59 protein-coding genes and 1 riboswitch (1 of these 60 only partly in view) are annotated in these 56,278 nt (G+C 57.6%); of the genes, 27 read left to right on the top strand and 32 right to left on the bottom strand.

The features are described from left to right. The first annotated feature begins 17 nt into the window (after nt 1-17). Genes NCN05_RS00610 through NCN05_RS00600 form a run of 3 tightly spaced genes read left to right on the top strand, consistent with a single transcriptional unit; the run spans nt 18 to nt 782 of the window. The gene (locus NCN05_RS00610; RefSeq protein WP_250396583.1) at nt 18-275 is read left to right on the top strand and encodes a hypothetical protein; all 258 of its coding nucleotides are present in this window, start codon (nt 18-20) and stop codon (nt 273-275) included. A gap of 58 nt (nt 276-333) precedes the next feature. Continuing rightward, the gene (locus NCN05_RS00605; RefSeq protein ID WP_350223274.1) at nt 334-501 is read left to right on the top strand and encodes a DUF3721 domain-containing protein; all 168 of its coding nucleotides are present in this window, start codon (nt 334-336) and stop codon (nt 499-501) included. Further along, complete coding sequence (locus NCN05_RS00600) at nt 498-782, top strand: hypothetical protein (protein ID WP_250396581.1); 285 nt, start codon at nt 498-500, stop codon at nt 780-782. Before NCN05_RS00605 ends, NCN05_RS00600 begins: the two co-directional genes overlap by 4 nt. 2 nt (nt 783-784) lie before the next feature. Here NCN05_RS00600 and NCN05_RS00595 read toward each other — a convergent pair whose 3' ends face one another. Next, nucleotides 785-955, bottom strand: coding sequence for a metallothionein (locus tag NCN05_RS00595; RefSeq protein WP_250396580.1), 171 nt, complete (start codon nt 953-955; stop codon nt 785-787). A gap of 681 nt (nt 956-1,636) precedes the next feature. Here NCN05_RS00595 and NCN05_RS00590 point away from each other — a divergent pair. Together NCN05_RS00590 and NCN05_RS00585 are read left to right on the top strand one after the other, a co-directional pair. Beyond that, a complete protein-coding gene (locus NCN05_RS00590; protein ID WP_250396579.1) occupies nt 1,637-2,212 on the top strand; it encodes a helix-turn-helix domain-containing protein in 576 nt (191 codons plus the stop codon). Nucleotides 2,213-2,600: 388 nt separating this feature from the next. After that, complete coding sequence (locus NCN05_RS00585; RefSeq protein ID WP_250396578.1) at nt 2,601-4,130, top strand: iron uptake porin; 1,530 nt, start codon at nt 2,601-2,603, stop codon at nt 4,128-4,130. 103 nt (nt 4,131-4,233) lie between these two features. On the opposite strand, the gene NCN05_RS00580 is transcribed toward NCN05_RS00585, so the two are convergent. Together NCN05_RS00580 and NCN05_RS00575 are read right to left on the bottom strand one after the other, a co-directional pair. Then, complete coding sequence (locus NCN05_RS00580) at nt 4,234-4,458, bottom strand: hypothetical protein (protein ID WP_250396899.1); 225 nt, start codon at nt 4,456-4,458, stop codon at nt 4,234-4,236. A 79-nt stretch (nt 4,459-4,537) separates the two neighbouring features. Continuing rightward, nucleotides 4,538-5,206: a Fe2+-dependent dioxygenase gene (locus tag NCN05_RS00575; protein ID WP_250396577.1), complete on the bottom strand. Its 669-nt coding sequence runs from the start codon at nt 5,204-5,206 to the stop codon at nt 4,538-4,540. Between the two features lie 114 nt (nt 5,207-5,320). On the opposite strand from NCN05_RS00575, the gene NCN05_RS00570 reads away from it, so the two are divergent. From NCN05_RS00570 to NCN05_RS00550, 5 genes are all read left to right on the top strand, one after another. After that, entirely contained in the window at nt 5,321-6,325 is a 1,005-nt protein-coding gene (locus NCN05_RS00570) for an extracellular solute-binding protein (protein ID WP_250396576.1), read from the top strand. 144 nt (nt 6,326-6,469) lie between these two features. After that, the gene (locus NCN05_RS00565) at nt 6,470-7,054 is read left to right on the top strand and encodes a ferritin (protein ID WP_250396575.1); all 585 of its coding nucleotides are present in this window, start codon (nt 6,470-6,472) and stop codon (nt 7,052-7,054) included. A gap of 456 nt (nt 7,055-7,510) precedes the next feature. Then, a complete protein-coding gene (locus NCN05_RS00560; protein ID WP_250396574.1) occupies nt 7,511-7,804 on the top strand; it encodes a 2Fe-2S iron-sulfur cluster-binding protein in 294 nt (97 codons plus the stop codon). Nucleotides 7,805-8,135: 331 nt separating this feature from the next. After that, nucleotides 8,136-8,903: an alpha/beta fold hydrolase gene (locus NCN05_RS00555; protein WP_250396573.1), complete on the top strand. Its 768-nt coding sequence runs from the start codon at nt 8,136-8,138 to the stop codon at nt 8,901-8,903. Next, on the top strand, nt 8,900-9,859 hold the full coding sequence (locus NCN05_RS00550) for an NAD(P)/FAD-dependent oxidoreductase (RefSeq protein WP_250396572.1): 960 nt from the start codon (nt 8,900-8,902) through the stop codon (nt 9,857-9,859). Before NCN05_RS00555 ends, NCN05_RS00550 begins: the two co-directional genes overlap by 4 nt. 45 nt (nt 9,860-9,904) lie before the next feature. Here the strand turns inward: NCN05_RS00550 and fldA are convergent, their stop codons facing one another. Both fldA and NCN05_RS00540 read right to left on the bottom strand, forming a co-directional pair. Next, on the bottom strand, nt 9,905-10,414 hold the full coding sequence (gene fldA / locus NCN05_RS00545) for a flavodoxin FldA (protein ID WP_250396898.1): 510 nt from the start codon (nt 10,412-10,414) through the stop codon (nt 9,905-9,907). An 882-nt stretch (nt 10,415-11,296) separates the two neighbouring features. After that, nucleotides 11,297-11,845 carry a Crp/Fnr family transcriptional regulator gene (locus tag NCN05_RS00540; protein ID WP_250396897.1) on the bottom strand — a complete coding sequence of 183 codons (549 nt, stop codon included), beginning with the start codon at nt 11,843-11,845 and terminating at the stop codon, nt 11,297-11,299. Nucleotides 11,846-13,603: 1,758 nt separating this feature from the next. On the opposite strand from NCN05_RS00540, the gene rpmG reads away from it, so the two are divergent. From rpmG to NCN05_RS00520, 4 genes are all read left to right on the top strand, one after another. Continuing rightward, nucleotides 13,604-13,804, top strand: a complete 201-nt coding sequence (gene rpmG / locus NCN05_RS00535; protein ID WP_250396571.1) for a 50S ribosomal protein L33 — start codon at nt 13,604-13,606, stop codon at nt 13,802-13,804. Nucleotides 13,805-14,987: 1,183 nt separating this feature from the next. Continuing rightward, on the top strand, nt 14,988-15,200 hold the full coding sequence (locus NCN05_RS00530) for a hypothetical protein (protein ID WP_250396570.1): 213 nt from the start codon (nt 14,988-14,990) through the stop codon (nt 15,198-15,200). A gap of 20 nt (nt 15,201-15,220) precedes the next feature. Continuing rightward, entirely contained in the window at nt 15,221-15,919 is a 699-nt protein-coding gene (locus NCN05_RS00525; protein ID WP_250396569.1) for a histidine phosphatase family protein, read from the top strand. 572 nt (nt 15,920-16,491) lie between these two features. Next, on the top strand, nt 16,492-17,529 hold the full coding sequence (locus tag NCN05_RS00520) for a chlorophyll a/b binding light-harvesting protein (RefSeq protein ID WP_250396568.1): 1,038 nt from the start codon (nt 16,492-16,494) through the stop codon (nt 17,527-17,529). Nucleotides 17,530-17,716: 187 nt separating this feature from the next. On the opposite strand, the gene NCN05_RS00515 is transcribed toward NCN05_RS00520, so the two are convergent. The 8 genes from NCN05_RS00515 to NCN05_RS00480 form a co-directional block, all read right to left on the bottom strand. Beyond that, a complete protein-coding gene (locus NCN05_RS00515; protein ID WP_250396567.1) occupies nt 17,717-19,303 on the bottom strand; it encodes an iron uptake porin in 1,587 nt (528 codons plus the stop codon). 71 nt (nt 19,304-19,374) lie between these two features. After that, nucleotides 19,375-20,007, bottom strand: coding sequence for a HupE/UreJ family protein (locus tag NCN05_RS00510; RefSeq protein ID WP_250396566.1), 633 nt, complete (start codon nt 20,005-20,007; stop codon nt 19,375-19,377). An 8-nt stretch (nt 20,008-20,015) separates the two neighbouring features. Continuing rightward, a riboswitch (cobalamin riboswitch) is annotated at nt 20,016-20,165 on the bottom strand. A 26-nt stretch (nt 20,166-20,191) separates the two neighbouring features. Further along, nucleotides 20,192-20,443 carry a ubiquitin family protein gene (locus NCN05_RS00505; protein ID WP_250396565.1) on the bottom strand — a complete coding sequence of 84 codons (252 nt, stop codon included), beginning with the start codon at nt 20,441-20,443 and terminating at the stop codon, nt 20,192-20,194. Further along, entirely contained in the window at nt 20,440-20,748 is a 309-nt protein-coding gene (locus NCN05_RS00500; protein WP_114987787.1) for a hypothetical protein, read from the bottom strand. The genes NCN05_RS00505 and NCN05_RS00500 overlap by 4 nt, the downstream gene beginning before the upstream one ends. A gap of 34 nt (nt 20,749-20,782) precedes the next feature. Continuing rightward, on the bottom strand, nt 20,783-21,487 hold the full coding sequence (locus tag NCN05_RS00495; protein ID WP_250396564.1) for a 16S rRNA (uracil(1498)-N(3))-methyltransferase: 705 nt from the start codon (nt 21,485-21,487) through the stop codon (nt 20,783-20,785). Nucleotides 21,488-21,568: 81 nt separating this feature from the next. Next, complete coding sequence (locus NCN05_RS00490) at nt 21,569-21,874, bottom strand: hypothetical protein (protein WP_114987989.1); 306 nt, start codon at nt 21,872-21,874, stop codon at nt 21,569-21,571. 131 nt (nt 21,875-22,005) lie between these two features. Then, the gene (locus NCN05_RS00485) at nt 22,006-22,290 is read right to left on the bottom strand and encodes a hypothetical protein (RefSeq protein WP_250396563.1); all 285 of its coding nucleotides are present in this window, start codon (nt 22,288-22,290) and stop codon (nt 22,006-22,008) included. A 24-nt stretch (nt 22,291-22,314) separates the two neighbouring features. Further along, nucleotides 22,315-25,974 (bottom strand): hydantoinase B/oxoprolinase family protein, encoded by a 3,660-nt coding sequence (locus NCN05_RS00480; protein WP_250396562.1) that lies wholly within the window; start codon nt 25,972-25,974, stop codon nt 22,315-22,317. Nucleotides 25,975-26,093: 119 nt separating this feature from the next. Between NCN05_RS00480 and NCN05_RS00475 the strand changes: the two genes are divergently transcribed. Genes NCN05_RS00475 through NCN05_RS00465 form a run of 3 tightly spaced genes read left to right on the top strand, consistent with a single transcriptional unit; the run spans nt 26,094 to nt 29,036 of the window. Further along, nucleotides 26,094-27,050: a permease gene (locus NCN05_RS00475; RefSeq protein WP_250396561.1), complete on the top strand. Its 957-nt coding sequence runs from the start codon at nt 26,094-26,096 to the stop codon at nt 27,048-27,050. 13 nt (nt 27,051-27,063) lie between these two features. Continuing rightward, a complete protein-coding gene (locus NCN05_RS00470; protein WP_250396896.1) occupies nt 27,064-27,717 on the top strand; it encodes a TIGR03943 family putative permease subunit in 654 nt (217 codons plus the stop codon). Beyond that, a complete protein-coding gene (locus NCN05_RS00465; RefSeq protein ID WP_250396560.1) occupies nt 27,714-29,036 on the top strand; it encodes a hypothetical protein in 1,323 nt (440 codons plus the stop codon). The genes NCN05_RS00470 and NCN05_RS00465 overlap by 4 nt, the downstream gene beginning before the upstream one ends. 77 nt (nt 29,037-29,113) lie before the next feature. Here NCN05_RS00465 and NCN05_RS00460 read toward each other — a convergent pair whose 3' ends face one another. Both NCN05_RS00460 and NCN05_RS00455 read right to left on the bottom strand, forming a co-directional pair. Then, a complete protein-coding gene (locus NCN05_RS00460; RefSeq protein WP_250396559.1) occupies nt 29,114-30,175 on the bottom strand; it encodes a hypothetical protein in 1,062 nt (353 codons plus the stop codon). A 48-nt stretch (nt 30,176-30,223) separates the two neighbouring features. Then, the gene (locus NCN05_RS00455; RefSeq protein ID WP_250396558.1) at nt 30,224-31,141 is read right to left on the bottom strand and encodes a metal ABC transporter substrate-binding protein; all 918 of its coding nucleotides are present in this window, start codon (nt 31,139-31,141) and stop codon (nt 30,224-30,226) included. A 105-nt stretch (nt 31,142-31,246) separates the two neighbouring features. On the opposite strand from NCN05_RS00455, the gene NCN05_RS00450 reads away from it, so the two are divergent. After that, nucleotides 31,247-31,936 (top strand): metal ABC transporter ATP-binding protein, encoded by a 690-nt coding sequence (locus tag NCN05_RS00450; RefSeq protein WP_250396557.1) that lies wholly within the window; start codon nt 31,247-31,249, stop codon nt 31,934-31,936. Next, nucleotides 31,929-32,723 carry a metal ABC transporter permease gene (locus NCN05_RS00445; RefSeq protein ID WP_250396556.1) on the top strand — a complete coding sequence of 265 codons (795 nt, stop codon included), beginning with the start codon at nt 31,929-31,931 and terminating at the stop codon, nt 32,721-32,723. The genes NCN05_RS00450 and NCN05_RS00445 overlap by 8 nt, the downstream gene beginning before the upstream one ends. A gap of 15 nt (nt 32,724-32,738) precedes the next feature. Here the strand turns inward: NCN05_RS00445 and NCN05_RS00440 are convergent, their stop codons facing one another. The 5 genes from NCN05_RS00440 to NCN05_RS00420 form a co-directional block, all read right to left on the bottom strand. Then, on the bottom strand, nt 32,739-32,903 hold the full coding sequence (locus tag NCN05_RS00440; RefSeq protein WP_250396555.1) for a hypothetical protein: 165 nt from the start codon (nt 32,901-32,903) through the stop codon (nt 32,739-32,741). 16 nt (nt 32,904-32,919) lie between these two features. Next, entirely contained in the window at nt 32,920-33,153 is a 234-nt protein-coding gene (locus NCN05_RS00435) for a hypothetical protein (protein ID WP_250396554.1), read from the bottom strand. A 187-nt stretch (nt 33,154-33,340) separates the two neighbouring features. Beyond that, nucleotides 33,341-33,532, bottom strand: a complete 192-nt coding sequence (locus tag NCN05_RS00430; protein WP_115010263.1) for a DUF7441 family protein — start codon at nt 33,530-33,532, stop codon at nt 33,341-33,343. Nucleotides 33,533-33,568: 36 nt separating this feature from the next. Next, a complete protein-coding gene (locus tag NCN05_RS00425) occupies nt 33,569-34,672 on the bottom strand; it encodes a glycoside hydrolase family 10-like protein (RefSeq protein ID WP_502988793.1) in 1,104 nt (367 codons plus the stop codon). Between the two features lie 147 nt (nt 34,673-34,819). After that, nucleotides 34,820-35,815 carry a ribose-phosphate pyrophosphokinase gene (locus NCN05_RS00420; RefSeq protein ID WP_250396553.1) on the bottom strand — a complete coding sequence of 332 codons (996 nt, stop codon included), beginning with the start codon at nt 35,813-35,815 and terminating at the stop codon, nt 34,820-34,822. A gap of 56 nt (nt 35,816-35,871) precedes the next feature. On the opposite strand from NCN05_RS00420, the gene NCN05_RS00415 reads away from it, so the two are divergent. Further along, entirely contained in the window at nt 35,872-36,372 is a 501-nt protein-coding gene (locus tag NCN05_RS00415) for a hypothetical protein (RefSeq protein ID WP_250396552.1), read from the top strand. On the opposite strand, the gene NCN05_RS00410 is transcribed toward NCN05_RS00415, so the two are convergent. Then, nucleotides 36,369-37,301 (bottom strand): LCP family protein, encoded by a 933-nt coding sequence (locus NCN05_RS00410; protein WP_250396551.1) that lies wholly within the window; start codon nt 37,299-37,301, stop codon nt 36,369-36,371. The two genes, NCN05_RS00415 and NCN05_RS00410, sit on opposite strands and share 4 nt — an antisense overlap. A gap of 79 nt (nt 37,302-37,380) precedes the next feature. Here NCN05_RS00410 and NCN05_RS00405 point away from each other — a divergent pair, with 79 nt between their 5' ends. Then, the gene (locus NCN05_RS00405; RefSeq protein ID WP_250396550.1) at nt 37,381-38,409 is read left to right on the top strand and encodes an NAD(P)-dependent oxidoreductase; all 1,029 of its coding nucleotides are present in this window, start codon (nt 37,381-37,383) and stop codon (nt 38,407-38,409) included. Between the two features lie 32 nt (nt 38,410-38,441). Continuing rightward, the gene (gene malQ, locus NCN05_RS00400; protein ID WP_250396549.1) at nt 38,442-40,010 is read left to right on the top strand and encodes a 4-alpha-glucanotransferase; all 1,569 of its coding nucleotides are present in this window, start codon (nt 38,442-38,444) and stop codon (nt 40,008-40,010) included. Here the strand turns inward: malQ and NCN05_RS00395 are convergent. The 6 genes from NCN05_RS00395 to NCN05_RS00370 all read right to left on the bottom strand — a co-directional run bounded on the left by NCN05_RS00395 (nt 39,944) and on the right by NCN05_RS00370 (nt 45,732). Continuing rightward, nucleotides 39,944-40,879 carry a helix-turn-helix domain-containing protein gene (locus tag NCN05_RS00395; RefSeq protein WP_250396548.1) on the bottom strand — a complete coding sequence of 312 codons (936 nt, stop codon included), beginning with the start codon at nt 40,877-40,879 and terminating at the stop codon, nt 39,944-39,946. The genes malQ and NCN05_RS00395 overlap by 67 nt on opposite strands. Then, on the bottom strand, nt 40,855-41,607 hold the full coding sequence (locus tag NCN05_RS00390) for a pseudouridine synthase (protein WP_250396547.1): 753 nt from the start codon (nt 41,605-41,607) through the stop codon (nt 40,855-40,857). Before NCN05_RS00390 ends, NCN05_RS00395 begins: the two co-directional genes overlap by 25 nt. Next, nucleotides 41,604-42,734, bottom strand: coding sequence for a sensor histidine kinase (locus NCN05_RS00385; RefSeq protein ID WP_250396546.1), 1,131 nt, complete (start codon nt 42,732-42,734; stop codon nt 41,604-41,606). The genes NCN05_RS00390 and NCN05_RS00385 overlap by 4 nt, the downstream gene beginning before the upstream one ends. A gap of 7 nt (nt 42,735-42,741) precedes the next feature. Further along, the gene (locus NCN05_RS00380; protein WP_250396894.1) at nt 42,742-43,470 is read right to left on the bottom strand and encodes a response regulator transcription factor; all 729 of its coding nucleotides are present in this window, start codon (nt 43,468-43,470) and stop codon (nt 42,742-42,744) included. A 121-nt stretch (nt 43,471-43,591) separates the two neighbouring features. Then, complete coding sequence (locus NCN05_RS00375; RefSeq protein WP_006850033.1) at nt 43,592-44,011, bottom strand: hypothetical protein; 420 nt, start codon at nt 44,009-44,011, stop codon at nt 43,592-43,594. Between the two features lie 71 nt (nt 44,012-44,082). Further along, nucleotides 44,083-45,732 carry an ABC1 kinase family protein gene (locus NCN05_RS00370; protein ID WP_250396545.1) on the bottom strand — a complete coding sequence of 550 codons (1,650 nt, stop codon included), beginning with the start codon at nt 45,730-45,732 and terminating at the stop codon, nt 44,083-44,085. Between the two features lie 50 nt (nt 45,733-45,782). Between NCN05_RS00370 and NCN05_RS00365 the strand changes: the two genes are divergently transcribed. Further along, nucleotides 45,783-47,186, top strand: coding sequence for an aminotransferase class I/II-fold pyridoxal phosphate-dependent enzyme (locus NCN05_RS00365; RefSeq protein WP_250396544.1), 1,404 nt, complete (start codon nt 45,783-45,785; stop codon nt 47,184-47,186). 84 nt (nt 47,187-47,270) lie between these two features. Continuing rightward, a complete protein-coding gene (locus tag NCN05_RS00360; RefSeq protein ID WP_250396543.1) occupies nt 47,271-48,137 on the top strand; it encodes a phosphatidate cytidylyltransferase in 867 nt (288 codons plus the stop codon). Nucleotides 48,138-48,143: 6 nt separating this feature from the next. Here NCN05_RS00360 and NCN05_RS00355 read toward each other — a convergent pair whose 3' ends face one another. The 5 genes from NCN05_RS00355 to NCN05_RS00335 all read right to left on the bottom strand — a co-directional run bounded on the left by NCN05_RS00355 (nt 48,144) and on the right by NCN05_RS00335 (nt 53,952). Beyond that, nucleotides 48,144-48,764, bottom strand: coding sequence for an LmeA family phospholipid-binding protein (locus NCN05_RS00355; RefSeq protein ID WP_250396542.1), 621 nt, complete (start codon nt 48,762-48,764; stop codon nt 48,144-48,146). Then, nucleotides 48,757-49,623, bottom strand: coding sequence for an alpha/beta fold hydrolase (locus tag NCN05_RS00350; protein ID WP_250396541.1), 867 nt, complete (start codon nt 49,621-49,623; stop codon nt 48,757-48,759). Before NCN05_RS00350 ends, NCN05_RS00355 begins: the two co-directional genes overlap by 8 nt. Beyond that, a complete protein-coding gene (locus NCN05_RS00345) occupies nt 49,620-50,720 on the bottom strand; it encodes an iron-containing alcohol dehydrogenase family protein (RefSeq protein WP_250396540.1) in 1,101 nt (366 codons plus the stop codon). The genes NCN05_RS00350 and NCN05_RS00345 overlap by 4 nt, the downstream gene beginning before the upstream one ends. Further along, the gene (locus NCN05_RS00340) at nt 50,720-53,260 is read right to left on the bottom strand and encodes an ATP-dependent Clp protease ATP-binding subunit (RefSeq protein ID WP_115082544.1); all 2,541 of its coding nucleotides are present in this window, start codon (nt 53,258-53,260) and stop codon (nt 50,720-50,722) included. The genes NCN05_RS00345 and NCN05_RS00340 overlap by 1 nt, the downstream gene beginning before the upstream one ends. 176 nt (nt 53,261-53,436) lie before the next feature. Beyond that, nucleotides 53,437-53,952, bottom strand: a complete 516-nt coding sequence (locus tag NCN05_RS00335) for a GNAT family N-acetyltransferase (RefSeq protein ID WP_250396539.1) — start codon at nt 53,950-53,952, stop codon at nt 53,437-53,439. Between the two features lie 3 nt (nt 53,953-53,955). Between NCN05_RS00335 and lysA the strand changes: the two genes are divergently transcribed. The 3 genes in view from lysA to uppS are tightly spaced (at most 22 nt apart) and all read left to right on the top strand, a layout consistent with a single transcriptional unit that may run on beyond the window. Beyond that, nucleotides 53,956-55,335 carry a diaminopimelate decarboxylase gene (lysA, locus tag NCN05_RS00330; RefSeq protein WP_250396538.1) on the top strand — a complete coding sequence of 460 codons (1,380 nt, stop codon included), beginning with the start codon at nt 53,956-53,958 and terminating at the stop codon, nt 55,333-55,335. A 22-nt stretch (nt 55,336-55,357) separates the two neighbouring features. Further along, on the top strand, nt 55,358-56,188 hold the full coding sequence (gene cdaA, locus NCN05_RS00325) for a diadenylate cyclase CdaA (RefSeq protein ID WP_115131972.1): 831 nt from the start codon (nt 55,358-55,360) through the stop codon (nt 56,186-56,188). Further along, nucleotides 56,185-56,278 carry the beginning of an undecaprenyl pyrophosphate synthase gene (uppS, locus tag NCN05_RS00320; RefSeq protein WP_250396537.1) on the top strand. Its footprint extends 689 nt past the window's final position, so only the first 94 of its 783 coding nucleotides appear in the window; it begins with the start codon at nt 56,185-56,187; the stop codon falls past the right edge of the window. The genes cdaA and uppS overlap by 4 nt, the downstream gene beginning before the upstream one ends.

The following is a 56,278-nucleotide window of genomic DNA, read 5'->3' as shown; positions in this document are numbered from 1 at the left end:
CCAATCACAAGCGACACATGGTCGACCACAACCATCAAAAGCTCACAGCTCGCGAGATGGTGCGGGCCCACACCTACCCCGTACTGGCAGCCGTCAGCAGTCTCAGCTTGCTCAGCATCACGGTTCTGCTGATCCCGCAAGCCGTCAAAACCCATCGCTACAACCGCTGCATCGACGTACAGATCGCCATGCGGGTCGGCATCAATCCCAAGGGAGGCACAGCTGCCGGCAAGATGAATTACCTCAAAGCCGTCGAACATTGCGAAGGCTTCTAAACCGATGAGCGCCATCCAACCTTTATTGGCTTTCAGCCTCGGGGTTTTGGCCCTGTTGATGAACACAACGCCAGGAATGGCCCACGGCAAGGGGCTCTATGGCACCGAAGCCGAAGCCCGGCAGCGGGCAGCTGAGATCGGTTGCAACAGCGTTCATGAGAACAACGGACGCTGGATGCCTTGCGCTGATGAACGGGAACTCCACCAAAAGCTGCGCAAGCAATGAAAACCTCCAGAACAAACAGCCGGCAGGCACGGCGCATTCATCGCTGGCTGGTGCCGATCGCCGCAGCACCACTGCTGATCACCGCAGGAACCGGCTCCCTCTACAGCCTGCTGCTGGAGCAGAACATTGATGCCTTCTGGCTGCTCAAGCTGCACACAGGACAGTTCGGCTGGCTCAATCTCCAGCCCGTGTACCCAATCCTGCTGGGAACCCTCACCATTGTTGTGACCGTGTCTGGGCTGACGATGCTGCTCAGGCCAGCCCGCACAAAAGGGAGTTGAGATCAATCAGCGCAAGTGCAGCCGCAGGATCCACTGCCATGGCAAGGCTCGTGGTTGGGATGGCCGATGGCACAGGCCTCTGAACAGAAACTCTGACCATCGCGAACAACAACCTGGGACGCCTGCACCTCACAGGTGCAACGCGAACAGGCACAGGGAGTAGCAGGAGCCATCACAACAAATCAACCAACTGTTGTATAGGCCTAAAAAAGATGACCACAGAAGAAACACACCATTTCCACACACAATTCATGTGGAAAAATTGATAATGATTCTCACATTACTGAGCGATCGACAAGCAAAGAGCCACTTCCAGCAACAACAACAAAAAAGCACAGTCACAAGAAATGCCAACAATCACAGCGCAACAGACCAAATAGCACAGGCGAAAGCAACTAAATCCGCCACAAAGCAATCAGGGAGCAGAAAAATAACGAGAGCAGCAACTCAAAGCAAATGAACAAAAATAGTCAACTGAGAAGCAAGACGCTTCGCGAAATCAATGCATGGTGCTATCAAAGAGCGTCCCACCTTTCACTCACAGGTCACGACAAAGAGGCACAGGCCTTAACAGAAGAGCACATGGAGTCACTCCAGAATGCTAAGCCCGAAGAAACACTTTGGGTCGGGCATTAACAGACACAACTTCTTTATCGCGGCGGCGCAATGTGTCATATCTTACTTCGAAGAAAGCAAATATCACAAGGAGAGACAACACCAAAAAGCTACATCGTGCTATAAGGGACATTAAATACGCACGAAACCTTAGAATACCAATTCATAAATAGCAAAAAGATTTCATCAGGAAAATTAAGCACAACCTGGTGTAGCAAAAAGCACAAGCAAGTACATCAATGAACACTGAGCACCAGCATCGAAAAAACAGAGGGAGGCCCATATCCTTAAATTCGTACGAAACAGTCCACCTGAAAAAGCCTCAAGCTGGAGAAAATATAGAAATAACAGTAAAGAGTGGAGTTATAAGGATTGCGGGCAACCAATCGAACAATGCAAAAGACATAACTTTAGCTTTTGCATGCAGAGCAGATGCTTTCAAATTCCATTACCCAGAAGACCTAGAAATCACAATAGAAGCCATAACAGACACAACTTACGTAGTTGAATCAATAGGCAAAAAAGGATCCGACACAAGCGATGCAATTATGGAATGGATCATTCAACTGCATATAGTGAGGAACGAGACAAATCTAGAAAACAGACTAATGAAATTTTTTAGATTACTGATAACAAGACTAGGAAAAAGAACTCCAGAAGGGCTACTGCTCGAGCACACACTCCCTCATGCACGCATCGCTGAAATAATTGGATCTACGAGATCAACCGTATCAAGAACGATTGGCAGTCTTAGGAAGTCCCAACAAATTTATATTGATGAACTAAAGGAACAGATTATTTTACCTGTGGATTAACTAACGCCCGCAACGACATGTTCCACCCTTCCACTTGGAGCACTTGGATTTCTTGCAACCCTTTTTCTTATTTACTGCAAGTCGGTTTTCGGAAGACTCGGCCAAGACCCTAAAAAACGTTTCGTTCAACAATACCGTTACTAGCGGAAATGGATCTAGACACGGGGAGTGACAAAAGGCACAAAATCGCGAGTCATCTGGTCCGAGTCAGGGCATACCCAAAGCATAAAAGCGGTTGCTTCCATTAAGGAAAAAGGCAATACCCGTATCAAATAAACCCTAGGATGTATAGAAAGCTACTTTTAATTGAAGTAAACGAGTAGCAGGCGACACAGCAGAGCAACAATATATGTTTGCCCAAATCGGGCCTTCCTGTGTGAGGAATTCAATGAAGCTTTTCCAGCAACTGCTGGTGGCTCCTGCCGCCCTTGGCCTTCTGGCCACCGGCGCTAATGCCGCCGAGCTGAACATCAACGGCGTTTCTGATTACGCGGCTTCCGCTGATCAGGTCACCAGCGTCACCCAGTTCTCTGACGTCTACCCCACCGACTGGGCCTATCAGGCTCTGGCCAACCTGGTGGAGACCTACGGCTGCGTCGCCGGTTACCCCAACGGCACCTTCCGTGGCAACCGGGCCATGACCCGCTACGAAGCGGCTGCCCTGCTGAACGCCTGCCTCGATCGCGTCACCGAAGTGACCGACGAGCTCAAGCGCTTGATCGCTGAATTCGAGACCGAGCTGGCAATCCTCAAGGGTCGCGTTGACGGACTCGAGGCCCGCGTTGGCGAACTGGAAGCAACCCAGTTCTCCACCACCACCAAGCTGAAGGGTCAAGCCGATTTCTTCATTGGTGCTGTCTCCTATGAGGATCGGGATGACTGCAATGCAGCCAAGACGGATGAGTGCGTAGATGACGCAACTACGTTCTCGTATCGCTACACCCTAAATCTGAACACAACGTTCACCGGTAAGGATCTTCTGTACACCCGTATTCGTACGGGAAACATGTCCAATGTATGGACACAAGACAACTCTTACCTATCAGACGCGAAGTCAGGATCGAGTGCACTCAAAGTTGATAAACTTTGGTATACATTCCCTGTGGGTGACGAGTTCAAGGTCACGGTAGGCGCATTAGTCGAGAATTACTACATGGTGGAGACACCTACTCGATACAAGCCAATCCTCAAGGCCTTCAAGCTTGGTGGTTATGGCATCACAATGGGCGCCAGTACTGGTCAGGGTGCTGGTATCCAATGGCGACAAAATGTCGCTCCTGGAGAAGCAGCTTGGAATGCTGCCATCAGCTACGTAGCTGACGGAAACGAGGGTGCAGACTCTGACTCTAAGAAAGGTCTGTTCGGTAAAGACACCGACGGCCTGTTCCTGAGCCAAATCGGTTATGGAAACAGGAAGTGGTACATCTCAGGTCTGTACGCCCACAAACAAGGTGAGGATGGTTCCGATCCTGCGGAGGGGTACTCAACTCCCGCTGTTAATAAGGATGACGCTGCATTGAATGCATTTGGCATTCGTGGTTATTGGTCTCCAGAAGAGACAGGCCTGATTCCTACAATCAGCGCAGGTGTTGATTTCGGATTCAATGATGCTGAAGCCGATGGTCAAGTTGAGGAAAGCTTCGGATGGATGGTTGGTCTGAACTGGAAAAATGCCTTCATTGATGGCAACAAGCTGGGTGTGGCCTTCGGCTCCTACTCAAGCTATGCAACAGAAATGAAGGGTGACAGTGATCCCGATGACGAAAACTTCGCCATCGAGGCTTACTATGATTACCAGGTATCAAACAACATCACTGTGACTCCTGCAATCTTCTGGATAGAAGATGCTGATGGTGCAGCGTCTGTTGATGGTTCAAACCGCCTTGGTGGATTGGTCAAAACCACCTTCAAGTTCTGAGCCTTCAGCGATTACAACAAAAGCGCCCCCAAGGGGCGCTTTTTTTTTGCATAAAAAGGAAGGGACTTTCAGAGCCCCCCCCACTAAAAATAAAAAGCCAGTATCACCAGCAGTTCTCGCCCTCTCCAATAGGAACACAAATATCTTCCTGCTCTGCCTTTTTCTTTAAAGCAGCTGCATCAGCATCTAATACGCTTTCATCATTAACATCCTGATCTGTAGTCCATTCCTTAAGACCGCCAGAGCTTTGTGCATGAACGGAAGAGGCAGATGCAACGAGAAGAGACGTCGCGGCAACAAAGACTGAGATGGCAGAGGGCTTTGGCATTTGAATAAAGCTCAACTAGTCCAATTGTAAGCAAGAGCCTCACAAAAAAAATCAGAAAGAAGCTATCAAAAGCTACATATCAGCTCGACAGGCGTCGAACAGCATTCGTATAACTTTGAAAAATCAGATCAAGTTCATCCGATCGTCCATGGCGAGCTAACAAACCCCGGGCTCCAGCATCTAAACTGAATAACATTGAGCGGTCGTCAGCTGCCTTGACATAACTCTCAATCCAGCCGACACATACATAACGCTCGCCGCTCAAAACCGGTGTAACACAATGAAGTGTGGAAGAAGGATAGAGAACAACTTGACCAGGTGGCAAGCGAAATTCCTTCGTGTCCTCACCACCAGTTTGGATCATTAATGATCCGCCCTCATAGGAATCTTCATCACTGAGAAAGCAGGTGAAAGACAAATCCCGACGACCATGGCGGGAGAAAGGATTATCAACATGCCATCCATAAGATTCTCCAGCACTTGATCTAGAAACCAACAAACTATGGACTTTACGAACAAGTGAAAAACTTTTGACCAAGGGGTCACTCGTTAATGCTGTAGAAATACAATTGATAATCGCAAGTGTGAGCTCAGCATTCGGATCGAGCTGATGATTATTCTTCACCAATGCAGCTTGATCACCTGCGGTCAATCGACCATCTCGCCAGGGAAGGTTGGGAGCACTAAGGCGCAGCTGAAAGTCACGAACTTCAGTAAGAGGCAAAAGAGAATGCGTCAGGAAGTCCATCGTTCAAGGTATCTCAGGAGTAAAAGCGCTTGACAAATGCTACGAAACGGACCGTCAAAAACAGCTGAGAACCAGAATCACTGGCCTATTATAGATGTAATTATGTCTGTAAGCATGCGCAGGTTCGTTGCAGCGCTGAGTCTGGTGGCACCATTTGCTGCCCTCCCTTCAGTGGAAGCAAAGGAAGTAAGGGTGTACTCAGGCCGGCATTACAACACTGATCGTGCTGCCTACAAACAATTCAGTGAGGAAACTGGGATCAAAGTCAGACTGATCGAGGCCACAGGGATATCACTAGTTGAACGTCTTAAACGAGAGGGTAAAAATTCAAACGCCGATGTGATTCTATTGGTTGATGCAGCAAGGATTAACAATGCGGCACAAGCTGGTCTTCTGCAATCGGTATCCTCGAAACAACTCCAATTGAATGTTCCTTCACGGTATCGGGATCCATCCGATCGATGGTTTGGTTTCACAAGGCGCGTCAGAGCTATTATTGTAAATGCCAATGTCGTTGATCCAAATACGATTAAGACTTATTCCGATCTTGCCAATCCAGGTCTAAAAGGAAAACTCTGTTTGCGCAAAAGGAAAAACGTCTACAACCAATCACTTGTAGCCGATCAAATCATAGCGAAGGGTCAAAGCGCAGCCTCAACTTGGGTCAAAGGGATGATCAAAAATGTAAGCCAGCCGTATTTCGGTGGTGATGTATCACTGATTCGTGCGGTTGGACAAGGCAAATGCGGGGTGGGCCTTGTCAATCATTACTATCTTGCACGAATGCAGGCAGGAGCAAGTGGCAAAAGTGATAAGAAAGTGACATCCAATATCAAATTAGTCATGCCAAATCCAGCCCATGTGAACATCAGTGCCGCAGGAGTTGCGATGTCAGCAAAAAACAAAGCAGAGGCAATTCAATTTATTGAGTTCATTTCGTCACCAAAAGGTAGTCGACTCATTGCAGGCCCAACCTTCGAATATCCACTGAAAAATCTTGGTACATCGAAAGAATTAAAAGCATTTGGAAAATTTACCCCAGACAATATTTCTATTAGTGCTTTAGGCGCAACTCAGAAAACCGCAATCAAAGTGATGGCAGATGCTGGTTGGCGTTGAACTAAAGAGCTCAACAATCGTCTAAAGAAATTTAAGATTTCAGATGCTTTTGATAATGACTCTCATTTAACTTGGTGCAAATAACACACCTTGCGAGCAATTTGACTTGCATGTGCGTATCATTTGGACATCAACAGGTAAAAAATGCTGAGCACAAACAATTCGATCTCCGCTTCATCTATCGCTTGCGGACCATCAGGTCGTGCAATTGCAGAAGCAATTGACTCTGATCTTCTAAGCTCGATCCAAGCCCACCTCAACATGGAGAGGCAAGCCCATGCCTCTTATTTCGCTGCAGCAATCTGGTTTGCTGAACGAGAGTTGAGGGGATTTTCTCGATTCTTCCGAGACGAATCCAACAGCGAGCATGAGCATGCTGCAAAATTCGCGGAATACATCATTGCTCGAGGGCAAAGCGTTGCACTACAAGTGGTCGATGCTCCCTTGCAGAACTGGGCATCCCCTGCAGATGTGATGGCAACCGCATTTCAAATGGAGGTTGACGTCACAGCTTCGTTGCAACAGCTGTACTCAATGGCAGAGAGAGTGAGCGATACGCGTACAACGGTGTTTCTCGACCCGATGGTGGAAATGCAAACCCAGTCAGAACACGAATTTGCGCACCTTCTAGGACGGGTGAAGTTTGCAGATAATCAAGCAGCGGCTTTATTGCTCATCGACAACGAGCTAGACCAAGGTAATAACAAACCTGCATCTCTTCAGGGTTAATTCACTCACGACCAGAAAGTTGATTAACACACATCAACTTTCTGATGTCACATATTTAGCCCTTGTGGGTCGATAACGAAACATTTTATATCCCGCATTAACGATTTAGGCGATACTTCCAGGTATTCAGAAATAAGCCGATGCGACCAGCCTTGGCCTCTTAATGCCATTGCAATCTTCAGTCGTTTTTTACGCCAACCATTAGGAGACCCTAAATAGTGCGAAACTCTTGATGTTGAGCTTGAATTCATGATATAAGCCCTTTATTTGAGAGGTGATATAAATTAAAACACGCGAATCAATCAAAAAACAATTGAATGTTGCCTGCCAACATCATAAAAGCAAGACTGGTTTATAGCTAACATCAATCTAAGACGTAGCCAATGATGCTCAAGCGAGATACATATACGAGCAGAGGAGAATAATTGAAGTTATTGTATGATTTTAATTGGAGTGATGACCTCATTCAAGGTCGAACTAAGGATGCCTGATGGAGTCAAACACTTCGAATGTCCTGATGATGAATACGTTCTAGAGGCAGCAGAGCAGGCTGGAATTGATATGAGTTATTCATGCAGAGCTGGAGCATGCAGCACATGTGTAGGGAAGATCATCGAAGGAACAGTTGATCAATCTGATCAAAGTTTTCTGGATGATGAACAAATACAAGACGGCTATTCACTTCTATGCGTAGCTTATGCAACATCAGATTTGATCGTAAAGACTGATTGCGAAGAAGAGCTTTGGTGACAATAGATAGAACGATAAGATCATCTCAGAATGAAAGTACTTAGGGAGAGCGAGATTAGTTTGGTTGATCAGTATCTAAATGCATCCTGTTTCAACAAAATAAGCGACAGAACCTATCAGAACATGCTGAGTTACGAATCAAAGGCCGATCCAATCGAAAAAAAATTGATTAAAAGGATCAAAGAACAAGTAAGGCACGGAAAGGTTGTGCTTTCTTCTAAATCAAAGGTGAAAGCTTGATCAGCCTGGATGTGATAAAGAATACAGCCAGTCGTCTTCTCTGAGAGAAAACACAATCAAAAGCATCGGAAAATAAGAAAAATAAAATCAGATGAGCACCAGTCAGATACTTTGGATTGATCTCCAGCCATCACTGTATTGCCTTTTCAAGCGAACAGCGCAAAGCTTGGGTCAACATTTTGAAGTCAAAAGATGGTCATTCGAGCATGATCTTGATGAATCATGTGATGTTGAAGTCGTCCACAGCCTAATGAGGCACACAATAGAAAACTCTTCAAATCCAGTTCATCTTGTAGGCCACGGTATAAGCGGTACAATTGCATATTTATTTGCTCAAAAATATCCCAAAAACATATCATCAGTTTCCGTACTATCAGTAGATACTCGCTCGACAAGTCAATGGACTAGTCATTATCAGAGTATGCGGAGCCAATTACCCTGCTCAAGATTTCATATTTTAAGCCATCTAAGCCGACTAATGGTCGATATGAAAACTGAAAAAGTTGTCAATATTATGGCGCGACTGTTAGCAAAATGTTTGGATAATGATTTAGTGTATGGATCTATTGTCAATAGCCAACCAATCACGAATCTAAACAAAGCTGAGGTTCCAATACTGGTGATTAATGGTGAAAAAGACTTTGTTGTTGATGAACAGAGTGATATCAGATGGAGACACTGCCTAAAACCTGGAGACTGCTACCAAAAAATTTCTAACGGACGCCATTTCTTCCCATTTACAGAGTGGAGTCAAACTGCAAAAATGATCGAATCATTTGTCAGGATGGTACCTGAACAACATCAGAACCAAGTCCCTAATAGCTGCAAAAATCTAAGTATTAGCAAAACCAACTCATGAATCAAATTAATACCTTTGACGTCATCATCATTGGTGGAGGACCAGCGGGTTGTTCTTGTGCATTGTATACAGCAAGGTCAAATCTATCGACAATTATCCTTGACAAAAATCCAGCCGTTGGTGCACTTGCTATCACTCACAAAATTGCAAACTATCCGGGTGTGGAAGGAGACACATCAGGTGAGGAATTATTAAAAACAATGAGAGTTCAAGCAATTAACTATGGAGCGGAATACAAGCAGGCTCAAGTTTATGGAATCAGCATGACTGATTCAGAGAAGACTGTATATACACCAGAGGGAACATTTGTAAGCAAAACATTGGTTCTTGCAACAGGTGCAATGGGTAGAGCATCAACACTTCCCGGTGAGGACGAATTTCTTGGCAAAGGGGTCAGTTATTGTGCAACTTGTGACGGAGCTTTTTACAAAAACCAAGAAGTAGCTGTCTATGGATCAAATCATGAAGCCATTGATGAAGCTCTTGTACTCACAAAATTTGCATCAACAGTACATTGGATTACCAATAATAAACCAAATGCAAATTCTCCAGCAGTAGAAATCCTTCTCAATTCTAAAAATGTGAAGCACTGGAAGCGCACTAGGCTCACCTCCATACAAGGAGATGACCAGGGAGTAAATGCTATCAAAGTTCAATCATCTGGAGATCGTGAAGAGCAGATAATCCAAGTTCAAGGTGCTTTCGTCTACTCCACAGGTTCTCTGCCCATCACCGATTATCTACAAGAACAGGTACCGGTCAACCCAAATGGTGGAGTTCGAGTAAACAGCGACATGATGACAAATCTCGAAGGAGTCTGGGCAATCGGCGATATCCGCAATACACCCTTTAAACAGGCTGTTGTTGCTTGCTCTGATGGATGCATTGCAGCGATGGCAATTGACAAGTATTTGAATAAACGGAAGGACGTCCGCGTGGATTGGGTACATCGATAAAAAAAGCGCCCTCTCGGGCGCCTACAGTTCAGTAATAAATTACGTTTAGGCCTCAGAGTTTATTTGCTGAACCCAGGCCTGTAAACGTTGATCTGTCAATTCCGACTCATTGTCTTCATCGATTGCAAGTCCGCAGAACTTACCATCAATAATGCTCTTTGAGTCATCATAGGTATACCCTTCTGTGGAAACCTTACCAATCAACTTGGCACCAGATTGAAGAAAAGCCGTATACAGTTCCTCCATGGCATCACAGAAAAAATCCGAATAACCGGAGGAGTCACCAAGACCTACGATTGCAACTGATTTACCGGCAAAATCCTTGTCTGGAATTTCCTGAACCAAATCATCCCAGGCTGTTCCTGACCGTGCTTCATCAGCGCCTGTATTCCAGGTTGGAACACAACAAATTAACGACTCAGCTGCAACCAACTCATCAATTGAGTCGATGTTATCAACATCCTTCGCTTCTGTTCCAGGAAGAAGCTCCTTGAGTCGATCAGCCACATCCTCAGTTTTACCAGTAGATGTGGCAAAGAAAATAGTGAAAGTCATGCGAAAGAAATCACCAATAAAGAATCGCAAATCATCGCTCACCCGAATTAACGCTTGTTTCAACTGCAGGTGAAATCAGTTACATCCAGACACCTCATCCACCTCGTTCTGCCAAACAAATTCTTATCTAAGACTGTCTAAGACGATTCAAAGATTCACGATACTCCGATAATGCTTGATCAAATCCTGTCTCACGGATACGTTTGAGCCAACGGAGACGAACCAAGTCATCCTGTTCAATGTGGTCAATGAATTCTTCGAGTATGGCTGATCCAACAAGCATGTCGAACACTAAAGACCAATGCCAAACTTTAATTAATTCTTTGAACGGCGGTCAGTCAAATGATTCTATTGACTCGATCTTAAGCAATACTGCATTAAAGCAAATAAAAGCAAGAATGATAACCTCTCGGAAAATTAATCAAAAGAAATCCTCATTCGATTCTTTTTTTGAGAATAAAGCTAACAATCAACAAGATCATCAAAAGATGTGCAACGTTGAATAGCAAAAAATTTTCCAAACTACGTACACTCTAAGCAATAAATATTCGACTGGACAACCGTTAAGGTAGCCTAGAAGCGCTAGAGAATTAGTTCAAGAAAGTCGATATGTGAGTTGAGCTGTTAACAGGCAACGAGACAGTAATTCTTCCAACAAACATTTCTGTGTGGATTGAGAATCAAGAGAATGACTAATCACAGCCAAAGAGTCTTTCATAGCCAAGCATCTCGTACGGTAAAAAGATATTTCTGCAACGAGGCGGTCTTTAAGATGAGGATGCTGACAATGCTGTATTGAACGACTCGCACATTGAATTCGCATCCGCATCCACTCAGCCTCTCTGCAGAGATCGCCAAGAACACCAAAGGAATTCACGATCTTCAAAATTGGAGTGGTGAAGAATTGATGAGGTCAGGTGCAATGCGCATCGTGACATCACCAGCCGACATGGCGATCATGTCGGCTTGACGCCATTTCGAGAGAAGACGGGTTGTGGTCACCCGAGTAGCACCAATCAACTCACCAAAACGATCATGGGTAAGACGGAAGGGAAGCTGATAGGCATCGCTGCAACGAAGTCCAAGCCGGTTGACCAGGAGGGCCAGAAGAGCGTGAAGCCGCTGTTCTGCCTGACCCAGATGACGAACTCTTAGGAGCTGCAAGGTCCACTCATTGACTGCGTCAATGCCGAATTCGTCCGCGGAGACGGAGTCACGACGAAACTTAAGCGCCGTGAGTGCCTCAACACAGGCCCCGTCACTGCACATGCGATCAGTGCGAAGCCTGTCGCCTGACTGCAAAAAAGCCAAGGTCATTCCCTCGGTTTCCTCACAAGGGCAATACACCCGGCAGACACCCTCCAACACTTCCAGAACGGTTGCCTGGTCTCGACCGGCAGGGTCCAGCAGGACGGTTTGAAGCCTAGGCATCGACAAAGGTGCCGCTGGATCATCCGGCAAGAAACGGTAGGCAGACGTCGTCACGAACTATCGCGATTGAGAATTACTCGCAACAGTACAGACTCCTTGTCGATATTGCAAGTCATTCTCAATAAGCCCCTCCAATTGAGATTCTCTCTCAATACGCTGCAGGCCAACTCCATCCGTACTCAGAAGAAGTGAGCGGAGCAGCTGAGCATCGCCCTGAATTCGAAGCATCGGCTCGATGTGGATATGGCCTAGTACACCTCGCCAACTGAGTGACCGGTGGATCGCTTACAACGCTGAGGCGTTCTTATTGAGCGTTTGCGCTGTATTTCCTTGTCAAAACACAAGGAACGCAGCTTTTGTTGTGATCAGCCTCCCCCGGCTGCTGCAATGGGAAAAAGCTCAGCATTTGGACGGTACAGGTAAAAGCAAGTCAAGGAACGGCTGATGCTGCTGGGGTCCACGAAGGAGAGCCACCACTTGGCTATTCGAGAGTCATCAGGTGTATGAACAGCACACTTGTCAATCCCATCAACGAACCAACCCATACCCACTACTGGATTGCCTTAGAAAAGCGGGGTGGGTGGGGTCTCCAACCGCTACCTTCCCACCTCTCGGAGGGTCGCCACCATCTCCTCATCAACACAGCGATCAGCCCATCACAGGTAAAATCATTTTTCAAGGAACCTCGAGTCCCCCATTAAGTGGTTCCTCCATTGACCATTGGGCGCTTGTTAAGGGTCTGAATGCTCTTCACAAGCGGGCAGCTCGATCAGGGATTTGGCTTGCGACAACATTCGGGTGACTCATTTAGCCATTGCCACCGACTCATCTGTATCGCGTCTTATTCCCAACAGGAGTGATTGTGTCTAAGGAGTCCCCAAACCTCCATCCAATGGCTTTAACCCTTGCCATTGGGCGCTGGAGCGACCTGACTCCCTCTCTGGCGAGCGGGGAGTCAGTTCAGCGTTTGATGGGTGACTTGAACTCGCAAAACAAAATCTCAGAGTTGCTGGAAGTGGTCGCAGCGATTGTCGTCACAGCAGGGCTAGTTGCCGGAAAACTTTTGCTGTTTTCACCTTTGCACGTGGACAACCGGATTAAAGCTCTAGGCCCTCTAACTCAACCTGGGCCAGCAGCTCGTCCAGTGTTTTGGTGAACAGTTGTGGACGTTGGCGAGGCTCATTTGATCCCTGCCAAACGCTCTTAAGAGCAGTCAGTAGCCATGGACGGTGAGATTGTGATTTTGGAGGCCCACCTCCATCCAATGGCCACTGCATGACCATTGGGCGCTGATAACACCACTGACTCCCTCTCTGACGATGCGGGGAGTCAGATCAGCGTTATTTCATTCCAAAAATATCAATGCTGATTTGACGGGTGTACTAACATCATCTGGCGTGGGCCGTGAAATGGATTGAAAATAGTCAAACAAATCAATGTTTAACATCTGCTTGAAGGGTTGTATCCAGAGCTATCTCACGCTTTTCACACCACTGACTCGTCTCCAATGAGTGAACAGGGGGCGAGACCAAAGGCACAGACGCGAAGAAAACCAATCATCGATTCATTTGACGGGTGGAATTAGATGGTTTGTACTCGCAGTGTGAGAAAACCCAGCCAATATGCATTTGAAGGTTCTCGCGAGGCACCTTCATCCGATGACTTATCCGGGTCATCGCACTGGGGTTACAACTGGCTCCTCTACTCAACCAGGGGAGTCAGTCCAGTTGCTTACTCCTAGAAATGGAATGAATCATTGTGGCCAAAAGCAAAGGCGTTCGCATCGTTGTCACACTGGAATGCACCGAATGCAGATCAGCGACTGCTGCTGAAAAACGCAGCCCTGGAGTCTCTCGCTATACAACAACTAAAAACCGAAGAAACAATCCTGAAAGGCTCGAATTGATGAAATTCTGCCCTCAACTCAACAGGATGACCCTTCATCGCGAAATAAAATAAGAAATAAATGTTTAATACTCAAAAAATGTTGCTGAACAAATAAGTCCAGCTCAAAAACAAAAAAATTAGTTAGCTAAATTTTTTTATCAAGACAGGCTCGATTCCATGCCTTGATCAAATCATTTCATGCTAGAAATATCAAAAGCGAGAACCAGATGTAGAGCTACGCACGAAACAGATCACTGAGGCATCACAAATCGATCAATACCAACATCGATCAGTACAATTTAGGACAAAAATTGATTCCAGCATTAGCTAGCTTACACAAAGCAGCAATCTATTTGTGACTAACATTGAAGCCTTCGCGCACATCATTGACCTCGCCAACAGAACGACTGACACTACCACTTACGAGTATTTAATGAGGGAAGCGCAGGAAATTATGCGCGAGAAAAATACGGAAGACATAGATTATTGTGATTTTAGACAATTAGTGAAAGAGCGGCTCGAGAATCAAACACTTAAAGCAAAAGAGCAAGGCTACAAATAAGCGAAGAATAGCAAGCATCAATTATAATCATCCCTGCAGTCGACAAATACTGTTTAGATATTCAGAATCACAGTGATCGATAGGCTGAAAAATAATATCAAGAAATACACTTATATCAGGCAATTAATGCGGCGCAATTTGTATAGATCAACCTCCTACCTATGATTACAAACTTCGGGCTTTTTAAACTAGCATCACTTACACGAGAGTGCATCAATTAAAACGTGGTACTGCGGCATGTGAAAGACATGGACCTATTCACAACGCAAAAATCAGATAGGGCAGTTCACTCCAACCTGAGCTGTTCAAACAATGAATCTGATGATATCAGTTTCATTGGGTGTCATCTGGCTCTTCTTCCCTCCAGGTTCAAGAGCCAGAGTGTCGCTTCAACCAAACCAGAACAATTGATTGGACTTATCTTTGCCCATCAATAACTGGCGTTGATGTTTTCTACTTCTCACCATCAACACAATGTCTCAAAAATCATCCCGGTTTTCAAAACTGGATGCATCGGTATTAGAAGCGCAAATGCGCTGCGGAACGGAATGGCCGATAGGCCTTGTTGATGCAATTGCAGAAGCCCATCGGACCACAGTTCAAAATGTCATTGAGCGTCAACGTGTTTTAAGGTCAACGGGTCCACAGGATCATAAATATAACGTTTATTTTTGAGATTATTTTAGTTTTCCCATGTCCTTATCAGAATTCGAAATTTCTGTAGGTGGAATCACATCAATTCCACTAACAAGCAGCTTGGTTCTTCTTCTCTACAAAGCATTTGGCGAAAAACGACTGGATGCGAGCAAACTCAAACCAAAAAAAGTAGCAACCAAAGCAATGCCTTCAACTCCCAAAGTAGAAAAAGTTATCGACAAAAATCTAGATTCACTGAAAGTAAAATAAGCATTGCAAACACCAATCTCATGTCACATATTCTTATTCCATTGTTCACTGCATTGCTTTTGGGTGCATGCGGACTCAATAGTGAATCTGGTGTCTCCTCTAATGATGGTGAGGCTAAAACCACAGCGGACCAAAATACCAAAACACCAAGCATTGGTCTGAGTTCAAAACGGAGTATTGGTAAATCAGTGTTGCTGGCTTCACTCAAGGATGGAGGATATGTCATTTATTTTCGTCATGCAACGACAGTGAAAGATTACGCAGACCAAGCTGATCCTCTGATGAACCTTAATGATTGCAGTTCACAGCGAAAGCTGAGCACTCAGGGCATCAAAGAATCCCACGAGATTGGCATGGCATTTGCTGCAAAGGAGATCCCAGTCGGTGAAATTATTGTTAGTGAGTATTGCAGGTCATGGAAAACAGCAAACCTCGCATTTGGAGAATGGACCAAAAAAGACTCCCGATTAAATTTTTTACCTTATAAAGATTACACCGAGGATCACATTGCACTAATGAAAAAGAATGCCATGCCTTTATTAACACGCCCACCTCTGCCAGGAACCAACACAATCATTATCGGACATGATGATCCTTTTGAAGCCGCAACAGGAATTTATCCTGAACCGCAAGGAATCGCATTTGTCCTCCAGCCCGATGGGGCAAAAAGCTTCAAGATCATCGGTAGTGTGTTGCCTTCTGAGTGGGCAACACTCTGAGAAAGACAGCCACTCTGATCCTTGATCATTTGACTTGAAAGATGTTCGGGATCTAACATTCGCTTGATAAGTTTCGAACACTCAAGGGAATACATAGCAGGATAATTTACTTGTCGACCTTGGACGGGTTTCGACAAAAATCAAAGTGATCTATCTCTCGTTAGGAATTTCGGGAGGTAGATTTTTTTTGACAGTAGATCTTTAAAGAACAAGGGATGTGTGGCTAAAGCAGGTGTTGCCAAACCTGCAAATCATGCAAACTCGGAAATAATCTAGAGAGCACTGCACTCTTTAGGCGTTTTTATTTGATACGAGCTCTGCGCTCAATTGGCTACAATTAGACATCAAATTGGCTCCTTGCCAGAGCCAAAATTTTTTATTTAGCAGCTCATAGCATTCAATCCAAAGCATCAAATAATCCAAATTAGTCACCCAAGCAATTAAACAAAAAATTCTTAGATCAAATGACTCTTTGACCGGTTAAATATGACTTACCCCTGCAAAGCTATGTAAAAGCAGATTTATTCGACAGACAGCACTCATTATGTTTTTTATGCCGCATCTTTTTGAAAATGCAGTCTTACGGAAGTTCATCAGTCAGTTATGACTGGTGGGCTGGAAATGCGGGAGTCGCAAAGCGCAGCGGTTCTTTCATTGCAGCCCACGCTGCCCATGCAGGTTTAATCATGTTTTGGGCAGGTGCATTCACCTTGTTTGAGTTGGCCCGTTATGACGGAACACTGCCAATGGGAGAACAAGGGCTGATTTTGATTCCACATCTCGCCGGCCTTGGCTTCGGCGTAGGGGAAGGCTCTGTAATCGTTGACCAACAACCCCTCATCGCGATCGCAGCATTCCATCTGGTTTCATCTGCTGTTCTTGGAGCAGCTGGGATCTGGCATACACTTCGAGCACCCAAGGACCTTTCAGAGGCTGAAGGCCGCGCCCAAAAGTTTCACTTTGAATGGAGTGATAGCAAAAAGCTCACGTTCATCCTGGGGCATCACCTGATTTTTCTCGGCCTCGGAGCCATTGCCTTCGTTGAATGGGCAAAGCGCCATGGAATTTATGACAGCGCCATCGGAGCTGTTCGACAGGTTGAACCAAATATTGACCTCGGTATGGTGTGGGGTTATCAGGCTAATTTTCTTTCCATCAGCAGTCTTGAAGATGTGATGGGTGGCCATGCTGTTTTGGCCTTCATCCTCACGATTGGTGGTGTTTGGCATATCATCTCCAGCCCTTTCGGACCCTTCAAAAAGGTCTTGATCTACAACGGCGAATCGATCCTGTCTTACTCGCTTGCCGGTGTAGCTCTGATGGGATTTGTGACCGCCATTTGGTGTGCTCAGAACACAACAATCTACCCCGTTGAGTTGTATGGAGATCCGTTGAAATTGAATTTCGCTTTCTCTCCCTATTTCAGCGACGCAACTGCTCTTGAGGGTGGTGCCCACTCAGCCCGAGCTTGGCTGGCCAATACGCACTTTTACCTTGCATTCTTTTTCCTGCAAGGACATTTTTGGCATGCCTTGCGGGGCATGGGCTTTAACTTCAAGCGCGTTTCTGAGGCGCTTGACAACATGGGAAGTTCCAAGGTCAGTGCCTGATTGATCTGCCTTTTCTGATGCACCCCTCATCTCATTGAGATGGGGGGTTTCTTTATTTTTTGCCATTCAGGAAAATATCCACTTCAGCAGCCCCAGTACATGAAAAATGGCAAGGAAGCGCAGACAAAGAAGCCTTTGGCAGCGGTCAGCCTCGATTGACCTCGAATCCAATGAAAGGACCCTTGGCTCAGAACACAAATGTCGTTTTGATCAGCCCGCCCAGTTGCTGGAAGGTTGAACCATCCGGTGTGAGCTCACCCATCGGTCGCGACAGATAGAACAGCGCCGGGGTGACGCTGATGTTGTCGGTCACTTGGAACTGATACCACCACTCCCATATGAACTGACCATCAGCAGGGGTGTCACCACCACGCAGATCGGTCGCAAACACGGGCTGGCCGACAGCCATTCCGGCGTTGTTCCCCGCCATCAACACATCGTTCCACTGCAGCCCAGCCCTCCAGGACTGACTGGTCCTCACCTGGCCTTCGCGTTGGGTGTCGGACTGATTGATGCCCCAACCGAGCGACAGCGATGGAAGCCAGCCGCTCTCCAATGGCTGCAAGAAACCACCCAGGGCATAGGCGTGAGTCACGCCCCGATCACTGAAGCGATCCTTGACGAAGGGCGTGGCATACACGATCAGGTCTTGACCGTTCTGAACCTTGGAATACAGGGCAGCAACGCCCCAGTTGTCACCCTCCCAACCAAGCTGCAGGGTGCCGGTTCCCCCCGCTTCGTCGGTGGCGAAACCACCGGTACGGGTGTCGCTTGATGCACCATTGGCCGCCACATAGTTGGCCGACGCGCGGGCTCCGCTTTCCGCAGCCCAGCTGATGCCCACACCTGGACCTTTGTTTTTGTTGTAAGCCCCCGGCGCTCCATTCACCGTGAGCACATCGAGGATCGGATCACTGGGATAGACGCTCGGCCAGATCGCGAGCATGTCTTCCTGGCCAACAATCGGGCCGGTGGTGATGGTGATCTCATCCCCCAACGGGAAGGAATAAAAGAGCTTGTCGATCGCCACCAGATTGGGGCGATCACCCTCCTGGAACGCGGTTTCCAGGGTGGCCAGACCCGACGGCCCTCCACTGCCGAAGACGTTGCCGTCTCCATCGAAATTGCCGCCACGCAACACCGTGGTCAATTGATCCTTACCGGTGAAGGAGGTCGCCAGAGCCAGCTGGAGGTCGTAATTGAATACCGTTCCGCCGAACTCGGAATTGCTGTCCGAACGCAGCCGGGATGCGGACCCTTTGAAGCGGCTGGCTCCGAACACCCAGGTGGCCTGGCCCTTGAGTTTGGTGGTGGTGGCGAACTGGGTGGCTTCCAGTTCGCCAACGCGGGCCTCGAGGCCATCAACGCGACCCTTGAGGATGGCCAGCTCGGTTTCAAATTCCTTGAGCAGACGACGCAGCTCATCGGTCACTTCAGTGATCCGGTCGAGGCAGGCGTTCAGCAGGGCAGCCGCTTCGTAGCGGGTCATGGCCCGGTTGCCACGGAAGCTGCCATTGGGGTAACCGGCGACGCAGCCGTAGGTCTCCACCAGGTTGGCCAGAGCCTGATAGGCCCAGTCGGTGGGAACAACGTCGGCGAACTGGGTGACGCTGGTGACCTGCTCAAGGCTGTTGCCACTGGCAGTAGCCGCGTAATCAGAAACGCCGTTGATGTTCAACTCGGTGGCTTGGGCGGCTGGGCTGTTGACCACAGCCAAAGGGGCGATCAGACCAAGGGCGGCGGGCGCCACCAGCAGTCGCTGGACAAACGTCATGACTGGGAAGAGATAAAAAAACCCCAGAGGTGATCCCTGGGGTCAGAAGCTGTGAAACGGCGTGCCCGTGATCAGTCGATCAGGGCCACCCAGGCAAAGGCCATGCCGATACCCATCCAGATGCCGGCGCCAAGCCGTTGCCCCTGGGAGCCGAGGCGCTCAACCAGAGACTTGGACCAGTTGCTCACCACCAGCAGCAGCGCGCCTTGGCCAATCAGCAGGCCCAGGAAATAGGTGTACAGCGGGGTGGGTTCCGCACCAACGATGGTGCTGCCCAACAGAAAACCATGCAGGGCCACCAGCGGCAGCAACCAACGGGTGGAGGCCACGGTGAGGGCCATCAAACCCTCCACCACCAGGCTGAGGGAGACCATGGCCTCCGCCCAGGGAGCAACGGCATCCGGCAGGGGAATGAACTGCGACAGAACACTGCCGCCCAGGCCAGCAGCCAGCAGAGGAATCACCCAGGCGCGGGGACGTTGCAGGCCGATGAAGGCAATGGCCAGCAGAAACAGGAGATGGTCAGGACCCAGCAGCGGGTGACCAACGCCACTGAGCAATCCCTGCAGGGGGGTGAGTTCAGCGCTGTCGCCCATGCCAAAGGGGTGGTGGGCGAACGCCGGACTGGCCAGGAGAAGAACCGCCAGAAGCGAAGGGCCGGCGATCTGCAGCGGCCTGCGCAGGGCCAGTGGCAAAGAATTCAAAAGTCGATCCTCGTCGGTTTGGTCTGGCGGGCGTTCTGACTGACGTGGGCGGAGAGCCGACGTTTCACAGCTGCGGGACAGCGGCAGATTTTCACTGCTCTTTCCCCGTTTCCTTCAGCGGCTGTTCCCCGCTGAAACCAGCACTCCACCCTACCGGCGCTTGGCCGTCGCGCCTGACCAACAATCATTCGGCCTGTGGCGGTGCATCGGCAAGGTCGGTGGTGTGGAAATTCCAGCGATCACCGTCTTCCAGCCAGAGCTCCCAGGCCAGGAGGCGGCCGCTCCGTTTCAGTCGCAGCTGGCCGCCAAAACCCGCCGGAGAGGGCTGATAAAGCTCGGTGATGTCGTCAACAGGGGCTCCATCCCGGCTGAACACCTGCTCCACCTGCTCACCAAGCCGAGCCGTCAGGTCGCTGCGCAGCTCATCAACCGTCACGCCGGCTGGCTCGAGAAATCGAGCACCAGATCGCCGACGTCATCCCGGCTGATCTGAAATCCGAAGCCATCAACGGTGCCGGTCCACAGGCCCGCATCGAGATCCGCCTCGATCCCCTCCAGCTGCTCAACTTTGTGATCGAAGAGCAGGCCGAAGCAATGGGCGGCGACCTGCGCGGCCTGGGACGCATCCATTTCATCGAGTTCGTGGGCTTCCACCGGACACCCATCGAGCAGTTCGGCATCGATGACGTTGCCGGAGCCGACGTCCTCCACAAGAGCTTGCAAGCCAGCCAAATCGTTCATTGCCGTCGCCGTTGAAGCAACACACGCACCACCATCATCCCTGGGCCAGAGCGGTGGTGAGGGCCGTGTCCACGCTCAAGGTGCGCGATCCCAGATGCACGGGCTGCGCGATCACCGCCTGGGCCAACTCCAGTTCAAACGGAACAAAACCGCCCTCCGGCCCCACCATCACCACGGCGGCCCCCGCAGGGGTGTCGCGTAACGGGAGGGACGCCCCCATCTGGGCCATCCAGCAGGGCCGTCCGGCACAGAGATCCTTGAGCTGGTCTTCGACAAAGGGTCGAAAGCGCCTGTGCTGATGCACCCGGGGCGCCACCGTGTCGCTGGCGCGCTCCATCCCCGCAAGCAGGGCCTCGTGCACCTTCTCGGGTGCGAGCAAAGGCGATTGCCAATAGCTCTTTTCAACCCGGGCGCAGTTGATCAGGTGAAGGTTGGCCACGCCGTATTCGGCCACGGTGCGGAACAGACGGCGCAGCACCTTGGGCCTCGGCAAGGCCAGAACAATGTCGAACCGATGACGGGGCGGCGGTGGCTGGTTGAGATCCACCTCCAGCACCACGGCATCTGCATCCAGGGCACAGATGCGGCCCTGGCCTAGATCGCCATTCAGCTCACCAACCCGGATGCTGTCGCCCACTGCAGCCCGCAGCACCGAACGGATGTGATCTGCCCGCCGATCCACAAGACGAACCTTCCGTTCATCCAGCCAATCCGAACGGTTGAGAACAACGATGTTCATGGCTGGATCTCTGGGATCAACAGCACTCCGTCACCAACAGATCCGTCAGTTCAGCACAACCATCCCCGCGGCTCACAATCCTCAGCAGTGTTCGAACACCCCGGGGATCAACTCCCGCTCGCGGCGCGCCTGAAACTCAGCGTCGGCAGCACGCAGCGCCGCAGGATCATCCTGGAACCAGCAGCCATAAAGGAGATTCAGAATCCGATCAACATCGAGATCACGATCAGCCACGTCCTGCCAGAGGCGTTGGCTTAATTCGGCATCAGCCAGCTGAAATTGAGCCTGGGCCAGGCGTCGGGCTGCGTCGAAATGGGCCTGTTGCAACTGCCGCGACGGTGAGTCGTACTGAAGCAACCGTCCCTGGATCGTTTGAAGCAAACCCATGCCATCAGCTTGGCTGCATTCAGATTGAATCCGCAGATGCCGATCGACAATGAGTCGTCATGCTGGTTTTCAAACAGCGGCACTAAAGCCGATCAGGAAAGATCGATCAAAGGCTCGATCAACTCAGGCCATCAACACTGATCAAATCCCAAAAGAATCCTGTCCTGCAAGCCAGCGTGATTGAGGCCTGGACGGTGCAATTGCAGGGCCGGAAGAAGATCGAGCACAAGATTGTTGGCCCGGCGGGATTCAACGCAAACGCCAACACGATCCCCCATGGACCGCGCCAGACGGATCTGATCCATCACCAGCTGCAACTGGAACATCTGCTGGTCGAGGCTTCTGGCGTGGGCAGCCCCGCTGAGGCTGCAGCCCAGCAGCAGCGCCAACCACCAACCCTGTGATCGCATCGGCATCGCACCACCAGAAGGCATCACCTCTCAACGTCCCATGCCGCCTCCCCCTGGGGTGAGCATGCGAATGGCCTCTCCCGCCTGGAGCTCCAGCTGCACGGCACCGGGCAGGGGATGGGCCACCCCCTCACGGTCCAGCCGCAGGTTCTCGCCACAGGCACCACTGGCCCCACCGTTGAGACCGAACGGGGCCACCTGCCGCGAGCCACTGATCAACGACACACTCATCGGCTCGAGGAAACGGATCGTGCGCTCCAAGCCGTCGCCCCCGGGCCACAAGCCCTGGCCGCCACTGCCGGAGCGCACCGCGAAGGATTCCAAGCGCACGGGATAACGGCTCTCCAGCACCTCGGGATCCGTCAGCCTCGAGTTGGTCATGTGCGACTGCAGGCCCACCGATCCAGCAAAGCCCTCACCAGCGCCGCCACCACCGGCCACCGTTTCGTAGTACTGGCAACGGCCATTGCCGAAGCTGAGGTTGTTCATCGTCCCCTGGCCGGCCGCCTGGGCCCCAAAGGCCGCGAACAGCAAATTGCAGAGGGCCTGAGACACCTCCACGTTGCCGGCCACCACAGCGGCGGGGGGCCGCGGATTCAACAGACAGCCCTCCGGCACCACCAGATCGAGCGGCGCAAAACAGCCCTCGTTCAAGGGGATGTCGCTGTCGAGGAGACAACGGATCACGTACAGCACAGCCGCCCGCGTCACTGCCAGAGGGGCATTGAAATTGCCCGGCCGTTGCAGCGATGTTCCGCTGAAATCCAAACGCAAGCGTTGGCGTTGCGGGTCGAGGCTCACTTGCACCGCAAGACAGGAACCGTCATCCAGGGCCAGCTGATGCCGGGCGTCCGTCAGGCGCAACAGCAGCCGCTGAACACTGCGGGCTGCGTCCTGCTGCAGCAGGGTCATCTGCCGTTGCACCAGGGTCTGCCCCTCACGCTCCACGAGGGATTGCAGCGCCACAATCCCCGCCTGATTGGCCGCCACCTGCGCCTGCAGATCGGCCAGCAGTTCCGGAGGGTTGCGGGGCGGCGTCGCCATGCCGCCCCAAACCGCTTTCAGATCAGCGGCGAGAACCCGGCCCTGGCGCACGAACAGCTGGTTGCGCAGCAGCAGGCCCTCATCGGCAATGGTGCGACTGAAGGACGGCATTGATCCGGGAGCGATGCCACCCACATCGGCGTGATGGCCACGGCTGGCCACAAAGAAGCCGGGCTGATCCCCTTTGCAGAACACCGGCGAGATAGCGGTGATGTCGGGCAGGTGGGTGCCGCCGTGGAAAGGGTCATTGCTGAGCAGCGTGTCGCCGGGCTGCAGCGGTGCGACATCACCGGTCGCCACCTGGGCCAGCAGGTCGCGGACGCTGTCGCCCATCGATCCGAGGTGCACCGGAATGTGGGGGGCATTGGCCACCAGGGCCCCCATGGCATCGAACAACGCACAGGAGAAATCCAGGCGCTCGCGAATGTTCACAGAGCGACTGCTCTGCCGCAGCTGTTCCCCCATCTGTTCAGCGATCGCCATGAAGCGATGGCGAAACAGTTCCGCCTGCAACGGGTCGTGGTCACCGGCCTGGGCCAGCAGCGGTGATCCGTCTGCGGGATGCGAGCGCTCCAGCAACAGCGTGCCCCCCTCCGCCACCCGGGCCTGCCAGCCCGGCTCCAGCACCGTGCAGCCCGTGGCTTCGGCGATCAGGGCCGGCCCTGCAATCCGCTGATTCAGCCGCAGGGCACTGCGGTTCAGCAACGGCACCTGCGTCCAGCCGCTCGACTCCAGGTTCATCGACACCTGCGGCGATGGCTGCACCTCTGGCGTTGGTTCGGCCTTCTCAGCTGCGGCTGTTGCTGTTGCTGTAGCTGCGGCTGTGGCATCGAACTGTTGGGGAGCTGTGACCTCAACATTGAGCTGTTCGACGATCAGGGCCTGATCGGCATCAATGCAGTAGCCGTAGCGTTGCTGATGGCTCGCCTGGAAGGCCGAGATCACGGCATCAACGCCTTGCTCGGCGGACCAAGGGAGCACCAGGGTCTGCTCGGCAGAGGGATAACGCAGGGCGAGGCTGACCCAGACCTCCGGCTCCCCCGCCTCGGCATCAGCACCATCCCCCTGGCGATGCAACATCTCCCTTGCTTCAGCCATCAGCCGCTCCACCTGATCCGGCAGGCCCGCCAACAGCTCGGGCGAGAGGGCAGCGCCGAGATGCTCCTGCCGCCGGCAGCGCTGGCGGGCCTGACCCATGCCAAAGGCGGAGAGAACACCGGCCATGGGATGCAACAGCACGGTGTTCAGCCCCAGTTCATCCGCCAGGCGACAGGCGTGCTGACCACCAGCCCCCCCGTACGCCACCAACACCCCGCCGCGAATGTCCTCACCGCGATGCAGCGACACCCGGCGAATCGCAGCGGCCATGGTTTCCACCGCCAGTTGCAACGCCCCGGATGCCACCCGCTCCGGGGTCTGCCCCAGCGCTGCCGCGAGCTCCGCGAAGCGATGCCGCACCACCTCCACATCCGGTGGCAGATCCCCGGACGGGCCGAACACCGCCGGGAAGCGGTCCACCTGCAGCCGCCCCAGCAGCAGGTTGGCGTCGGTGATGGTGAGCGGTCCGCCGGCGCGGTAACAGGCCGGGCCCGGTTGTGCTCCGGCGGAGCGAGGTCCCACCCGCAACCGCTCCCCCTGGAGCTCCAGCACTGATCCGCCACCGGCCGCCACGGTTTCAATCGGCAGCCGTGGGGCCAGCAACTGCAAACCGGCGATCTCGGTCTGCTCCTTCACTTGCCGCAGGGCCTGCGCATCGGCGCAAGCCACACAGAACACATCCGTCGACGTTCCCCCCATGTCGAAGCCCAGCACCGGCACCCCGTCAAAGCCAGCCATCCGCGCTGCGGCGATCGCCCCAACCATCCCCGCCGCGGGCCCCGAAAGAATGGTGTCTTTGGCCTGCAGCCTGCCTGGAGCCTGCAACGCTCCGCTGGAGGTCATCACCCGCAGTGGCGTGGCGGCGCCCAACGCCCCCTGCACCTGCTGCAGGTAGCCATCCAGCACCGGATGCACGGCCCCCTCCACCAAGGCCGTCTGCCCCCGCGGCACCAGGCGGGGCATCACACTCACCTGGTGGGAGCAGACCACGGTGCGAAAGCCAAGTTCCCGCAGCAATGCAGCACAGCGCTGCTCATGGGCTGTGTTGCGTTGGGCATGCAACAACGCCACCACGGCGACGTCCAGGCCGGAACGGCGCAGCTCCTCAAGACGCCGCCGCAGCGGCTGATCCAGCACCAGGGGCTCCACCTCCTTACCCCGTGCATCGAGCCGACCGGTCAGCTCCAGCACCGTTTGCGCCAAGAAGGGGCGCTGGGGCTGCTCGAGCGCGAATAGATCGTCGCGGTGTTGATCGCCGATCCACAGCTGATCCCTCAGTCCGGCATTGGTGAGCAACAGCAGCGGCGCACCAGCCCCTTCCAGCAGCGCATTGGTGGCCACGGTGGTGCCGAGACGCACGTCGTCGACATCCGCCAACTCCACGGGTGGAGAAGCCGACGCCAACATCGCTTCCATCGCCGAGACCGCAGGGTCTCCAGCCCCGGACTGCTCCGAGAGCACCTTGCGCACGTGCAGCTGGCCTTCTGGATCGCGACCGATCAGATCGGTGAAGGTGCCACCGCGATCAATCCAGAAGCACCACCCCATCTCAGGCCCTGGCCAACGTCGTCCCAGCCTGCCGCCCAGGCCGATCAACAAACCATGTCGACGCTCCCCGATGGGCGAGTTGAACTGAGAACGTTGAGAAGCAACTGCCGCCCGAACGCTTGGACAAGCTCGCCACGGCCTGGGCGATCTTTCAGGGGTTACTGCTGGAAGCCGTTCCGTTTCTGCTGCTCGGCGTTGCCATCGCAGGACTGGCCCGATGGGCCGTGCCACCGGGTGCCTGGATCGAGCGGCTCCCCAAGAACCCAGTGCTGGCACCGATCATCGGGGCCCTGATGGGTTTTGCACTTCCGGCCTGCGAATGCGGCAACGTCCCTGTCGCTCGCCGTCTGCTGGCCAGCGGTGCACCGATGGGCACGGCCTTCGGCTTTCTGTTTGCAGCCCCGGTGCTGAATCCCATCGTGCTGGCCAGCACCTGGGCTGCGTTTCCTGATCAGCCCTGGCTATTGGTAGCCCGGCCATTGGGGGCCTTTCTGCTGGCGATCCTGCTGAGTCTGTTGCTGGTGCAGCTGCCCGAGACGCAGCTCCTGGCAACGGCGCTTCTGGAGGAACGCCGCATGAGCCAGCCCCTCAGCAAACTGGGGCTGCTGCAGCGCAGCAGTGGTGTGATCGGCGGATCACCAAGCACCCCCCGATCCATCAGCGGGAGGCGCCTCAAGGCCTGGCAGGTGCTGGACCAGAGCTGCCGCGAATTTCTCGATCTGCTGGCTCTGCTGGTGCTGGGGTGCGTGATTGCGGCCCTGGTGCAGACCTGGCTGCCGCGCAGTTGGCTGTTGGCCGTGGGGGGTGCGCCGACGGCATCGATCCTGGCCTTGATGCTGCTGGCGGTGGTGGTGTCGGTCTGCTCCAGTGTGGATGCCTTTCTGGCCCTGGGCTTTGCCGCTCAGATCACCCCAGGAGCCCTGCTGGCCTTCCTCTTGCTGGGGCCCGTTGTGGATCTCAAACTCGCGGGCCTATTTACCGTGCTGATGCGGCCAAGGGCGATCCTGATCACGGCGATCGGTGCCAGTCTTGGCGTGCTGCTGATCGGTCAGTGGATCAACCTATGGCTGCTGTGAGGGGCCGGTCGTGTTGAAGCGCGGAAACCTGCTGCTGCTCTGGGGCCTGACACTGTTGTGGAGCTTCCACAGCGGACGCCTCGATCTGCTGCTTCGCGGGGTCTTCCATGGCCTGGTGGGGGTCACCGGCCTGGTCTTGCTGATGCTGGGCGTGGCCCTTCTGCTGAAAAAAGAGAAGCACAACGAACGCTGGCGCTGGCCCTGGCTGCTCAGTGGCGTGATGGCTGCGCTGGTGCTGGTCCTTCCGCCGAGCCCCTCCTTCAGCGATCTGGCCAGCAACCGCCCCCAGGGCCTGCCCGATCCACCAGACTTGGCCTTTGTTCTGCCCCCCGAACAGCGCAGCCTCACGGAATGGGTGCGCTTGCTGCGCAGCCAGCCCGATCCCTATCTTGTGGCCGGCAATCCTGTGCGCATCAGCGGTTTTATCTGGAGGCAGCCGCAGGGCCCACCGCTGATCGCCCGGCTCACGGTGCGCTGCTGCCTGGCCGACGCCACACCCGCTGGCCTGGCGGTGGAGTGGCCGGAGTCGTTCAGCCCCCAAACCAACCAGTGGTTGGCCATTGAGGGAACGATGAGCGTGCAAACCCGAAACGAACGGCGCATCCCCGTCGTGATTCCCCAAAACATCACGCCGATTGCCAGGCCTGAGCGGCCCCTGGAACCATGACGCGGCGGCCCATGCTGCTGATGCTGGTGGCCTGCGCCGCTGTTCTGGGGCAGCAACAGCTGCTGTTGCGACAGCCTCCACGGCTGCTGCGCCTGGTGCCCCAGCAGGTGCAAAGCGGAAGCGCAGCTCTGGATCTGCAGTTCAGTCGCCCGATGGATCGGCCCCGGGTCAGCGAGGCCAGCAGAATCACTCCGGCCGTGCCCCATCAGTGGCTGGGGGAGACAACAGCACTGCGGATGGTGATTGATGCGGATGTCGTGCTCACGGCTCCGCTCGAGCTATCGATCGCAGGGGAGGACCAACGCGGGCTGGAGCTGGGGCAACAGCAATGGTGGTGGGACCCGAGACCCTGGCTGATCGCAACACGGCCTGTGCAGGGAGGCGAACAGGTTCAACTGCAGACGCGATCGGGAGCGTGGATGCCGATCAGTCGGGTCTGGCCCGCCATCCCCAGCGTCGTACCCCTCGGAAATGGCCGGGGTATCGCCCTAGTGGGACGCGATCAGAGCGGCACCGAACAAGTGTGGTGGGACCAACTAACGCCCCACAGCACCGGCAACCGTCTGGCGGCCTTAGGGCCACCAAGGCTGAGCCGCACGGAACCCCTGTTGAAAGGCGAGGTGCTCTTCGCTCATCTCAGCAGCAATCTCAATGGTGATCTGCTGGTACAGAGCGGTGGTTTCCAGCCGGGCAGCGACCAGGCCCTGTTGCTGCAGGCCGATGGCAAACGCAAGGCTCTGGCACTGAAACCCTCCGGGCCGATGCAGTTGCTGCCGGCGGGAGGGGGCGTGGTGATGCCCACCAGCAACGGTCTGAGCCTCCGCCCCCTGCAGGCAACCGAGCAAAAGCCGCAGATGCTGCCGGGGAGTCGGGAGCTGGGGGCCTTCTGCGGTGCCTCAGGACGGGCCGTGTTGATCCGGCACTGGCCGGATTACAGGCGCTCGATCGAGCTGGTGGTTCCAGGGCAGGCACCAAAGCAACTGCACCTCGGCGATCAGGCGGTGCTGGGGGTGGCCTGCGACAACCGCGGCAAACGGATCTGGGCTGTGCTGGGGCGCTGGGAGCAGCAACGGGGCAATCACGAACTGGTGCTGATCAGCGACGCGGGAGAGGTGACACAACGGAGGGCCCTGGCGCCGTGGATGCTCAAGGCGGGCAGCCCCATCCAGTGGAACCCGGTGACCAACCAGCTGTTGATGACGCTGACGCGACCGAACCAAACCCATGCCCGTGCCGGCCTGATCGATGGCGACAGCTTGAAGCTCATCAAGGTGATCAACACACCCGTTAGCGAAGCCCAGTGGCTAAATGCAGGCTGAACAACAAAAGCTGAGCAACAAAAAAGGAGGGCAGAGCGGCCCTCCTGATCAAGCAAGGTTCAACCGCTTGTTGAGACTTAGAAGGTGAATGTCACGCCAGTACCAACATGGTGCTGCCAACCCTCACCCCAGCCCGATGCATCTTCCCAGCTGTACGTTTGCTGCCAGTGAAGGAAGAAACTGGCATCACCAACTGGAACCGAGAGTTCAATTTCACCAGCAAAGTCTGTTCGCTGATCCAACCCTGCGTAGCTACCCGGAACATAGAAACGTGGTCCAGCTTCAATATTCAACGAAATTTCATCGCTACCAAATGTGAATCCCAAACCAACACGAGGATCGGTGTAGTTGCCCACATACATCCCATCTGATTCCCAACCCTGACGGTGATCAACTGACAGGTAAACACCATTCACCAAATCCTCGATGCCATCACCAAGGGCGAAGTTCACATCTCCATCACCCAATGCCCAGATCGCCTTGACTCCGAGCTCATTCTTCAAACCCTCAATGTCGTCAGCCTGGTCTTTGGTGACGTAATAGGGATTCCAGGACAGCTCAAAATTTAAGCGGTCATTGGGTGCATAACGGGCCTGCAGGAAGCCCTTGATATCGGTGCGCTTGAAGTCGGTCTCGTGACTGTGGTCATGGCCGTGATCATGCTCTTCGTGATCATCATGATCTTCGTCATGGTCATCATGATCGTCGTCATGGTCATCATGATCGTCGTCATGGTCATCATGATCGTCGTCATGGTCATCATGATCGTCTTCGTGATCATCATGATCGTCTTCGTGATCATCATGATCGTCGACGTGAACCTTGCCGTAAAAGTGTTCAGCTTCACCCCAAACCAAAGCAGGCCCAATGGCAGCTTCGATTGAGAAAGAGCCGCCATTGCCAAGGCCCCACTCAAAGACGCCACCAAACAGGCCATCAATGGCGTAATGCCTTGGCTGTTCTTCGAGGTTGTTGTCGAAACCACCATGGCCCTCGATGGTGAGGATGGGGGTGAAGTCAAATTCACCGGCTTCAAGAGCTTCACCCGATCCACCATGGGAGCCGTGGGCTTCAGCAGGTGAGATGGAGGCGAACGGGCTCAGCAGAAGAGCCAGAAGGGCTAGACGTGAACGAAGCATGAGACGAGATGGAAGAGACAAGAAGACCAAAGAGGTAGGAGGTTTACGTCACCGGATCGATGACCACGTCGCGTTCAATGCATTGGCTCCAGCGGTGTCACAGGAACCACCCTGGCCATTGACGATCGTGCAGACGTTGAGGGTCGCCGTTGAAACCGCATTGCGACCGGCAGCAATGCCCTCCCCATAGAGCGGTGTCGTTGCGATCGGCAATCCCGTGGACTTGCTGATGCGCCTCAGAGTTTTGTTGGGAGTAGCCGCAGGGGAAAAGATGGTTTTCGCACCGGATGCTTTCACCTCCTGGGTGATTGATTTGAGGCTGGAAGGCCGCAAAACGCCACCGGTGGTGTGGCTGTCCAACATCGCGATCTCAACAAGTCCAAAGCGATTGGCGAGATGGCTGTAGGTCCGGTGATCAGTCACCAAGACCCGCTGCGCTGAGGGCAAAGAACTGAACTGCTCGGCTTCCCAGCTCTGAAGTGCCTTGAAGACAGCCACAGCCCGCGCCGTGCGTTGCTGAAAGGCCGCACGATCGCTTGCCGCCAGCACGGGGGCCATGGAACGGGAAATGACCCGCACCATCGCAGCAGAATTGGCCGGATCGTGCCAGACGTGGGGGTCGCTGCCGCCATAGGACGGCAGCGCGACTTCGCCAACGGCCACCACCGTCCCCGGCGACTTGAGCTTTCTGGCGGACGGGGTCAACCCAAAACCGATGTGCAAGACCAAATCACTTTTGGCGATCTGGCTGCGATCACTGGGCTTCAAGCGATAGGAGTGGGGATCACCACCAGGAGGGATCAGGCACGTGACCGAGGCGGCACCGGCAGCCAGGGTCTTGGTGAGATCACACAGCGTGCCGTCGACGGCCACCACCACAGGTTGAGCCGCATGGGCAGGAACAACGGCAGCTCCAATGGCCAGAGAAAGACTGACCCCAGCCGATCGAGCCAAAACAGGACGCATGGACGACCTAGTGAGAATGATTATCATTTTGCTGAGCTCTTGATCCCTCGCCAACATGCGGTGTGCAAAACATCAAGAGGCCCAAGTCCGGCCACCGAAGAGTTGATGAGCCATTCGTCGTGCGTGCTGAGCACAACAGAGCTGTGCTTCAGCTACGGGGGTCGCAACACCGTTGACCGCGTCAACCTGCAGCTGCAAGCAGGGACGCTGTCGGCGCTGGTGGGTCCCAACGGAGCCGGCAAGTCAACGCTGTTGCACTTGCTCGAAGGCCGACTGAAACCCAGCCAAGGAACGGTCAACACCAGCAAGCCCATCGGCCTGATGCCCCAGCGGGCCGCCATTGATTGGTCGTTTCCGATCACCGCCCGTGACATGGTGCAGCTGGGGCAGCCCAAAAAGGGCAAAGCCACAGCAGCGGACCACTGCGAACAGCTGCTGGAACGCGTCGGCATGGGAACCATGGGGAACCGGCGCCTCAACCAGCTCTCCGGCGGCCAGCAACAACGCGTCTTGCTGGCCAGAGGGTTGATGCAGCAGACCGAGATCCTGCTGCTGGACGAACCCTGCAGCGCCATTGATCCACCAACGCGCGAGCACCTGCTCAAGGTGATGCGGGATCAGGCGGAAGCCGGTCAGACGCTGCTGGTGAGCAGCCACGACTGGGGCAGCGCCCTCGACAGCTACGACCAGGTGGTCGTGATGGACGGCCAGATCCTGGCCAACGGGTCACCCGACACGGTCCGCGAAAAACTGAGCGACCTGACTTGCATGATGGGGAGCCACTGCTGTGGTTGAACCCGACATCTGGTGGCTTCTGCCTCTGACGATCTCGGTGCTGATCGGAGCCATCTGTCCTGCCACTGGAGCGTTGCTGATCACCCAACGCCGGGTGCTGCTGGCCAACCTGATGGCCCATTCTGTTCTGCCCGGCTTGGTGATCGCCCTGGCCATCGGCATCGACCCAAGCATCGGAGGCCTGATCAGTGGACTGCTCGGAGCCTTGGTGGCTGAACGCTTGAACCGGCGCTTCAAAGGCCGGGAAGAGGGCGCCATGAACACTGTGCTGGCAGGCTTCACCGCCCTGGGCGTGCTGTTGGTTCCCCTGCTGGATGCCCGGGTGGACCTGGAAACGATTCTGTTCGGCGATCTGCTGGCTGCCACCACAACAGATCTGCTGCGAACAACCATCTCAGCCAGTGCCCTGTTGGCGATGTTGGTGTGGGGCTATCGCGACCTGGTTTTCGTTGGCATCGACCCCGAGGGAGCGGCCATCGCCAAGCGACCGGTGCTCTTGATTCGGCTGATCTGCAGCCTGATCACCGCCCTGGTGGTGATCAGCGCCATCACTGCTGTAGGGGTGATTCTGGTGATTGGCCTGCTGTGCGCTCCGGTGCTGATGCACGTGGAGCGCAGCCGAAGCCTGAAGGAACTCATGCTGCGCAGCGCGAGCACGGGGCTGCTTCTGTGTGGTGGCGGAATGATGCTGGCGATTGCTGTTGACCTGCCACCGGGCCCACTGATCGGAACACTGTGCTTGGCACTTCTGTTCACCTACAGGGTCAACACTGCAGAGCAACAGTGATAAGAGAAGCCTTCTTTACGGCTTTTGCTTCAGAAACATCCGATCAAGGCGGCGACGCATTCTGCGCATCAATGTGCGTTCCTGCTCCAGGCGGAAGGTACGCCGAAAGGCCAGGAACAACACAGTCAGCGTTGAGGCCATCCCCACGCTGAACAGGGCGATCAAGCTTGCATCGCTCATGGCTCCATCCAACCCGCTACTGAACAACGGCAAACCAACCACCAGCCAGGGCTGCAATCAAGCCACAGACGAGCGCTTGAAGCACAAATTGGCTTGAATCGTTCTTCTCCCAACGATCAATGGCCTTCGATGCCGTCACAAACGGTTCTTTGTTCCGGATCAACTTATCGATGTACCGCTCGATGAACTGATCATCGAGGTCAAGCCGCCGCAGCTTGGAACGAATCTGGTTGAGCTCAAACTGATTCATAGCTCAAAACCCCGAAACTTTTCCGCCTATTCATCATTAAAGGGCTATTCCTAGAAACCTTATATTGAATGTTCCAGTACTTTAGCGAGGCTGTTGCCTCAACGCGATCCTTTCGCGCAAGAGAGATAAATGCATCTGCCTGAATTAATCCTAAGCCGATCAATGAACAGCACGTTGAACAAAACATCTAAAAGCCTTTGGCACGTCTTCGCCCCTTCGGTTGCATCACCTCAATTGTTGTTGGCCGTGTCTTGCTGGAATACCAAACGCGTTGCGCTGCGTCATAGCTCTCAACATCCTTGAACGACCCATCACACAACCAGACGCGGTAGTGGTGACGGTCATAGGGGTCGGAACTGGTTTCGGTGAACTGTTTCATGCAACTCAATAAAGCGTGTCGAGCCAGGTCTGCTGGTCAATCAGATCCAAGCCTGGTGAATGCTGCGCGGCGAGGATCTCGATACCGCTCCGCCACATGCTTGCCCCATAAGCCTTCCCAGTAGAAGAAGATCACGCCATGACCGCGTTGCCGGGCCAGACGGACTTTTTGTTCCAGAACGGCCATCGAGGTGGTGCGTTTGCCGAATCCCGCCAACACGCCAATCTGCGAGGGGATGCCCCAGCTGCGGGCTTTGCGCAGCGCCGGCTGATCCAGGTCTTTGGCGAATCCTCGAACCGAATAGGCATAGTTCTGAACCACCAACTCTTCAATCAGTCCGCCCAGAGCCCAGAGCTCCCAGTCCTGCAACCAGAGGTTGTAGGCCGAACGGAAGGGGCCTGGAGACAGGCTGATTCGGGTGGAAAGGCGCTCCTGCTTGAGACGTTGCCGCAACTCACGCAAGAGAGAGGTGAGTTGATTGCGCCGCCATTTCATCCACTGCCGATTGCTGTGATCCCGAGGAGGTGCCAGTCCCGTCTCCTGCCGGTACAACGCCACGGTGGTGGGGTCATAACCGAACTGAACCGGCCAGGCGAAGTGGTCGTCCAGTTGAAGGCCATCCATCGGACAGCGCTTCAGGGTTTCCACCACCAAGCCGATGAAGCGGGCACGAACCTCCGGATGGGCTGGGTTGAGCCAAGCCATCCGATGGTTGCCATGCATCGCCATCCAACGTTGGCCATTGGCTTTGGCCAACACCCAGCTGGGGTTGTTGCGCACAACGGATGAATCGGCCGGCTCCATCAAGCCGTACTCAAACCAGGGCATCACCTTGATGCCACGGCGCCGACCTTCCGCCGCCAGGGTGCAGATGGGATCAAGACCGACCCCAGCCTTTTGCAGCGGCGGCTCCACTGGAGCGAAGCGGCTGCGATGAAACGTGGTGCCTCGGCTCCAGACATTGGGCACCACACGATTGAACCCCGCATCCTGCAGCTGTTGCATTGCAACGCTGATGCGCTTCCGGTCGTAATAGAGCTGGCTGGGGCTGTTGGTCAGCCACACCCCCATCGTGCTGCGGTTTCGGAGCAGTCGGTCCAATCGGGACTCGGCCATCAGAGGTGCCGGCATCCCCGCCATCAGGCTGGCCAGGGCAACGCCAATCAGTGGCCTCCACCGCTGAGCCAACGCCGTTGAAGCACCAGGCCTTAAGGATGGCCCGAATCAACCGTGATCAAGCCGAACCAAGCCCGCTCGTTCAAGAGTCCATGGCCGCGAGGCCAACGATCAGCGGAACATCGAGCTCACGGAGCTTTCTTCATGGATGCGCCAGATGGCTTCTCCCAGCATGTTGGCCACAGAGAGCACCTTCAGCTGAGGAAAGACTCGGTCCTGCGGGATCGGAATGCTGTTGGTCACCACCACCTGCTCAAACAGGCCGTCAACGGACAGACGTTCGCTGGCGGGGGGAGAGAAGACGGCGTGGGTGGCGCAGGCCAGCACCCGCTTGGCCCCTTGCTCCCGCAACAAACGTGCACCGGCACATATCGTGCCGCCGGTGTCGATCATGTCGTCGATCAGGATCGCCGTCCGCCCCGCCACATCACCAATCACCGTGAGGCTTTCGGCCATGTTGTGGCCGGTGCGGCGCTTGTCGATGATCGCCAGCGGGGCATCGTTCATCTGCTTGGCGAAGGCCCGGGCCCGCGCCACGCCCCCAACGTCAGGAGACACCACCACCACATCTCCCAGATCCTGGGTGGAGAGGTAGTCCACCAGCACGGGAGAGCCGTAGATGTGATCGCAGGGAATATCGAAATAGCCCTGAATCTGGGCGGAGTGCAGGTCCATTGCCAGCACGCGGTCAACGCCCGACGTCACCAGCAGGTTGGCCGTGAGCTTGGCGGTGATTGATTCACGACCAGCGGTCTTGCGGTCGGCTCGGGCGTAGCCGTAGTAAGGCACCACCGCAGTGATCTGCCGTGCGGAGGCCCGTCTGCAGGCATCCACCATGATCAGCAGCTCCATCAGGTGATCGTTCACCGGTGCGCAGGTGGGCTGGATCAGGAACACGTCGCAGCCACGGATCGACTCCTGGATCTGCACGTAGAGCTCACCGTCGGCAAAACGCTTGCAGACGCGGGGGCCATCAGGCACCCCGAGATAAGCGGAAATCTCCTTGGCCAGAGCAGGGTTCGATGTGCCGCTGAACAGGCGCAGACGGCGACTGTCCGGGGTCATCTGCTCCTGTTCGGAACGGGCTGCTGTCAGGAAACTTGTCACGGCGCCCGCGGAACGAATTCTGCTGTAATCCGATGGTAGAGGTGAGCAGTGCCCCCATGTCCACAGGTTTCCCACTGTTGGTGGGTGCGGGTCCCCTGCCTGAACTCAAAATGCGTCAGGCCTGCGAAGCCCTGGCACGGGCTTGCCGATGCCCTCTCACCACGGTGGCCAGTGGTGCATCACCGGCTGAGGTTCTGCAGACCAACCCGGCGGCAACAGGGCTGGTGCGGCTCAGCGGCGACGCAGCCCGGCCGACCCCGCAGGGTGATGCCAGCTGGCTGCAGGCCCTTGCCGACTGGCGTCAGCCGGTGCTGCTGCTGACCACTGCTGAACAGGACGGTTCAATCTCTGGCGCAGCCGCGGCCTACGCCGCCCTCTGCCGGGAACTGCAGGTGCCGCTCCTCGGCCTGGTGCAGCTCCAGGGTCCCTGGAATGGCCCAGCGCGACGCCGGGACGGCCTCAGCTGGCTGGGCTGGATTCCCGATGAACAGCATCCGGAACAGAGCGAATGCGTCAACGCCCTCGCCCGGAGGCTGCAACTCCGCAGCCCCGCTTAAGGCTGGGGCCAGAGGGGAAGGCTGGCTCCGGCGTCGATCTGGCGCAAGGTCTGCTCACCGGCCCGCTCGGCCAGGGACAGCCGGCTGATCCGTGCGGGTTCAGGGCTGGCGATGATCGCCGCGGCCAGGCTCAGCTGCTCCGAACGACTGAGGTTGGTCTCCACCTCAGTGTTCAGTTGGTTCACCAAACCAGGAATCACCTCAATGCCACTGGGGGCCTTGACCTGTTCGATCAGACCCTCTACAAGGATGTTTTGGCGCTGGCGACGCTGGGAGACAGCCTTGGGATCGGGCAGATGGCGCACCAGCTGTTCCGCCTGGGCACCGTTGAGACGCTGTCGTCCGGCCTGGAGCATGACGGTGTAATCCTGCGTCTTGTCCTGGCGTTTGTAGGAGTCGCTCAACACCACCTCCACCTCGCCCAGACCATCCACCAGGCGGCGTAGGGCCGCACGGGGCATCACCACATAGCGCTTGGGATCACCCTGCTGAAGACCAACAATGTCGCGGATGGCATCGCCAAGAAGACTGACGCCACCCCGTCGCCACAACTGAGCCAAGCGTCCCGGATTCTCTTCGCCAGGGAGCTGAACTCCGAGCTCCGTGGGGATCTGGAGCACCTGAAGCGGCTCCTGGGCCGCAATGCGAAGCAACAGCAGTGCATCGGCATTGGGGGGGCCCTTGGGCGCGGCCTGATTGGAGGCGGCACCCAGCCGATCCGCATCAACACCGATCACCAACACCGTCACCGGGACAACCGGGAAGGGGGCCAGAGTTTCAGGCCGATCAGCACTCAGCGGAGCGCCCGCGGCAACGCGATCGGGTTTTGGCCAGAGGGTCGCCATCAACCACCCGGTCACACCAATCCCCAGCACGGCAGCACCGACGCACAGCGCACCGCGAACTCGGGATGGCGACAACCAGTTCATTTCGCTGAACGAACCGCAATGGCGCTTAGTTTCGCCCAGATCTCCAGTTCCTAGCCTGGGCCCCGTGAAGCCGTCATCGATGTCCCTCCGCCACGACTACCGCAGCCGACCACCCGAACAGGTGCGCGTGGTGGTGTTCGGAGCCACGGGCTACATCGGCCGCTTTGTGGTGAAGGAACTGGTGGACCGGGGCTACCAGGTGATCGCCTTCGCCCGCGAGCGCAGCGGCATCGGTGGTCGTCAGAGCAGGGACGAGGTGATCGCCGATTTCCCGGGAGCTGAGGTGCGCTTCGGGGATGTCACCGATCCAGCCTCAATCGCCGCCGAGGCCTTCGATCAACCCACGGATGTGGTGGTGAGTTGCCTGGCGTCCCGCACCGGCGGCCGTAAGGATTCCTGGGCGATTGACCACGCAGCCACCCTCAACACCTACGAGCAGGGACGGGCGGCCGGGGTGGCCCACTACGTGCTGCTCTCGGCCATCTGTGTGCAGAAGCCGCTGCTGGAATTTCAGAAGGCGAAGCTGGCCTTCGAAGCCGTGTTGCAGGCGGATGAGGAGATGAGCCACTCCATCGTTCGCCCCACCGCCTTTTTCAAAAGCCTGGGCGGACAGGTGGAAAGCTGCCGCAAGGGCGGCCCCTACGTGATGTTCGGAGGCGGAACCCTGGCCAGCTGCAAGCCGATCAGCGAAGCCGACCTGGCCCGGTTCATGGCCGACTGCATCCATGACGCGTCCAAACGCAACCAGGTACTGCCCATTGGGGGACCGGGTCCGGCGCTGAGCGCCCGGGAGCAGGGAGAGATGCTCTTCCGCGCTCTGAACAAGCCCGAACGGATGCTGTCGGTGCCGATTGCCCTGATGGATGCACCGATCGCCGTGCTGAACGCCCTGGCTCGCGTGTTCCCAGGCATCAACGACACAGCGGAATTTGGTCGGATCGGCCGCTACTACGCCAGCGAATCGATGCTCGTCTGGGATGAGCAGAAGCAGTGCTACGACGCGGATGCCACGCCGTCCTATGGAACCGACACGCTGGAGCAGTTCTTTGAGCGCGTGGCCCGGGAGGGCATGGCCGGGCAGGACCTGGGGGATGCGGCGCTGTTCTGAAGCCGCCATCCTTGGGTGACCAAGGCCCCCCCATGGATCAGTCCACCGTTGACCCGGCCAAGGCCGGAAGGGGGCGCAGCACCGGGGTGCTGCTGCATCCCACCGCCCTGCCAGGCAGCCCCGTATGCGGCAGCTTTGGTGAGCCCTGCCGCCGTTGGCTCCAGCTGCTGGCCGACCATGGCATCGGCGTCTGGCAGATGCTGCCCCTGGCGCCGCCGGATCCCACCGGCTCGCCCTACAGCTCTCCCTCCTGCAATGCCCTAAACCCCTGGTTCCTCGACGGACAGGACCTGGCCAACGAGGGGTTCATCGGCGAAGAAGCGCTCAGGGACGCTCCAGGGGCTGATGCAGCGCTGGAGGGTGCAGAGCGTGTGGAGTTCAGCCTGGCCCAGCAACGGGCCACTGCCCTGGGGGATGCCCTGCTTGCCGCCTGGCCCAAGCAGGATCCATCACGACATGACGCCTTCAATCGCTGGGCGCAACGACAGCGCAGCTGGCTGCAGGACCATGCCCATTTCCAGGTTCTGCACGACCAACACAACACCGCTTGGTGGGAGTGGCCGCTGCCGCTGGCCCGGCATGACAACAAAGCCCTCAAGGCCTGGGCGCAGCAACACCATGACGCCTTGCTGCGGGAACAGCTGATCCAATGGCAGCTCGACCGGCAGTGGCAGGCGATCCGCCGCCAGGCGACCAACCTGGGCATCCAGCTGTTTGGCGATCTGCCCTTCTATGTGAGCAGTGACAGCGCCGATGTCTGGAGCAACCGTTCGCTCTTCACCGTCAAGGAGAACGGCCAGCTCACCACCCAGAGCGGTGTTCCGCCCGATTACTTCTCGGAAACCGGACAGCTGTGGGGCTCACCGGTGTACCGCTGGGGGAAGCATCGGATCACGCGCTTCCGCTGGTGGCGGCAAAGAATTGCGCGCCAGCGGGAGATGGTGGATCTGCTGCGCCTGGATCACTTCCGGGCCCTTGCGGCCTTCTGGGCTGTCCCCGGTGGTGACAGCACCGCAGAGAACGGTCAGTGGCAGCCCTCACCGGGTCACGCCCTGCTGCGCAAGCTGCGCAGGGATGCCGGTGGCTCCCTTCCCTTGATTGCCGAGGATCTCGGCGTGATCACACCGGATGTGGAACAACTCCGCGATGCCTTCCAGTTGCCGGGCATGAAAGTGCTGCAGTTCGCGTTCGACGGCGCATCCGACAACCCCTATCTGCCGGAAAACACCGATGGGCATCGCTGGGTCGTCTACACCGGCACCCACGACAACCCCACAACGCTGGGGTGGTGGAACGGGCTGGATGCCGACAGCCGCGCCCGCATCGCTACGCGGGTGAATGGTGAGATCAGTGCTCCGGCCTGGCATCTGCTCGACATGGCCTTTGCCACAACCGCAGGCCTCGTGATCGCCCCATTGCAGGACCTGATGCACCTCGACGACCGGGCCAGGTTCAACACCCCCGGCACCTGCGAAGGCAACTGGAGCTGGAGGCTGGGCAGCTTTGATGCCGCGCTGGGGAATGCCTTGGGCGGCTACGGGAGCAGGGGAGCGGTCTGGGGGAGGTCGCTCTCCGGAGCAGGCAATTTGTTGACCCGATAGATCCCCGGCCGCTCTTGATCCACAGGCAGAGGCTCTCCATTCCAGAGCACCTGATCCTCAGCACCAGCCGGGGGGTCAAGGCGCACCTCGATCGGGGCCATCAACTGCAGGGTCAGCGTGCCGGCGCTCGTTGCGAATTGAACCCGATCTCCCCCACCGCTGGAGAGCTGCAGCTCTCTTGGCTCAGCCACAACAACCTCCAGCACCCCCTGGGACTGCGGCAGGGCATCCCGCACCAGATCAAGCCACTGCTGAGGCGTGCGTTTCTGAACCTGTTCCAGGGGGCGCAGGGCTGCGATGCCTTCGTCTGAACCCACCGGGTTCGGACCACGGCTGATCGCCTCCACATCAGCACGCACTGGCTCGAGGCTGAGGCTGTTGCGTAGGGCCAGGTCCTGTTGTTGACGGTTGATGGCCAGCAGGCTGAAGGCGATCACCGCCGCATAAACGACCGTTCCCTGCCAGGTGGTGAACACATCGATGTTGCCCAGGGTGAAGCGAGCCAGACCCGCTTTGGCGGGTCCGCGGCGGAGCAACACCGGCGGGGGAAGCAGGGGGTCGAGGCATCCCCCGGGCAGGGCCAGGCGACGCTCGATCTGAGGAAGCATCGAGGCGAGGTAGGCCCGCTCGGGCAGGCGATCACGCCAGCCCCGCTCCAGGGCCTCGATCACGGGGGTGGTGATCCGGGTCTCATTGGCCAGATCACGCAATGAGAGTCCCAGCTCCTCGCGGCGCCGTCGCAGCAGCAGCCCCAGATCCTGACGCTGCTGCTCCTGGGCCTCCACCGTGCCGGCATCAGGGCTGGAACCCTTGCGCGGACGTCGCCACCAAAGTCCTGGACGCTTCAGTCGCATGGGCTGTTGGGCCACTCCATCGGGTCAGCCCGTTTGAGCAAGGGCTTCCATTCTCCCTCGCTCAACCAGATCCAGCACCCCTCGGCCAGATCACCGAGCGGCAACCCGGCAATGGCCGTGCGCTGCAGGTCCAGCACCGGATGGCCCAGGGCTTCCGCCATCCGGCGAATCTGTCGGTTACGCCCTTCCCGCAGCTCAATCTCCAGAAGCGAGCGGTCACCCCAGGCCCGCAACCGGCGCACCCGAGCAGGGCGGGTCAAGCGACCATCCAAAGGCAGACCCCGACGCCAGCGATCGAGGACCGGCTCCGGCGGCACACCCTTCACCCACACCCGGTAGGTCTTGGCGTGGCTGTAGCGCGGGTGGGTGAGTTTCAAGGTGAGCTCACCCAGATCGGTGAGCAGAAGCGCACCGTGGCTGTCGGCATCCAGACGGCCAACGGGGTGAAGACCAGCCCGATGCTCCGGGGGCAGCAGGTCCAGCACCGTGCGGCGACCCTGCGGGTCATCGCAGCTGGAGATCACCCCCACCGGCTTGTTGATCAGCAGCACCCGCGCCACACCACGGGACGGCAACGGCTGACCATCCACATGAATCGTCTGCTGCTGCGGATCGGCCTGGTCGCCAACGCGGGCGACCTGACCATCCACCGTCACGCGGCCGGCCTGCAGCCATTCCTCAGCCCGGCGCCTGGAGCAGAGGCCGGCAGCAGCGATTAGTTTCTGCAGGCGCTGGCGCGTCATTGCAGGGGTTCCCGGGGCAGGAGCAGATCCATGCAGGCTCCACCGGCGGGATGGTTGCGGGCTTCGATTCGGCCGCCATGGTTGACGGCGATCTGCTGCACGATGGCCAGGCCCAGGCCACTGCCGCTGCGATTGGAGCGGGTGCGGGAGGGATCCCCCCGGTAGAAGCGTTGAAACATGCGCGTGAGATCGGCCTCACTCAAGCCAGGGCCATGGTCACGAATGCTGAGCAACCACCAGCCGCCGCTCTGGCGCACGGACACGTCGATGCTGCTCTCATCAGGGGAGTAGCGCAGGGCATTGTCGAGAAGGTTGAGCACCGCACGGTGCAACCGGCGCTGATCACCACGCAGGGGGCCGCATTCGCTGCGATCCAGCTGCAGCGTCACCCGCCGTTCCTCCGCGATCGGGCCAATGGATCCCCAGGCGCTGTCCACCAGATCCTCCAGGGTGAGGGGCACATGCTCGCTGTCGTCCTGCGGCAGGCTGTTCTCCAACCGCGACAGCTCCAGCAGGTCTTCCACCAGCAGCTGAAGACGCCGGATTTCCTTCTGCAGCCGTTGCACCAGAGCCGTGTCGTCTTCCTTGACGGCCAGTTCCAGCCGATCGCTCACCAGCATCAGCGCGGTGAGGGGGGTCTTGAGCTCATGGGCCACATCACTCACCCAGCGTTCCTGCTGCTGTTGCTGGGCTTCGAGGGACTGACGGCTCTGGATCAGCACCAGCCAGCATTCGTCACTGCCCGGCAGAACAACCGCCTCCAGCGGGGTCCCCTGTTGATCCCATTCACAACGCTGGGAACGCAGCTGATAGCGGCTGCTGAAGATCAACTCCTCCAAGACAGGAATGTCGAGGACATCCCGGAGCTTCATGCCACGAACCAGGCGATTGGAGGGGATATGAAGAAGGCGTTCGGCCCTGTCGTTGATGTAAGCGATGGAGTGGTCCGGGGCCAGGATCATCCAGCCCTGGGTGGCCGCATCAATCCAGGCCAGCAGCTGGGGAGCGTTCAAGACGATGGAGCGATCCTTGGACGTTCGCTTGGACGCCAGAACGCGGCGTCGACGCTGCAGCAGAAGCGTGATCCCAATGCCAGCTGCAAAGCCGAGTGCGGCGGAGATCACCACAGCAACCTCAGCCGAAGCGATAACCGAAGCCGCGAACCGTACGGATCAACTGAGGCGATGAGGGCTCCTGCTCAACCTTTTCCCGCAGCCAGCGGATGTGAACATCCACGGTTTTGGTGTCACCGATGAAGTCGACACCCCAGATTTTCTCCAGCAGCTGATCGCGACTCCAGACGCGCTTGGGGTTCTGGATGAACAGCTCGAGGATCTTGTATTCCTTGGGAGAGAGTGTGAGGTCCGTTCCATCCCGGGTGACCCTGCATTCACTGGGATACAGGCATAGGTTGGCGTGAGTGAAGGAATGCGGTTGGGAGGGCGACGTCTCAGATTGACTTGACCGCCGCAGTAAGGCCCTGCAGCGGGCCACCAGTTCGCGCAGCCCAAAGGGTTTGACCAGGTAATCGTCGGCGCCCACCTCAAGCCCCAGCACCCGATCGGTCTCACTGTCTCGGGCGCTGATCACCAGGATCGGGGTGGTGTTGTTGATGCGACGGAGCTCGCGGCAAAGGTCAAGCCCCCCCAAGCCGGGGAGCATCAGATCGAGCACGATCAGATCCACCGGATCTGAAGTTTCAGCGGTGATCAGATTGAGGGCTGAGGCGCCATCGGCGCAGGTTTGCACCTCAAAACCTTCCGCGCGCAGGGCCTCTCCGACTGTTTCCCGAATGCTGTCGTCGTCTTCCACCACGAGGAGACGACGGGTGGAGACAGCCGCAGACAGGGTTGTCACGTCCATGAGGCGGGAGCGCATCCATTCTGACCGAGGACGAAACCCGACAAAGCAGAACAGCGGCTTCGCTTAAGGGCCCAGATCCCAGAGAAACAGGCCCGGCGAAACAACGCTCAAAAGAAAAGGCTTAGAAGAATTCGTCGAAGTTGTCGAAATCAACCGCTTTGAACTTGCCCGCTTCAACCTGCTGCATCAGGCGCTCCAGCTGAGAAAACAAGGCACCACCGGTCAGCAGCGAGAGCAGCAGGGCCACCAACAGGGCAGCGCCAGAGGCAAACCCGAAGATCTGAAGGCAGCAGCCGATGAACAGGGTGACCCCAATGAGGGTGCCGGCATAGCTGAGGTTGATCTCGGCAGTCCCCAGGGGCATCAGGGGGAGTCGGTCCTGCTTCCAGCCATCCAATTTGTTCTGCACCTGACGGCCGAAGGTGAGGCCGCAAAGCACGCCCATCAACAGACCGATGCCCGCCAGCAGGTATGGGGGCTGGGGCAGGGTCATCATCTGGAGCAGCTGCTCAAGCTCCTGGGCGCTGATCTCCTCAGGCATCGACGCCGATCTCAAAGAGCTGAGACCTTAGCGGTGAGTTCCACTATCTCGCTGGAATCGTGATCTCAGGATCACGCTGCCGCCAAGGGGTTGAGACGCTGCAAGAAGCCGCCGGCCAGACGCCCTGGGCCGAAGGTGCGACCCAGCAGGCCGACCAGAGCACGCACGTCGTCGGTGTGCAGACGATCGTCACGGATCAGCGTCATCAGCAAACGCTTGCGCAGGTCGGCACCATCTCGGCTGAGCAGCAGCCGCAGACCTGCCCCAGCCACAGGGATCAATTCCTTCCCAGGAGCGGGAGCGTCCTGACCCACCACATCCAGCAAGCTTTCCAGCCGATCCAGGCGCAGGCGGCCTGATTCATCAAAGATCACCTCCAGCAGCTTCTCGCGCATCTCGCTGGTGTCACCCGCCAACAGTCGACGGGCCACGTACGGATAGGCCACAGCAATGATTCGGAAGTTCGGATCCAGCCGCAAGGCAAGGCCTTCCTGGCTGACGACGGCCCGAATGATCAAGGCGAAGCGCGCCGGAACCCGGAAGGGGTAATCGAACATCAGCTCCGAAAAACGGTCGGTGATCGCCTTGAAGTTGAACGATCCAACCGAGTCGCCGAGGCTGCCGCCCAGCACCTCTTCAAGGGCAGGAATGATCGGCGTGAGATCGGCCATGGGGCTGAGAAACCCGAGGGATTGGAAGTCCTTGGCCAACCCGGAGAAGTCACGGTTGATCAGGTGCACCACAGCACCGGTGAGGGTGAGCCGATCGCTGTCGCTGATGGAATCCATCATCCCGAAGTCGACGTACCCCACATGGCCGAGATCGCCGGTGCGACCCGGCAGGGCGAAGAGGTTGCCGGGGTGGGGATCGGCATGGAAATAGCCGAACTCCAGGAGTTGCTGCAGGCCGCAGATCACGCCCGTGCGGATCAACGCCGTTGGGTCAAGACGCTGGGAACGCAGCTCCTCGCTGTCGCGCATCTTGGCGCCATCAATCCAGGTGGTGGTCAGCACCCGGGTGGAGCTGAGCATCCGCTCCACCTTGGGGATATAGACCGCATCGTTATCTGCGAAAAGCGCCGAAAACCGCTCGGCATTGGCCGCTTCCAGGCCGTAATCGATCTCCTCGAACAGGCTGCGGCCGAACTCATCAATGATTCCGCCCAGCCCGAAACCGAGGTTGAGCGGCAGCAACGGCGCCGTCATCACCCCCAAAGCCCGTATCAACACCAGATCCCGCCGCAGGATGAAGGTGAGATTGGGCCGCTGCACCTTCACCGCAACCCAGTGGTGGCCCTGCAGACGGGCCTTGTACACCTGGCCCAGGCTGGCGGCGGCGATCGGCGTGTCGGGAAACTCCTCAAACAATTCCTCGGCCGGCGCACCGAGTTCCTCGCGGATGCAAGCCAAAGCGGTGGCGTGGGGAAAGGCCGGCAGATCGTCCTGCAGGCGCGTCAGTTCCTCCAGCCAGTCCCGACGCACCAGGTCCGGCCGGGTGGAGAGGGCCTGTCCCAGCTTGATGAAGCAGGGCCCCAGACCCGTCAGGGTGTTGAGAATGCGAAGCGCCAGGCCCTGCTGAACGGCGGGGTCATTGCTGCCTCCACGCAGCAGCAGCACCAGCACCAGCCCCGCCAGGGACCACAGCACCTGAACAAGGCGCGGAATGGCGACCCAGGGACGCAGCAGAAGCCAGCCGAGATCCCGCCCGGGGTCGTAACGCATCGCATCGCGCTGAGTACAGAGAGAGACTTTAAGGAGATCAGGGGGATTTGATGGCGCTTCTGCCCCAGCTCACCCGTCGCCTCGGTCAGCCCCTGTTTCTGCCGGCCCACGGACGGGGGGCTGCCCTTCCGGATGGACTGCGTCAATTGCTGCGACGCCGCGCCGGCGTCTGGGACCTGCCGGAACTACCAGCCCTTGGCGGTCCGCTGGAGGCGGACGGCGCCATCGCAGACAGCCAACGCTCCGCCGCGGCAGCGATGGGGGTGGCGCGCTGCTGGTACGGGGTGAACGGGGCCACGGGGTTGCTGCAGGCCGCACTGCTGGCCATGGTCCGGCCCGGAGAGCGGGTGCTGCTGCCCCGCAACGTGCATCGCAGCCTGATTCAGGCCTGTGTTCTTGGGGACCTGCGGCCGGTGCTGTTCGATCTCCCCTTTCAAAGCGACCGGGGCCAGCCGGCACCGGCGGATTCGGCCTGGATCGAACGGGTGCTTCAGGCCCTGCCCCGCGATGGAGCCCCCGTCCGTGCTGCAGTTCTGGTGCATCCCACCTACCAGGGCTATGCCAATGACCCAACGGCAGTAATTAAGCGGCTGCAGCAACAGGGCTGTTGCGTGCTGGTGGATGAAGCCCACGGCTGTCATTTTGCCGCTGAGGTGGACCATCCCCTCCCCCCCAGCGCTCTGCACTGCGGCGCTGATCTGGTGGTGCATTCCCTGCAGAAGTCGGCTGCAGCACTGGCGCAAACAGCGGTGCTCTGGCTGCAGGGGGAGCGTCTGGATCCCGTGCGTGTGGAACGCAGCCTGGGCCTGCTGCAAACCACCAGCCCCAGTGCGCTGCTGCTGGCCTCCTGCGAAGAAGCCCTTCAACACTGGCAACGACGCAAGGGACGCCGTCAGTTGCTGCAGCGGCTCCAGGAGGCGGAAGCGCTCGCCGATGGCCTGCGCCACAGCGGCGTGCCTCTGCTGAGCAACCAGGATCCGCTGCGCCTGATCCTGCACACGGGGCAGGCGGGCATCACCGGCCTTGATGCCGACGATTGGTTCCTGCCCCGCGGTTTGGTGGGCGAATTGCCGGAGCCAGCCAGCCTCACCCTCTGCCTGGGGCTGGCACGCCACCGAGGGCTGGGACGGCAGATGCGACACCACTGGCAGAACCTGCTGCGCAGCTTCCCCGATCGCACTCCCTTGCCAGCCTTCGAAGCCCCACCGCTTCCGCTGGTCACCTCCCCAGCCCAGTCACCGACCCAGGCCTGGACGGCGGATCATCAACAGGTGGCGTTGAAGGATGCGGAGGGCTGCATCGCGGCTGAATTGCTGTGCCCTTACCCACCGGGCATCCCCCTGCTGATTCCCGGCGAACGCCTCGATCGCCAGCGGCAGCGCTGGCTTGAACGCCAGCAACTGTTCTGGGGAGACCAGATCCCAGACGCACTGACTGTGGTGAGTGGGGGCTGAGCTGGGACAGCAAAGGTGGCCTCAAGCCTCGAGATCACGGCCAACAGCGATTGATAGTGTGAATCCAGGACGCCTCCAATCAGCGTGATCCGTGAGGTTGTCCTCGATCAGAGCCAAGCACCAGCGGCCCGAGCAGCCCTGCGCAAGCGGTTGATCAGTGGCCTCGGTGTGGGGGGCTTTGGCCTGCTTGTCGTGAGCCTGGGGGGCTGGTGGTTCACCGCCGCGCTGGGGGGAATGGTGCACCTTGGCCTGCTGGAGTTCTTCCGGATGGCGCAATTCAAGGGAATTCGCCCCGCCACCAAAACCACCCTGGTGGCCTGCCAACTGCTGCTGTTCACCACCCAGTGGGCGATCCAGGGCGGGCTGCCGGCTGATGTGGCTCACGCTGTTCTGCCGCTCTCTGGAGCCGCCATCTGCGGTTGGCTGCTGCTGCAACCGGTGACGGGGTCCATCGCCGACATTGCGGCATCGATCTTCGGGCTGTTCTACCTGGGTTTTTTGCCCAGCCACTGGCTGAGTCTGCGCGGTTTGGACAACGGTCTGGAGATCACCCTGTCGGCCTGCCTGATGATCGTGGCCACCGACATCGGCTCCTGGGCCGTGGGACGGCGTTACGGGCGACGGCCCCTCTCACCGATCTCCCCAGGGAAAACCATCGAGGGGGCGATCGGTGGATTCATCTCGGCCATGCTGATGGGCCTGATCTGCGGCCAGCTGATGGGCTGGGCGCTGCATGGCCTGCCAGGCCTGCTGCTGGGGGCCCTGATCGCTCTGTTCGCCCTGGTGGGAGACCTGACGGAATCGATGATGAAACGCGATGCAGGCGTGAAGGACTCCGGTGACGTGCTGCCCGGCCATGGCGGGATCCTGGACCGGATCGACAGCTATCTGTTCACCCCAGCGGTGGTCTTTTACGCGATCGCTTTATGCCAACCACTGTTGGCCCCATAAGCAGCGCTATGGGGTGACGCTGGCCTGACCTTTGAGGGCCAGCTGGCCCCCCCCCAGCTGCACCTGCTCGATTCGAATGGCGGGGTCCATCGGCAGCAAGGTGCGCGGTTCATCGGCGGTCTCCGGCCGGAAGCACAACGTTCCCTGCTCCGCATTGATGCGGAAGCGACGGCGAACAGGTTCTTGATGGGCCGCGACGGGCACCTGCAACTCGAGCAGATCCACGTCAATGCGCAGCGCCCCCAACGGGCTGAGCCCCATCAGCTGTTCGGCCATCCAGTCCCCGAGCCAGCGCCAGGGTTCGGCCAGCAACGCGCTGTTGAGCTGACGGCCGTTGAAACTCACCTCGCCCGCCACCTGGAACGGCTGCTTCAGGGCCAGCATCTGACCGGGACTGAGCAGCTTCATGTCCACCGCAATCGGACCGCTGCGCAACTCAACATGCTGCAAGGGCAGCCCCTGGAAACAGGCATCCCTCGCCCTGAGGGTCACACCATCCAGACGCCCCCGCAGCAACGACCAGCTGGAGCCGTTCAGGGCCAGTTCGAGGCTGCCGATGCTGTCGCATTGGCTGCGAATCCATAGGCGCAGGGCCCCTGCCAGCACATTGAGAACGGGATCAGCCATGGGTCAACAGCGCCTCACACCGCTCAGCCACCTTGCGGGGCTGATCGATATGGGGGAGATGGCCGCAGGAAGGGAAGGTCTCCACTGGCTGATCCAACAAGGCCTGAAGCGCCTGCTTCTGCGGAGCACGCAGAATCCGATCGTTGTCACCCCAGATCACGTGCAGTGATTGGGAGGGCAGGGGATCCCCACATCCGGCGAAACCACCGCTGCGGGCGAAGGCCGCCAAGGCCTCCGCCCAGCCGGAGCATTGCAGGTGCAACGAGGCGATTTGCTCTTCAGGAGCACCCACATCCGCATCGGGATCAGCGAAAGCCTGGCGACACAGCCCCCGCCGCACACCAGGACGCCCCAGGAACCAGGCACCAAAACGATCCAACAGGGGCGGAACAGGCATCGGACGCCCCGTGAGACCGGCAGGAGCCAGCAGCAGCAGAGAAGCCACACGCTCGGGATGACGCCGGGCCAGCTCCACGGCTACGGACCCTCCCATGGAGGCCCCGATCAGGCTCAAGGGAGCGTCTGTGGGAAGCCGCTCCAGCAGGGCATCGAGATGCCGCAACACAGCCTCTGGCCCGTAGGTCAGGCCCCGGGGACGCGGCGAAAAACCAAAACCGAACAGGTCGGGGATGAACAGCTGAAAGCGATCGGCCAGGAGGGGAGCCAGGCGCCGGTATTCGAGAAAACTGCTGTCGAAACCATGCAGCAGCAACAACGGAGCGCCCTGGCCGAGCACCGCCACCGGGAACGGATCATCCACACCCAGACCCGGCAACGTCCACCACTGCACCTCAGCGGCCAGGGACTCGGCCTGCGGGTCAAGCAGAGCCGGCCGCAATTGATCCAGAAGCGTCTTCAAAGGCTGCTGGGGCTGAGTTCGGCAGCGCCCACAAGGGCCTCCAGCAAAGCACCAGGCGTCACAGCGAAGGGCAAATGATGCAGATCGGAACCATCACGGCAGGCGAAGCGACACACCTCCTGCAACTCACTGAGGCTGGCCTGCGCCAGACCCAGATCATCAAGGCTGACGGGCAGACCAAGCTGCCGCAGCAGCGGCAACAGCTGGCGGTGTGCCTGGCCTGCAAGCCGGTTGCCGCCCAGACGTTCCTCCAGACGAAGCTGCACAAGAATTCCGAAGCCCACCTTCTCGCCATGCAGAACGTGGTGACAGGCCTCCAGCTGGGTGAGGCCGTTGTGAACGGCATGGGCCGCAACAGTGCGGCAACGGGCACCTCCCAGTCCTCCCATAACCCCAGCTGTGAGAGCACAGGCTTCGGCGGTGCGCACCCAGGCTTCACTGTCTGGATCCTCCAGCGCCGTGAGGCTGTCGATCAGCAATTGATCCCGTAGGACACGTGCCATCTGCACGGCCTGCTGCACCAGACCATCGCTGCTGTCGCCGCTGCTCACTGAAGCTTCGTACCACTTGGCCAAGGCATCAGCGACACCACTGGCCAGCGTGCGGGGTGGGGCCTGACGCACCAGGCCGTGATCGAAGACAAGAAGATCAGGACAGCGATCGAGGGCCACATCCCCTTCGAAAGCACCCTGAGGGGAATAGATGTTGGAGAGAGCCGTCCAACCGGCGCAGGTGGAGGCGCTCAGTGGAACGGTGATGCAGGGCAAGGAAAGGCGATGGGCCAGCAACTTGCCGGCGTCCAGCACTTTTCCGCCCCCCGCGGCCAAAACGGCGTCACAGCCCTGGGCTTCCGCAGCCAGCCTCTGGAGATCCTGCTCACAGCAGTCGAACTGAAGCTGAGCTTGGAGGGGCTTGAGCCCTTGGGCCAGGAGATCCGACACCAAACGCTGACGCTGATCAGCAGTGGAAGCACTGCGACCAAGTACCAGCGGGCGTGAACAGAGGGATTTGATCTGAGGCAAGGCCTCATCCCAGGCTCCATCCCCCCGCAAGACGCTGGCGGGGGCAATGGAGTGGGACGAGATGGATCGAACCATCAGACGCTGGCACCGGCGAGTTGCGGTGCCGTGTCCACCTGACCTTTGTGACGGACCACCACCTTCTTGTTCTCATCGACATCAACTTCGGCGTGGTCGCCGTCTTTGATCCGACCCGACAGCACCTCTTCAGCGAGGGAATCCTCGAGAAGACGCATGACGGCCCGACGCAGCGGACGTGCGCCATAGGCAGGGTTGTAGCCCTCCTCCACCAGGCGCTCCTTGAAGGCATCGGACACGGTGAGGGTGATGCCCTTCTCGCCCATGCGGCCAAAGACCTCCTTGAGCATGATCTCGGCGATCTCCTTGACCTCGTCGCGGTTGAGCTGACGGAAGACAATGATTTCGTCGAGACGGTTGAGGAATTCAGGCCGGAAGTACTGCTTGAGCTCCTCATTCACCAGGGAACGGATCCGGGTGTACTGAGACTCCTCAGCGCTTTCACCGGAGAACTCGAAGCCGAGGCCGCCGCCACCCTTCTCGATCACCTTCGAACCGATGTTCGAGGTCATGATGATCAGGGTGTTCTTGAAGTCGACCGTGCGGCCCTTGGAATCGGTCAGACGGCCGTCTTCCAGAAGCTGCAGCAGCAGGTTGAACACATCGGGGTGCGCCTTTTCGATTTCGTCGAAGAGCACCACGGTGTAAGGCCGACGACGCACCGCTTCGGTGAGCTGACCGCCTTCGTTGAAGCCCACATAGCCCGGAGGCGAGCCGATCAGCTTGCTAACCGTGTGGCGCTCCATGAATTCCGACATGTCGAGGCGGATCATCGCCTCTTCGCTTCCGAAGAAATAGGTCGCCAGAGCTTTGGTGAGCTCGGTTTTACCTACACCGGTGGGGCCGGAGAAGATGAAACTGGCGATCGGGCGGTTGGGGTTCTTCAGGCCAACCCGAGCACGGCGGATGGCCTTGGACACCGCCTTGACGGCTTCGTCCTGACCAATCAGGCGCTTGTGGAGGGTTTCCTCCATGTTGAGCAGCTTGACCGACTCGCTCTCAGTGAGCTTCTGCACCGGAACACCGGTCCAGGAGGCAACGATCTGGGCGATGTCCTCCTCGTTCACCATCGGTGAGCTGTCCGAAGCAGGTGCTTCAGTTGCAGCTGTTTCACCGGATTCAGAAGTTGCGTCAGCCTTGACCTCATCCTTGTTGGCCTGAAGCAGAGAACGGATCTGCTCCCGCAGTTCCACTTCCTTCTCGCGCAGTTCACCGGCCTTGGTGAAGTCCTGATCGCGAACGGCATCCTCCTTTTCCTTCTGGACGGAACGCAGTTCCTTGTCGACTTCCTTGGCCGCGGGGGGCAGCTTCGAATTGAGCAAACGCACGCGGGAACCGGCTTCATCGATCAGGTCGATGGCCTTGTCGGGCAGGAAGCGATCCGAGATGTAGCGATCACCGAGGGTTGCAGCCGCCACAAGGGCGTCGTCGGTGATCTTGAGGCGGTGGTGCTGTTCGTAGCGCTCGCGCAGGCCGCGAAGAATTTCGATGGTGTCGTCGATGGACGGCTCACCCACGTTCACCGGCTGGAAACGGCGCTCCAGGGCGGCGTCCCGTTCAATGTGCTTGCGGTACTCGTCGAGGGTGGTGGCGCCGATGCACTGCAGCTCACCGCGGGCGAGGGCCGGCTTGAGGATGTTGGCGGCGTCGATCGCCCCCTCAGCAGCGCCGGCACCGATCAGGGTGTGCACCTCGTCGATCACGAGGATCACGTTTCCGGCCGCCTTGATCTCCTCCATGATCTTCTTGAGGCGCTCTTCGAACTCACCTCGGTACTTGGTGCCGGCCACCAGCAGACCGATATCCAGGGTCAGGACGCGCTTGTCTTCAAGGATGTCGGGAATGTCGCCCTGCTGAATGCGCTGGGCCAGACCTTCAGCGATGGCGGTCTTACCGACACCGGGCTCGCCGATCAGAACGGGATTGTTCTTGGTGCGGCGACCCAGGATCTGGATGACGCGATCGATTTCGTTGTGACGACCCACCACCGGGTCGAGCTTGGCTTCGGTGGCGAGCTGGGTGAGATTGTTGCCGAACTCGTCGAGGGTGGGGGTTTTGGTGGATCCCTTGGCACCGCCGCCACCACCACCGGCGGACACCTCAGCTGTTTCACCGAGCATGCGGATCACCTGGGTGCGCACCTTGGCCAGGTCGACGCCAAGATTCTCCAGCACGCGGGCTGCAACACCTTCGCCCTCACGGATCAGACCGAGCAGCAGGTGTTCAGTGCCGATGTAGTTATGACCAAGCTGACGGGCCTCTTCCAGAGACAGCTCCAGGACGCGCTTGGCGCGGGGAGTGAAGGGGATCTCAACGGCGACAAAGCCAGATCCACGACCGATGATTTTCTCAACTTCAACCCGGGCGTCCTTGAGGTTGACCCCCATGGACTTGAGCACCTTGGCGGCAACCCCCGTTCCCTCGCCAATCAGGCCGAGGAGGATTTGTTCGGTACCAACAAAGTTGTGACCAAGTCTGCGGGCCTCTTCCTGAGCCAGCATGATCACCTTGATGGCCTTCTCGGTGAAGCGTTCAAACATCGCTGGGCCAATGCAGTGATGCGACCAAGCTATCAGGGTTGAGGGCCTGCTGCGAGTGTTCGGTTTGTTCGGTCACTTTCCAGTCTGAGACTGGCCTGAAGCACACAAAAAATATCAATGAATCCCACAAGATTCACCGCTTTTTTTGTCTCCCAGGGACGGGAAACCGAACAACTTCAAGCCGCCGAGGTGGGCGACGGCGCTGACGGGATGCGACACCACTGAATAAGTGCGTCGCGACCATCGGAGTAGTACCCGGAACGGGTGCCTGCGATGCGAAAACCGGCTTTGGCGTAAAGCGCCAGAGCGGCAACGTTGTCGCTGGCCACCTCGAGGGTGGCGTGCACGGCACCGTGCTGTCGTGCCCGTTGCAACAGTGCTTTCAAAAGCACACCTCCATGGCCGCTGCGAAGCCTGTCGGGATCCACAGCCACCGCCGTGATGTGCAGTTCATCGGCCACCATCCAGCCGCAGGCCACCCCCAACAGGGCTTCGGCCTGCACAAGACCGATGCAGAGGCGCCGGGGGTCGTCAAGCTCACGCCGCCATTGTTCTGCGGTCCAGAGGCCGTTGAGCGCCCGTTGATCCAGTGCCAGACAGGCTTGCTGCCAGGACGGGTCCAGACGCAGGATCTGCGCAGTCGGTTCGCCCCCTGCAGGGTCGATTCCTAGATTGCCCTTCGACGCCGCCACTCCGTGACCCAAACCATCACCAGTCAACGGCCCTTCGAGGCCAACCGGGATGCGGAGAGCCCCAATCGCAACCTGACCCCGATCACCACAGAACTCGACGACACCGACCGTCTTGTTGTGGGCGGATGTCGTCTCAGCGATCTGGCCGAGCGTTACGGCACACCGTTGTATGTGCTGGACGAAGCCACCGTTCGGGCCACGTGCCGGGCCTACCGCCAGGCCCTGGAGAAGCATTACGCCGGGCCATCCCTGCCGATCTACGCCTCCAAGGCCAACAGCTCCCTGGTGATGAGCAGCCTGGCGGCCTCCGAGGGGCTGGGTCTGGATGCGGTGTCAGCCGGTGAACTGCTGACCGCACTGCGTGGGGGGATGCCCGGAGAGCGGATGGTGCTGCACGGCAACAACAAATCTGACGAGGAGCTGCTGCTCGCGTACGCCAACAAGGTGACGATCGTTGTGGACAACCAGCACGATCTCGATCGCCTCGCCGAACTGGTGCCCGCTGGAGCCGAACCGGCTCGCCTGATGCTGCGCTTCACCCCAGGCATCGAGTGCCACACGCACGAATACATCCGCACCGGTCACCTGGACAGCAAGTTCGGCTTCGATCCCGACCAGGTGGAACCCGTGCTGCGCAGCCTGGTGGGACAGCCCTGGGCCCAACTCACCGGGCTGCACGCCCACATCGGATCCCAGATTTTTGAACTCGAACCCCACCGGGATCTGGCGGCGGTGATGGCCGACAAGCTGAAACTGGCCCGTGACCTGGGCCATCCCGTGAGCGACCTCAACGTGGGCGGCGGCCTGGGCATCCGCTACGTGGAGTCGGACGACCCCCCGAGCATTGAGCAGTGGATCCAGGTGGTGGCCGAAGCCGTCACCACCGCTTGCCAGGAACGGGGCCTCGAGCTGCCGCGGTTGATGTGCGAACCGGGCCGTTCCCTGGTGGCGACCGCCGGCGTGACCCTGTACTCGGTGGGCTCGCGCAAAACGATCCCGAACGTGCGCACCTACGTGGCCATCGACGGTGGCATGAGCGACAACCCTCGCCCGATCACCTACCAGTCGCTCTACACCTGCTGCCTGGCCGATCGCCCCCTGGCCAAGTCAGACGAAAGCGTGAACCTGGTGGGCAAGCACTGCGAATCCGGCGATGTGCTGCTGAAGGACCTGCCCCTGCCCACCACCGAGAGCGGTGACATCGTCACCGTGTTTGCCACCGGTGCCTACAACGCCTCGATGAGTTCGAACTACAACCGGATCCCGAGGCCCGCTGCCGTTCTGGTGCACGACGGGGCAGCTGAACTGGTGCAGAAGCGGGAGCAGCCGGATGACCTGCTGCGCTACGACGTTTTGCCAGAACGATTCAACGCGTTACGTTGACAGCAGTGATGAGAAGGGCGGAGTGAACGTGTTGGCGGTGGTGGATCCGCGCCTTGTGCTCGACGTTCTTTTTGCATCTTCCATCGGCTTTCTGCTTTTTTCCCGCGTCAACGAGCAGCGCACCCTCTGGCTGCTCCGGGGATGGTTGTTTCTTGTGGCGATGGCCTGGTTCGTCCAGCGCTTCGCCAACCTGCCCCTCACCACAAAGCTGGTGGACGCGCTCGTCATGGCCTGTTCGCTCTCCCTGGCCATCCTTTGGCAGGGGGAGCTGCGGCGCCTGATGGAACTGCTGGGGACCGGTCGTCTGGCCGTGTTGCTGGGCAATCCCCAAAAAGAATTCAGCGCTTCGGCAGGCACCGTCAGCCAGATCACCGAGGCAGCAGGCCGGCTGTCGCAGTTGCGGCGTGGAGCCCTGATCGTGGTGGACCTGGGCAGCGACCTGAGGCCTGAGGACTTTCTCAATCCAGGCATCCCCATTGGTGCGGTGCTGAGTCGCGAGCTGATGCTCAACCTGTTCGCCGCCGACACCCCCCTCCACGACGGTGCCGTGCTGGTGCGGGGCAATCGCATCGAATCGGCGGGGGTGATTCTTCCCCTGTCGAGGGACAGCGTGAGCCGTTTCGGCACCCGCCACCTAGCGGCCCTCGGGATCACGGAGCGCTTCGATCGCTGCATCTGCATCGTTGTGTCGGAAGAAACCGGCACGCTGTCTCTGGCGAACCAGGGCAAGCTGGAACGACCGATCACCAGTTCACGCCTCCAGGAATTGCTCAGGGAGCTGTTCAGCACCGCCGAATCGATGCCGCCAGCACGGCGTACGGTGGGTAGCGCTCCGTCTGAATCGCTGTCTTGAGCCGTCCTCCGGCCACCGACACTGACACGGCCGATCGTTCGCTTCTGCCTGCGGACCTCGACCCGGGTCGGCTCCCGCAGCACGTGGCCG

The organism is Synechococcus sp. MU1651, from assembly GCF_023630635.1.
Taxonomy (GTDB): Bacteria; Cyanobacteriota; Cyanobacteriia; order PCC-6307; family Cyanobiaceae; genus Parasynechococcus.
This window is presented reverse-complemented; position numbering and strand designations above follow the sequence as displayed.

Bases quoted from the DNA above. Each gene is read 5' to 3' on its own strand.
- NCN05_RS00610 (WP_250396583.1), top strand. From the start codon at position 18: ATGGTCGACCACAACCATCAAAAGCTCACAGCTCGCGAGATGGTGCGG.
- NCN05_RS00605 (WP_350223274.1), top strand. From the start codon at position 334: ATGAACACAACGCCAGGAATGGCCCACGGCAAGGGGCTCTATGGCACC.
- NCN05_RS00600 (WP_250396581.1), top strand. From the start codon at position 498: ATGAAAACCTCCAGAACAAACAGCCGGCAGGCACGGCGCATTCATCGC.
- NCN05_RS00595 (WP_250396580.1), bottom strand. From the start codon at position 955: ATGGCTCCTGCTACTCCCTGTGCCTGTTCGCGTTGCACCTGTGAGGTG.
- NCN05_RS00590 (WP_250396579.1), top strand. From the start codon at position 1,637: ATGAACACTGAGCACCAGCATCGAAAAAACAGAGGGAGGCCCATATCC.
- NCN05_RS00585 (WP_250396578.1), top strand. From the start codon at position 2,601: ATGAAGCTTTTCCAGCAACTGCTGGTGGCTCCTGCCGCCCTTGGCCTT.
- NCN05_RS00580 (WP_250396899.1), bottom strand. From the start codon at position 4,458: ATGCCAAAGCCCTCTGCCATCTCAGTCTTTGTTGCCGCGACGTCTCTT.
- NCN05_RS00575 (WP_250396577.1), bottom strand. From the start codon at position 5,206: ATGGACTTCCTGACGCATTCTCTTTTGCCTCTTACTGAAGTTCGTGAC.
- NCN05_RS00570 (WP_250396576.1), top strand. From the start codon at position 5,321: ATGCGCAGGTTCGTTGCAGCGCTGAGTCTGGTGGCACCATTTGCTGCC.
- NCN05_RS00565 (WP_250396575.1), top strand. From the start codon at position 6,470: ATGCTGAGCACAAACAATTCGATCTCCGCTTCATCTATCGCTTGCGGA.
- NCN05_RS00560 (WP_250396574.1), top strand. From the start codon at position 7,511: ATGACCTCATTCAAGGTCGAACTAAGGATGCCTGATGGAGTCAAACAC.
- NCN05_RS00555 (WP_250396573.1), top strand. From the start codon at position 8,136: ATGAGCACCAGTCAGATACTTTGGATTGATCTCCAGCCATCACTGTAT.
- NCN05_RS00550 (WP_250396572.1), top strand. From the start codon at position 8,900: ATGAATCAAATTAATACCTTTGACGTCATCATCATTGGTGGAGGACCA.
- fldA (WP_250396898.1), bottom strand. From the start codon at position 10,414: ATGACTTTCACTATTTTCTTTGCCACATCTACTGGTAAAACTGAGGAT.
- NCN05_RS00540 (WP_250396897.1), bottom strand. From the start codon at position 11,845: ATGCCTAGGCTTCAAACCGTCCTGCTGGACCCTGCCGGTCGAGACCAG.
- NCN05_RS00530 (WP_250396570.1), top strand. From the start codon at position 14,988: ATGTCCTTATCAGAATTCGAAATTTCTGTAGGTGGAATCACATCAATT.
- NCN05_RS00525 (WP_250396569.1), top strand. From the start codon at position 15,221: ATGTCACATATTCTTATTCCATTGTTCACTGCATTGCTTTTGGGTGCA.
- NCN05_RS00520 (WP_250396568.1), top strand. From the start codon at position 16,492: ATGCAGTCTTACGGAAGTTCATCAGTCAGTTATGACTGGTGGGCTGGA.
- NCN05_RS00515 (WP_250396567.1), bottom strand. From the start codon at position 19,303: ATGACGTTTGTCCAGCGACTGCTGGTGGCGCCCGCCGCCCTTGGTCTG.
- NCN05_RS00500 (WP_114987787.1), bottom strand. From the start codon at position 20,748: ATGAACGATTTGGCTGGCTTGCAAGCTCTTGTGGAGGACGTCGGCTCC.
- NCN05_RS00495 (WP_250396564.1), bottom strand. From the start codon at position 21,487: ATGAACATCGTTGTTCTCAACCGTTCGGATTGGCTGGATGAACGGAAG.
- NCN05_RS00490 (WP_114987989.1), bottom strand. From the start codon at position 21,874: ATGGGTTTGCTTCAAACGATCCAGGGACGGTTGCTTCAGTACGACTCA.
- NCN05_RS00485 (WP_250396563.1), bottom strand. From the start codon at position 22,290: ATGCCGATGCGATCACAGGGTTGGTGGTTGGCGCTGCTGCTGGGCTGC.
- NCN05_RS00480 (WP_250396562.1), bottom strand. From the start codon at position 25,974: ATGGGGTGGTGCTTCTGGATTGATCGCGGTGGCACCTTCACCGATCTG.
- NCN05_RS00465 (WP_250396560.1), top strand. From the start codon at position 27,714: ATGACGCGGCGGCCCATGCTGCTGATGCTGGTGGCCTGCGCCGCTGTT.
- NCN05_RS00460 (WP_250396559.1), bottom strand. From the start codon at position 30,175: ATGCTTCGTTCACGTCTAGCCCTTCTGGCTCTTCTGCTGAGCCCGTTC.
- NCN05_RS00455 (WP_250396558.1), bottom strand. From the start codon at position 31,141: ATGCGTCCTGTTTTGGCTCGATCGGCTGGGGTCAGTCTTTCTCTGGCC.
- NCN05_RS00450 (WP_250396557.1), top strand. From the start codon at position 31,247: ATGAGCCATTCGTCGTGCGTGCTGAGCACAACAGAGCTGTGCTTCAGC.
- NCN05_RS00440 (WP_250396555.1), bottom strand. From the start codon at position 32,903: ATGAGCGATGCAAGCTTGATCGCCCTGTTCAGCGTGGGGATGGCCTCA.
- NCN05_RS00435 (WP_250396554.1), bottom strand. From the start codon at position 33,153: ATGAATCAGTTTGAGCTCAACCAGATTCGTTCCAAGCTGCGGCGGCTT.
- NCN05_RS00430 (WP_115010263.1), bottom strand. From the start codon at position 33,532: ATGAAACAGTTCACCGAAACCAGTTCCGACCCCTATGACCGTCACCAC.
- NCN05_RS00425 (WP_502988793.1), bottom strand. From the start codon at position 34,672: ATGGCGGGGATGCCGGCACCTCTGATGGCCGAGTCCCGATTGGACCGA.
- NCN05_RS00415 (WP_250396552.1), top strand. From the start codon at position 35,872: ATGTCCACAGGTTTCCCACTGTTGGTGGGTGCGGGTCCCCTGCCTGAA.
- NCN05_RS00410 (WP_250396551.1), bottom strand. From the start codon at position 37,301: ATGAACTGGTTGTCGCCATCCCGAGTTCGCGGTGCGCTGTGCGTCGGT.
- NCN05_RS00405 (WP_250396550.1), top strand. From the start codon at position 37,381: ATGTCCCTCCGCCACGACTACCGCAGCCGACCACCCGAACAGGTGCGC.
- malQ (WP_250396549.1), top strand. From the start codon at position 38,442: ATGGATCAGTCCACCGTTGACCCGGCCAAGGCCGGAAGGGGGCGCAGC.
- NCN05_RS00390 (WP_250396547.1), bottom strand. From the start codon at position 41,607: ATGACGCGCCAGCGCCTGCAGAAACTAATCGCTGCTGCCGGCCTCTGC.
- NCN05_RS00380 (WP_250396894.1), bottom strand. From the start codon at position 43,470: ATGGACGTGACAACCCTGTCTGCGGCTGTCTCCACCCGTCGTCTCCTC.
- NCN05_RS00375 (WP_006850033.1), bottom strand. From the start codon at position 44,011: ATGCCTGAGGAGATCAGCGCCCAGGAGCTTGAGCAGCTGCTCCAGATG.
- NCN05_RS00370 (WP_250396545.1), bottom strand. From the start codon at position 45,732: ATGCGTTACGACCCCGGGCGGGATCTCGGCTGGCTTCTGCTGCGTCCC.
- NCN05_RS00365 (WP_250396544.1), top strand. From the start codon at position 45,783: ATGGCGCTTCTGCCCCAGCTCACCCGTCGCCTCGGTCAGCCCCTGTTT.
- NCN05_RS00355 (WP_250396542.1), bottom strand. From the start codon at position 48,764: ATGGCTGATCCCGTTCTCAATGTGCTGGCAGGGGCCCTGCGCCTATGG.
- NCN05_RS00345 (WP_250396540.1), bottom strand. From the start codon at position 50,720: ATGGTTCGATCCATCTCGTCCCACTCCATTGCCCCCGCCAGCGTCTTG.
- NCN05_RS00340 (WP_115082544.1), bottom strand. From the start codon at position 53,260: ATGTTTGAACGCTTCACCGAGAAGGCCATCAAGGTGATCATGCTGGCT.